We start from the raw sequence: 57671 nt of genomic DNA on the forward strand, positions 1-57671 counted from the left end.
CCGGATGTGGAAGCGAGGACTAACGACTCGTGAAGCTGACCGGTACTAATAGGCCGATAACTTACACCACACACCACCCCGCGAACCCGTTTCAAAAGGGGTTCGCACCCAGGGGTGGTACAAAGAAACAAGACTGCTTGCGTCCACTATGTGGTTCCCAACCAACAAACCCGCACCCGCGGCACGTTGCAACAGGAACAAACCACAACAACATAAACAACACCACAACTGCACCAGCACCACCGGTGCAGCAGGTTGTAACCACAGATTTCCCCGCCACACCCCCAGGGTGCAAGGCGGTGGAGCAAGGGTTACGGCGGTCATAGCGTGGGGGAAACGCCCGGTCCCATTCCGAACCCGGAAGCTAAGACCCACAGCGCCGATGGTACTGCACCCGGGAGGGTGTGGGAGAGTAGGTCACCGCCGGAACACTATTACAGGTCGAGGACCCCCAACACACGTTGGGGGTCCTCCCGCATTTAACACCCCTAACGGGCCACGAACCCATCCGCAGCACCGGCACACCCCCGGCGGATCTCCCCGCACCACCGGCCCACCCCGGGACGTGCGTGAGCGTCGCGCGGGTAGAGTGGTTGCCCATGGATAACCTCTTCAGCCATGCTCCGTCGAGCGCGCCGGAACCTGAGCCGGCCGACGAACTTGATCCCGTCGTCGTCAGTGTTGTGGTCCCTGGCGCTGTCGCCCGGGCGTTCATGGGCTTCACCGAACACACGCACCTCTGGTGGCCGATGGAGGACCACAGCGTCTATGGCCTCGGCTCCTACGTGGAGTTCGAGGAGAGCCTGATCCTGGAGACCTCGGATGATGGCAGGACAGCCGTCTGGGGATCGATAGATGACTGGCAGCCTCCGCTGTCCTTCCATGCCAGCTGGCACCCTGGAACCACGGCCATGTGGTCCACCGAGCTCCGGGTGGCGTTCAAGGCGGTCGGTGACGGGACGGAGCTGCGCCTGGTGCACAGCGGCTGGGAAGGCGCCGAAGATCCCGCGGCAACCCGGGCCGACTATGCGGCCGGCTGGCCCGGTGTCCTGGACCGCTTCGTCCGGTTCATGGGCGGCGCCGGCACCGGCAGCCCGGACGCCTGAGCGAGCCCTAGACGCACTCCTGGACGACGGCAGCCTCTGACGGGGCCGCGCAGCCCGATGCCTAGTTGCGCAGGGGCCCCTGGTCGATGGGCGGAACGGCAGTGCTGGACCGGATTACAAAGCGGGTGGGGTATTCGGTGTCTGCGGCGTCCGCGTCCGCGCCGCCGTCGAGCCCTGCCAGCAGGCGCCGCACGGCCAGCGCGCCCTGGCCCCGCGCGTCCTGATCGATCGTGGTCAGCCCGAAGACTTCGCCCAGCTCATGGCCGTCGATGCCGATGACCGAGAGGTCATCCGGCACGCGCAGGCCGAAATCCCGGGCCGCGAGAATGGTGCCGATCGCCATCTCATCGGAGGCGGCAAAGACAGCCGTGGGACGCTCCGCCGAACTGCCTAGCAACTGCCGCGCGCTGGCGTAGGCTCCCTGGATCGTGAAATCCGCAGAGACCTGCCACTCCGGCCGGACGGCCAGTCCCGCGTCCCGCATGGCTTTCTTGAACCCCGCCTGGCGGGTCCCCGGCAGGCGGAAGTCCTGCTCATAGGCGGCGTCGCCGGTCATGTGGGCGATCCTGCTGTGGCCGAGCTGGATCAGGTGCCGCGCCGCGGCCTCCGCGATGCCGGAGTCATTGATGCGGATCGTCGAGGCTCCGGGAAGGGGTCCGCCGATCCCCACGATCGGGCGGTGGATGGCCAGCAGCTGGTCAATCTCCGCCTCGGAGAGCTCCAGGGATACCGCGATCACGGCGTCCACGCGTTTGCGCAGCAGGAAGTCGTTCAGCACGCTGTGCCGGCGCTCCTGCCCCTCGCTCACGTTGTACAGCGTGAGGTCGTAGCCGGCGTCCAGGAGGGTCGCCGAGACGCCTTCGACCACCGAGGAAAAGAACCACCGGTGGACCGAAGGCACCACGACGCCGACATTGTGGTTACGCCCGGAGGCCAGGCTGGAAGCGTGGTAGGACAGGACGAAGCCGAGCTCGGCGGCGGCGGCCCGGGCACGTTCCCGGCTGCGGGCGGAGACGTTGCCCTTGCCGCTCAAGGCGCGCGAAACGGTGGCGATGGAGAGGCCGGACCGTTCCGCAACGTCCTTGATGCCGGGCATTCCTACCCCTCCGTGTCCTCGATGTAGATTTCCAGCCAAACAGTTTCACCTGAGCTTAACTGATCCCCGGCACTGGACATGTCCCCGGCTGCGTAACCTGCGCCCGGGGGCGTTGAACTGCGCAGCAGAACCCGTCCGGCAGGCATCTCCAGCGGTTCATAGCCCGTGTTCAGGAGCACCAGCGTGGTCCCGTTGAGGAAGGCCAGGCTCGTGTCCGTGCACAGGTCCTCATACCAGGACAGGGAGCCGCGGCCCAGGTCCAACCCGCGGCGCAAATCCAGCATGCGCTTGTACAAGTTCAAGTGCGACGACGGCGACGCGGCCTGCACATCCCGCGCCAGGCCCGCGAAGTTCTCCGGCTGCGGCAGCCAGGGATCCTGCCCGTCGCCGAATCCTGCGTGCAGTTCCCCGCCCCGCCAGGGCAGCGGGACACGGCAACCGTCGCGGCCCAGCCGCGCGCCGCCGGTGCGGGCGAAGGTGGGGTCCTGGCGCCGGGCGTCCGGGATGTCGGTTCCGTCCGGGAGGCCCAGCTCCTCACCCTGGTACAGGTAGGCCCCGCCGGGCAGCCCCAGCATGAACATGGACGCGGCGGCTGCTCGGGACCGGCCCAGATCCTCGTCGGGCTGCGGGTCCGAGGCGCCGATTCCGTCACCGTCGCGCGGCGCCTGGCCGCTGTACCCGAAGCGGGTGGCGTGGCGGACGACGTCGTGGTTGGAGAGCACCCAGGTGCTGGGAGCCGCGACGGCGTCCAGCGCCGTCAGGGACTCGGTGATGACGTGGCGCATGCGGTGCACGTCGAGGCCCGCGTGAAGGTACGGGAAGTTGAAGGCCTGGTGCATTTCGTCCGGGCGGACCCAGTCGGCCAGGCGGGGGAGCGGGTCCACATTGGCCTCGGCGCAGAGGATCCGGTCCGGGCCGTACTCTGCCAGAATCCGCCGCCACTGGCGGTAGATGTCATGCAGGGCGGGCTGGCCGAACATCGGAGCGTCGTGGCCGGGAAAGCCGTCGCAGCTGTTCCCGTCGGCGCGGCCGCCCCACTCGGGCAGTCCGGGGGCCTTGACCAGGGCGTGCGCCACGTCCACCCGGAACCCGGAAACCCCGCGGTCCAGCCAGAAGCGCAGGACTCGCTCGAATTCCTCGTGGACCGCGCGGTTGTCCCAGTTGAAGTCCGGCTGGGAGGAATCGAAGAGGTGCAGGTACCACTGGCCCGGGGCGCCGTCCGGCTCGGTAATCCGGGTCCAGGCCGGTCCGCCAAAGTGGGACTGCCAGTTGTTCGGCGGCTCTTGGCCAAACGTCCCGCGGCCGTCGCGGAAAATGAACATGTCCCGTTCCGGACTGCCGACGGGAGCGGCCAGAGCTGCCTGGAAGTCCGGGTGCTGGTCCGAACAATGGTTGGGCACGAGGTCCACGATCATCCGCAGCCCCAGCCGGGTGGCCTCGGCCATCATGGCGTCGAAATCATCCAGGGTGCCGAACAACGGGTCGACGTCGCAGTAGTCGCTGACGTCGTAACCGGCATCACGCTGCGGAGACCGGTAGAACGGCGAAAGCCAGACGGCGTCGATATCCAGTTCGGCGAGACGGGGCAGCTCGGCGGTGATGCCGGCGAGGTCACCGATCCCGTCGCCGTCCAGGTCCCGGAACGAGCGCGGATAGACCTGGTAGATGACAGCGGACCGCCACCACCCGGGGAGCTGGTCTGCGGCATGCACCCGGGTCAACGGACCCGTCAGGGGGCCGGCAGAGATGCCGGCCAGCGCGGCGGGGGAGAAGAGAACTGAATCAACGGACATGGCGGTAATCGTAAGCCCCGGCCGCCGAAATTGAAAACGCTTCCAGCCAAATTCGGCCGGGTATTTTCGGCAAGCGATTGGACCATCCGCAGCTGCATGACCGGCGTCCAGGCAGGGAGGGGCGGCAAACCGCAAACCCCATAGCGCTGACGCGTCGTGACGCGGCGGGACCGGGCGGCCCCGCTACTGCTCGGTAGACTGACTTTTCAAAGCCGGACTTAGCGTGTACTTTGGAAGCGCTTGCAGATGTGAGCCACATCACCGACGATGCCACGGGGCTCTGGAATGGACTTCCAGAGCCTTATGCGTGGATGCAGGATTTTATGAAAGGGACACCAATGAAGGTGCAGAACACCCTCACAAACGGGACGACCCGCCGCGTCTTCACCGCGGGCGCGATCTCCGCAGTGGCCGCGCTGGCCCTCAGCGCCTGCGGCGGCGCCGCAGCCACCGCGCCCGCCACCGCGATGGCCAAGCCTGACCTGAAGGCCTCCGGCGCCAGCACGATCACCATGTGGGTCGACGCCGAGCGCTCACCCGCGCTGAAGGACATCACGGCCAAGTTCCAGGCCGACACCGGCATCGAGGTCAAGCTCGTCGTCAAGGACTTCGCCGCAGTGCGCGACGACTTCATCACCCAGGTTCCCACCGGCAAGGGCCCGGACCTGATCGTCGGCCCGCACGACTGGGTAGGAAAGTTCGTCCAGAACGGCGTGATCGCCCCGGTGGAACTGGGCGACAAGAAGTCCGCGTTCCAGGACTCCTCCATCAAGGCCATGACCTACAACGGTTCCGTCTACGGTGTCCCGTACGCGATCGAGAACATCGCACTGCTGCGCAACACGGACCTCGTGCCCCAGAGCGCCAAGACCCTGGATGAAGTCATCGCCAACGGCAAGAAGGCCGTGGCCGACGGCAAGGCGAAGTTCCCGTTCCTTGTCGGCATGGACCCGAAGCAGGGCGACCCGTACCACCTTTACCCGCTGCAGTCCTCGATGGGCTCTGAGGTCTTCGGCAAGTCGGCCGACGACGGCTACGATCCCAAGCAGCTCCTGATCGGCGACACTGCCGGCGTCGAGTTCGCCAAGAAGCTGGCCGCCTGGGGCGACGCCGGTGAGAAGATCATCAACTCCAACATCACCGGTGACATCGCCAAGGAGAAGTTCCTGGCCGGCGAATCCCCGTACTACCTGACCGGTCCGTGGAACGTGCCGGACGTGCAGAAGAAGGGCATCAAGTTCGCTGTCGACGAACTGCCCACCACCGGTGACAAGCCCGCCCAGCCGTTCATCGGCGTCAACGGCTTCTTCATCAGCTCCAAGAGCGCCAACGCCCTCGCCACCAACGAGTTCGTCACCAACTACCTCACCACCGAGGCAGCACAGGACTCGATGTACAAGGCCGGAGGCCGTCCGCCGGCCCTGAAGGCCTCCTTCGAGAAGGCCGCCAGCGACCCCGTCGTGGCAGCCTTCGGCAAGATCGGCGCCGCCGGCGTCCCGATGCCGGCCATCCCGGAAATGAGTGCCGTCTGGGCGGACTGGGGAGCCACCGAGCTCGCCCTCATCAAGGGCCAGGGCGATCCCGCCGCTGACTGGGCCAAGATGGCTGCCAGCATCAAGGCCAAGATCGCGGGCTAACACAGTCAGCCCCCGCGCGGTTCCCCGGCTCCCCAAGGATCCGGGACACCGCACAGCACCGGGCCGGGCGGCACACCATGCCGCCCGGCCCGTTCCTGCACCACCCCCAGCTTTCTCCCGAGGACCGTAGACAGCCATGACAGACACCGAACTCCGCCCGGCCGACGATTCCGCCCCCGCAGCGCCCGGCCGCCCCGCCGGGAAACCCGCGGGGAAACAAGCAGTGCCCCGCCGCCGAACCTTCGGCCCCGACACCACCAAAGGAACGCTCGCCAAGATCGTGCTGCTGGGCCTCGTGGACGCCGTCGCCGTCTACGTGCTTATGATGCTGTTCCTCAGCCAGTCCTGGGGCGTGCTGGCCGTCGCCGCCGCCGTCGTGCTGGTGATCAACTGGATCTACCTGCGCAAGGGCGGACTGCCCGCGAAGTATCTTGCCCCCGGCGTGCTGTTCCTGCTCGTGTTCCAGGTCTTCGTGGTGTTCTTCAGCGGCTATATCGCCTTCACCAACTACGGCGACGGGCACAACAGCACCAAGGACGACGCGATCGCGGCCATCCAGCTCACGGCGCAGAAGCGCGTCCCCGACTCCCCGGCGTACAAGGCGGCCGTGCTGTCGAAGGACGACTCCTTCTACCTGCTGTTCACGGACCCGGACGGCAAGATCTCCCTGGGCAGCACCGGCAAACCGCTGGAAGCGGTCTCCGGCGCCGGCACGGACTCCACCGGGAAAGCCAACGCCCTGGACGGGTACCGGACCCTGAACTTCCAGGAGATCGTCGCCAACCAGCAGCGGATCCTGGACATCACCGTTCCGGTCTCCGCGAACCCCGCCGACGGCACCCTGCGCACCGCCGACGGCAGCTCCGCCTACCAGTTCAAACCGGCTTTGAAGTACGACGCCGGTGCCGGCACCTTCACGGACACGGACACCGGCGCCGTCTACCGGGACAACGGCAAGGGCGCGTTCGCCACGGACAGCGGCGAGACCCTGAGCACCGGCTGGAAGATTGACGTCGGCATGGAGAACTTCGCGCGGGCCTTCACCGATCCGAGCCTCCGCGGTCCGCTGCTCGGCGTCATCCTCTGGACCTTCACCTTCGCCGTCGCGTCCGTAGCCCTGACCTTCGCCTTGGGACTGTTTCTGGCGATCACCTTCAACCGCGAGGACCTGCGCGGCAAGAAGATCTACCGGATCCTCATGATCCTGCCCTACGCGTTTCCGGCGTTCCTCTCCGGTCTGGTCTGGTCCGGCATCCTGAACCCGCAGTTCGGCTGGCTCAACCAGACCCTGCTGGGCGGGGCCACGATCGGCTGGCTGACGGACCCGGTCCTGGCCAAGATCAGCGTGCTGGTGGTCAACCTCTGGCTCGGCTTCCCGTACATGTTCCTCGTCTGCACCGGGGCGCTGCAGTCCCTGCCCACCGAACTGGACGAGGCGGCCCGGATGGACGGCGCCAGCCCGTGGCGGGTTTTCCGCTCTATCAAGCTGCCGCTCCTGCTGGTCTCGATCGCACCGCTGCTGATCTCCTCCTTCGCCTTCAACTTCAACAACTTCAACGTGATCTTCATGCTCACCGGCGGCGGCCCGCGGTTCGCGGACACGGACCGGGACATCGGGGCCACGGACATCCTGATCACGCTCGTCTACAAGGTGGCCTTCGGGCAGGGCACCGGGCGCGACTACGGCCTCGCCAGCGCCCTGGCGATCATCATCTTCATCATCGTGGCCACTGTCTCGGCCATCAGCTTCAAGCAGACCAAGGCACTTGAGGAAGTGAACTCATGAACGGGCCCGCACAACGCGTCGTCTCCATCTCGGACCAGCCGCAGGCCTCCGCCGCAGGCGACAACACACGCGAGAAAATCGGCGCTGAACCCGCGCCCGCCGGCGAGCTCGCAGCCCTCCGGCGCCGCAAGGCCTTCGGCGCCTGGTTCAAGGACAAGGGCTGGCGGCACGTTGTGGGGATCGTGGTCACCATCTTTGCTGTCTTCCCGCTGCTGTATGTGCTTTCCGCGGCCTTCAACTCCACCGGCACCCTGGTGGGATCCAACGCGCTCTTCAGCCGGATCGATCTCGGCAACTTCACCGAGCTCATGAACAATCCCTCGCGGCCCTTCGCCCATTGGTTCGTCAACACCATGGTGGTGGGCGGCGTGACGTCGGCAGCCACCGTGTTCCTGGGCGCCATGGCCGCCTACGCATTCTCCCGCATGCGCTTCACCGGCCGCCGGATCGGCCTGCTGAGCCTGCTGCTGCTGCAGATGTTCCCGCAGCTGCTCGCCGTCGTCGCCATCTTCCTGCTCCTGAGTGGGATCTCCGAGGTCATCCCCGCCCTCGGCCTGGGCAGCCAGCTGGGCCTGATCATGGTGTACCTCGGCGGCGCCCTGGGCGTGAACACCTACCTCATGTACGGCTTCTTCAACACCGTGCCGCAGTCCCTCGACGAGGCGGCGAAGATCGACGGCGCCAGCCACGCGCAGATCTTCTTCGGCATCATCCTGCGGCTCGTCACCCCCATCCTGGCCGTGGTGGGCCTGCTGAGCTTCATCGCCATCTCCGGCGAGTTCGTGATCGCCAGCGTGGTGCTCACGGACCCGGACAGCCAGACGCTCGCCGTCGGGCTCTACTCCTTCGTGGCCCAGCAGCGCTCCGAGAACTGGGGAGTCTTTGCCGCCGGAGCCGTGCTGTCCGCCGTCCCCGTGATGGCCCTGTTCCTTTACCTGCAGCGCTACATCGTCAGCGGCCTCACCCAGGGCTCGGTGAAGGGCTAGGCATGCACGGGACGGGCATGACACCGCCGTGCGGCACGGGCCCCCTGCCGCACCACGACGGCTCGGCTCTCCACGCGCCCGGGCGCGCGGACCTGGGGGCGGACATCCGCCTGCGGCTCCGCGTGCCCGCCGGCTGGGGGCGGGCCTCCAAGGTGTGGCTCCGGTCAATCCACGACGGCGAGCCCCGCTACGATCCCGCCCGCGCCCTCGGTGAGGCCGACGGCTGGGTCTGGTGGGAGGCCGCCACGGTGGTGACCAACCCGGTGGCCCGCTACCGCTTCCTCCTGGAAGTCCCCGCGGGTGCCGCCGGCGACGGAGGCGCGGACGGCGCCGGAGCCGGCGGAGAAGCCGGCGGCAGCCTGCGGTACTGGAGCCTGAACGCGCAGGGACTGTTCAGCCGCGACGTCTCCGACTACGCCGACTTCCGCCTCACGACGTTCCGGCCCGCGCCCGAATGGCTGCGCCGGGGCACGATGTACCAGATCTTCCCGGACCGCTTTGCCCGATCCGCGCCCGCGCACGGCCCGGCGCGCCAGGTCCCCGACTGGGCCGTGCCGTGCAGCTGGGACGGCACCCCTGTGGAGGGCGCAGGCCCGCAGACCCCCTACCAGTACTACGGCGGCGACCTCCGAGGCATCACCGAACGGCTGGACCACATCCAGGCCCTCGGGGCCGACGTCATCTACCTGACGCCGTTCTTCCCGGCCCGCTCCAACCACCGCTACGACGCCGCCACCTTCAGCTTCGTGGATCCGCTGCTGGGCGGGGACCAAGCCCTCGTGGAACTGGTCGAGGCCGCGCATGCCCGCGGCCTGCGGGTCATGGGCGACCTCACGGCCAATCACTCCGGCGCCGCCCACGAATGGTTCCGGCGAGCCCTGGCGGACCCTGCCTCGGAGGAGGCCGGGTATTACTATTTCAACGCCGAGCACACGGAGTACGAGGCCTGGTACGGCGTCCCTTCGCTGCCCAAACTCAACTGGGCCTCCCGGGCCCTGCGCGAGAAATTCGTCCTGGACGACGATTCCCCGGTGGCTCGCTGGCTGCGGCCGCCGTTCAATCTGGACGGATGGCGGATCGACGTCGGCAACATGACCGGGAGGCTCGGCGGCACAGACCTCAACCAGGAGGTCGCCCGGCTGATCGCGGACCGGGTCCGCTCGATCAACCCGGATGCCGCGCTGCTCGCCGAGGCTACCAACGACGCCGCCCCGGATTTCAGCGGCGAGCACTGGCACGGCGCCATGACCTACTCCAACTTCACCCGTCCGCTGTGGTCCTGGCTGGCCGGGGACGCCGAGCACGTGAACTTCTTCGGAACCCCGCTGCCCGGGCCCAACAGGACCGACGCCGCGGACTTCCTGGCCACACACCTGGACCTCGCCTCCGCGTTCAGCTGGAACGTGCGGCAGCAGAACATGAACGCCCTGAACAGCCATGACACTGCGCGGGCGGCCACCGTGATGATCGACGGCGGCCAACGGCTTGGCGCGCTGCTGATGTTCACCCTGCCGGGGGTTCCCGTGCTGTTCGCCGGGGATGAATTCGGGCTCACAGGCGGCAACGGGGAGTTCTCCCGGACGCCCATGCCGTGGAACGACCCCGGCCGCATCCCCGCCGACCTCCGGGCGGACTACGCGGCCCTCACCGCGCTGCGCCGGGAACAGCCCGCGCTCACCGGCGGCGGCGTGCGCTGGCTGTACGCCCACGGGGACGTCCTGGCGTTTGTGCGCGAAACCGCGCAGAGCGCCGTGCTGGTGGTGGTGGCCCGGGCCGGCGCCGAGGTTCGGCTGGCGCCCGGTGCGCTCGCTGACACCCAGCTCGCGGCCCTGGCCCGGCCCCCTGCATACGCGACGGCCCAGGTCAGCGTGGCGCTGAGCCCGGACACGGCGACGGAGGTGGACACGGAGGCGGACATGGCGACCGGCACGGGGCAGGCGCCGGAACTGGAAGCGTCTACCGCAAAGATCGGGGCGGACGGGGCTGCCGCAAGTGCCGTGATCTGCACCCTGGGCCCGGCGGCCTCGGCGTGGGTGCTGCCGGGGACCCGGGTGCCGGCCCAGCAGTCTTAGACTGGGAGCCGGATTCGACCGAACTGGAGACCGCATGCGCAGCATCATTGACGAGCTGACCTCTGCCCTGGGCCCGGCGAAAATTGCCGTGGATCCCGCCACCCTGGCCGCCTACGCCGTGGACCAGGCGCCCGTCCTGGACTACCAGCTCCCGCAGGCCGTGGTCCGCGCCGAATCGGTGGCCGACGTTCAGGCCACCGTGCGTGCCTGCGCCGCCCGCGGTGTCGCACTCGTGGCCCGCGGGGCCGGTACCGGCGTCTCCGGGGGCGCCCACGCGAGCGAGGGCTGCGTGGTGCTCAGCCTTGAGCGGATGAACCGCATCCTGGACCTCAACCCGGATGACGAGACCGCCGTCGTCGAACCTGGCGTCATCAACGCGGACCTCAACGCCGCCGCCGCCGACCACGGACTCATGTACGCCCCGGATCCGGCGAGCTTCAAGATGTCCACCATCGGCGGCAACGTGGCCACCAACGCGGGCGGGCTGCGGTGCGCGAAGTACGGGGTGACGCGGGACTCGGTCCTGGCCCTCGACGTCGTGCTCGCGGACGGCACCCTGATCCACACCGGCCACCAGACGTTCAAGGGCGTCGCCGGCTACGACCTCACGGGGTTGTTCGTCGGCTCGGAGGGGACACTGGGGATCGTGGTCGGGGTGACCGTGCGGCTGAAGTACCTGCCGCGCGAGGTCCATACGATCGCCGCCTTCTACCCGGACTTCCGCAGCGCCGCGGCCGGCGTCCTGGCGGTCGGCAAGGCCCGAGTGCAGCCTGCCATCATGGAACTGCTCGACGGCGGCTCGCTCGCCCAGCTCGACGACATCCACGGCTCGGACCTGACGGCGCGCGGGGCGTCCCTGCTGCTGATCCAGACCGACGGCTTCGGCGCGGCGGCCGAAGCCGCGGCCATCCGTCCGGTCCTCGCCGCCGGGGGAGCGGTGGTGACCATGGAAGCCAACGACGAGGCAGAGCAGCTTGTCGAACTGCGCCGCAACAGCCGCGGAACCGAGGTGGACGACGAATACCGGGTGGGCGAGGACGTGGCTGTGCCGCGCTCGCGGCTGGTGGATTATGTTGCAGAGCTCGAGGCCATCGCGGCCGAGTACCGGGTCCAGCTCAAGGTCGTGGCACACGCCGGCGACGGGAACCTGCATCCCACCTTCTGGATCGACCGCGTGGACAACGCCGTGGACGCCGATGCCATGGCCCGGCTCGGCGCCGCCTTGGACAAGTCCATTGCTGTGGCCCTGGCCATGGGCGGCACCATCACGGGCGAACACGGGATAGGACAGTACAAGCTGCGCTGGCTTGGCCTGGAGCAGAAGGAACCGGTGCGTGAGCTGCAGCGCCGGATCAAGGAGCTGTTCGACCCGGCGGGGATCCTGAACCCAGGGAAGGCGATTTAGCCCGCCCGTGCCACAACGTGCCGGGACGTAGCCTAGTCGTCGGAGTCCGGGTATTCGGCGATGGATTCGTCGGCGCCGTAGCGTGATTCCTCGGTTTCCACCTCGAGGATCTTGAGCAGCTCGGTGTCCGGGTTGAGCATGATCGCGGCCTCGTCCCGGCGGTGGCGGAGCTCGTTGTCGATATAGGACTGCACGGCCTCGGCCAGGGGGATGTGCCGGTTCTCCGCCTCGGACATGTACCAGCGGTGCTCCAGGACCTCGTGCACGGCCTCGGCCGGCTCGAGCTTGCCGGAGAGGTCGCGCGGGATGGCCCGCACGATCGGCTCGAAGATCTGGCTGACCCACAGGTGCGCGCTGTATTCCTCGTCCATGCCCGGGTTGTTGTCGGCCCGGAACGAGTCCATGTCGTTCAGGAGCCGGCGGGCCTGGTTCTCCTGGGCGTCCAGGCCGGTGAGGCGAAGCAGCCGGCGCTGGTGGTGCCCCGCGTCGACAACTTTCGGCTGGAGCTGGATGGTGGAGCCGTTCTGCGTGGTCTTGATGGCGTATTCCTCGACATCGAAGCCGAGCTCGTTGAGCCGCCGGATGCGGGCGGCCACACGCCAGCGTTCGCCGATCTCAAACGACTCCTTGGCCGTCAGCTCGGTCCACAGCCGCCGGTAGCTGTCCATGATGAGCTCGCTGGTGGCCACAGGATCGACCTTTTCCTCGATCAGGCCGCCGTCCAGGAGGTCCATGAGCTCCCCGGCGATGTTGACCCGGGCGATTTCGAGGTCGTACTCGCGCTGGCCGGTGGAGAGGTCCGGGTACAGCTCGCCGGTCTCGGCATCCACGAGGTAGGCGGCGAAGGCGCCGGCGTCGCGGCGGAACAAGGTGTTGGAGAGCGAGACGTCGCCCCAGTAGAAGCCGATCAGGTGCAGCCGGACCAGCAGCAGCGCCTGGGCGTCGATGAGCCGGGTCAGGGTGTCCTTGCGCAGCATCTGGGAGAAGAGCGCGCGGTAGGGCATCGAGAACTTCAGGTGCCGGGTGACCAGCACGGGGTTCAGCGGCCGGCCCTCGGGGGTGGTGCGTCCGGTGATGACGGCCACCGGTTCCACGCAGGGCACGTCCAGCCGGGCGAGCTTGCGGAGCATGTGGTACTCGTGGCGGGCGACGTGCTCCGAGGTCTCCTTGATGGCGATGACCGACCCGCCAAGATGGGCGAAGCGCACGATGTGCCGGGAGATACCGCGGGGGAGTGCCGCCAGGTGCTCTGCCGGCCAGTCCTCGAGGGCGATGTGCCAGGGCAGGTCCAGGAGTTCGGGCTCGGTGGCGGCGGCCGTGATGCTCAGCGAACTGGATGCCATGGAGGCCTTGTCATCATTGGCGCTGGCGGCCTCGAACCGGGGCAGCTTCCCGATCTGACCGTAGTCGGTGGGCTCGTCGTGCCACTGGGCACTGTTTTCCTCGGTCATGTGGGGTTTTCCTCGGTCATGGGTCAATTCTTCCGTGTTTGTGGTGCCGCGCCTAACGCGGAGCAGTTAAAGCCCGACAGCGGCCCTCCACTGGGGAGGACCGCCGTCGGGTGCAAGCTAGGGTGCCCGTGGGTGGGTGGGCCCACGCCGGCAGGGTTCCCTTGCCGACGCGGAGCGAGGCTAGGGAGCCGGTGGGGACTAGTCGCCGAGGCGCAGACCGGTCTTGGTGTCGAACAGGTGCACGTGGCCTGACTGCGGGCGGACCCAGATGGACTCACCCTTCATCGGGGGGCGGCGACCATCGACGCGGGCCACGATGTCGTAGCTCTTGCCGTCCAGGGTGGTGTGGCCGTAGACGTAGGCGTCGGCGCCGAGTTCTTCGACGACGTCGACCTCGACCTGGAGGCCTTCGCCCTGGCCGACCGTCTCAAGGTCTTCCGGGCGGGAGCCGAGGGTCACGGTCTGGCCGTGGGCCTCTTCGAGGACGTCGCGCGGGACGGGGTAGACCGTCCCGCCGAACTGCACGCCGCCGTCGACGACCGGCAGTTCGAGGAGGTTCATGGCGGGGGAGCCGATGAAGCCAGCCACGAAGACGTTCTTCGGCTTGTCGTAGAGGTTGCGCGGGGTGTCGACCTGCATCAGCAGGCCGTCCTTCAGCACGGCGACGCGGTCGCCCATGGTCATGGCCTCGACCTGGTCGTGGGTCACGTAGACCGTGGTGACGCCCAGGCGGCGGGTCAGGGATGCGATCTGGGTGCGGGTCTGCACGCGCAGCTTGGCATCAAGGTTGGACAGCGGCTCGTCCATGAGGAAGACCTGCGGGTTACGCACGATTGCGCGGCCCATGGCAACACGCTGGCGCTGGCCGCCGGAGAGTGCCTTCGGCTTGCGGTCCAGGTACGGCTCGAGGTCCAGGAGCTTGGCGGCTTCACGGACGCGTTCGGCGCGCTCTTCCTTGCTGACGCCGGCGATCTTCAGCGCGAAGCCCATGTTGTCCGCGACAGTCATGTGCGGGTACAGGGCGTAGTTCTGGAACACCATGGCGATGTCGCGGTCCTTCGGCGGAACGTCCGTGACGTCACGATCGCCAATCAGGATGCGGCCGGAGTTGACGTCCTCAAGACCTGCGAGCATGCGCAGGGAGGTCGACTTTCCGCAGCCGGAGGGTCCAACGAGGACCAGGAATTCGCCATCGGCGATGTCAATGTTGAGCTTGTCAACAGCGGGCTTATCGGTGCCCGGGTACAGACGTGTTGCGTTATCAAAAGTAACTGTAGCCACAGTTATCAATCCCTTCACCGGCAGGTACGTGCCGGACGATCCGTAGTGAATGGTCTTTTTATGCAGTTGTTAATTTAATTGTGGGTTTTCATGCGCATACTCCTCGGCCGAAGCCGAGGAGTATCCAGTGACGCCGCACGGTAGCTGTGCGCCACATCACAAACAGAGTATGTCAGATTTGTGCCAATTGGGCCACAAAGTTACGGATGTCACATGTGATGCTGCCCACCCGGGCCTGCTTGGCGGCCGTTTTTCGTGGCCCCCCGCGGTTTGAGGTTCAGACCCCGACGGCGCGTTTGCGCTCCCGGAGGAGGGCTTCGAGCAGTTCGCAGACGTGCACCGGCGACTCGATCCGGAACTCGGCCTGGGTGAAATCAAGCCCGACTTTCACGCCGAGATCGCCCGGGATGAGGCTGGCCAGGGCGTCCTCATCAGTGGTGTCGTCCCCGGCGAAGGCCACCGCCGTGGCTCCGGTGGCCTGCCGCAGGAAGGCGATGCCTTCTCCCTTGGAGGCGTGCACCACAGAGGTCTCCAAGACACGGTTGCCGGTCTTGAGGAAGACGCCGCTGCGGTCCTGCAGGACGGCCCGCGCCGCGGCGACGGCGTCCGCGGCGACATCGTCAGCGGCCAGCCGTGTGTGGAGGACGACGCCGGCCGGCTTGTCTTCCAGCAGGGTCCCGGGGGCCTGTTCGACGATTCCCTCTAGCTCCTTCCGGACTTCGGCCAGGAGTTTCCGTTGGGCGTCGTCGAGCATCAGTTCCGAAGAACCGGGGCCCATCCAGACCTCGGCGCCGTGGCTGCCAATCAGCAGAGTGTGTTCCGGCGGGGATGCGACGGCCCGCAGGCTGTCCAGGGCCCGCCCGGAGATGAGCGCCGTCGTCGTGCGCGGAAGTCCGGTGAGCGCGGCGAAGGCCGCGGCCGAACGCGGGAGGGCGCGGGCGTCGGCCGCATGGTCCACGAGGGGGGCCATGGTGCCGTCGAAGTCCATCGCCACGAGCAGATGCTCGGTCCCGGCGATACGGCGCACCGCCTCGAGCAGTTCGGGAGAGAGGGAGAGCCGGGCAGTGTCTGAATCATACGTGTCTGGCTTGTTGGTGCCCGAATTGTTGGTTCCCGAATTGTGGGTGCCGGTGGCATCAGGAGTCATCGCGCACCACCTTTTCGGCCAGGGCGGCCAGGAAGTCCGAGGACCAGAGGTCGACGTCGTGATCCAGGATCTGCTTGCGCATGGCCCGCATGCGCCGGGAGGCCTCGGCCGGCTGCATGTTGACGGCCCTCATGATGGTGTCCTTGAGGCCGTCGATGTCGTGCGGGTTCATCAGCAGGGCCTGTTTGAGCTGGTCGGCGGCGCCGGCAAATTCACTGAGCACCAGCGCGCCGTCGTTGTTTGTCCGGGCGGTGACGTATTCCTTGGCCACGAGGTTCATGCCGTCACGCAGCGCGGTGACCAGCATGACGTCCGCGGCGAGGTACAGCGCCACCATCTCCTCGATGGGGTAGCTGTGGTGGAGGTAGCGGACGGCCGTGCTCTCCATGGTGTCGTAAGTGCCGTTGATGTGGCCGACGGTGCCCTCGACCTCTTCGCGGAGCAGGCGGTACTGCTCCACGCGTTCCCGGCTGGGACTGGCCACCTGGATCAGGGTTGCGTCCTGCACGGTGACCTTGCCGTCGGCGAGCAACTCCTCGTATGCCTTGAGTCGGTGGCGGATGCCCTTGGTGTAGTCGAGACGGTCGACACCGAGCAGGATGGTTTTCGGGTTCCCGAGGTCCCGGCGGATCTGGCGGGCGCGCTCAATGACCTCCGGCTTCCGCGCCAGTTCGCTGATCTGCTTGACGTCGATGGAAATCGGGAAGGCCTGGGCGCGGGCGATGTGGGTGGTGACGCCATCGTTCCCCTTGACGTGGACCTGCTGCCGCTTGACGCTGGCGCCCAGGAAGCGGCGGGCGGAGCGCATGAAGTTCCCGGCGTCGCTGCTGCGCTGGAAGCCCACGAGGTCCGCGCCCAGCAGGCCGTCGATGATTGCACGGCGCCACGGGAGCTGCGCGAAAATCTCCGGCGGCGGGAACGGGATGTGGTTGAAGAACCCGATCTTCAGGTCCGGCCGGGCCTCCCGCAGCATCTTCGGGACCAGTTGCAGCTGGTAGTCCTGCACCCACACGGTGGCCCCCTCGGCCGCGTGGTGAACGACGGCGTCGGCGAACCTCCGGTTGACCTTGCGGTAGGAGTCCCACCAGGTGCGGTGGAACTCCGGCGGGGCGATCACGTCGTGGTACAGCGGCCACAAGGTGGCGTTGGAGAAGCCCTCGTAGAAAAGTTCGATGTCGGCCGTGCTGAGATGGACCGGGACCAGGTCGATGCCGCCGTGGCTGAAGGGCTTGACCGTCTCATCGGGCGCCCCGTGCCAGCCCACCCAGGCGCCGTCCGTCTTGGTCATCATGGGAGCCAGCGCCGTAACGAGTCCGCCGGGGGAGCGGCGCCAGCCGTCCTCGCAGCCCGTGTCCTCGGGAGAGCAGCGGTCAACGGGCAGCCGGTTGGACACTACGATGAAGTCGAACTGGCCCCCCGCCCCGGCAGCGGTCGCTGCACCGTCGGTGGCGTTCTTCGCCGCTTCAGTGGTGTCTCGTGCGCCGTGATCGGCGCTGTCCGTTGCTTCCATTGGTGCCCCCTGGGGTCGCTCGTGGCTGTCTATCAACCCTAGCTCTACGGAATCTTCCGGGCTATTCGTCCGTTGGGCAGGCGGAAGGGAAACTTGAAAGCGCAAGTTCTCGGGTTTCTCCCCTAAAATGATGAAGTTGCCACTGAGTGGACCGCCCCTGGCCGAACGACCCGAGGAACCAATGAGCCCCGCAAACGAACCCCGACAGTCTAAGGCAGAGCGCACTGCCGCGGCGCGCGAGAAAGCCCGCGAGATCCGCGAGGCGCAGCTGAAAAAGGACAAGCGCAACAAGCTGCTTATCGGCTGGGGCATTGTTGCCGCCGTCGTCGCCATCATCGTGATTGTGGCGTTGGTTGTCACGTCCAACATCAAAAACAACGCCCCGGTGGCCGACGAGGGGCCCACCCCGGCCAACGGCAACATCCACGGCGGCGTCACCCTGCTGGCGAACAACCAGGTTGCCAAGACCGATCCCGCCACGGTGAAGCTGTCCGACCTCCCCGCCGCGCCGGCCACGCCGTCGTCGCCGGTTACGGCCCCCGGCGCCGAGGCTGAGGCCGGCAAGCCGGTCAAGGTGGTCCTCTATGTCGACTTCATCTGCCCCGTCTGCAAGAACTTCGAGACGCAGTACAACGAGACACTCACCAAGCTGCGCAATGACGGCAAGATCACGGTGGAATACCGCCCGCTCGGCTTCCTCGACAGCAGGTCCACCACCAACTACTCCTCCCGCGCGGCCGCCGCTGCAGCCTGCGTGGTGAACGAGTCCCCGGAGAAGTACTCTGACTTCTTCGACCAGCTGTACGCCAAGCAGCCGGCCGAAGGCAGCGCCGGGCTCTCCGATGCCGAGCTGAAGAAGATGGCCACCGACGTTGGAGCCAAGAGCATCGACCAGTGCGTGGATGACAAGACGTTCCGTCCGTGGGTTAAGCACACCACCCAGGAGGCCGCGGTGATCGGAGTGACCGGCACCCCGACCGTCTTCGTCGAAGGCAAGCAGTGGGGCGTCGGCGACAGCGCCCAGACCCCGTTCGACCAGTACCTCCAGGCCGCGGTCGACGCCAAGAAGTAACCGGACATCACGCGGCCGCAGTCGAAGGCCCGGCCCCGGATTTTCTCCGGGGCCGGGCCTTCCTGTTGGCCGTCGTGTTGGCCGTCGCTTCGCGGCGGGGGCGTTCCGCGTTTTTCTCACCGGGCGTCGGTGGGCTACCCTTGTCTAGCGTCCTGATATCTGCCCCATTTTGCATCTGACGTGTGGGTAGGCCAGGCCGCAGGAATGCCTCCTTAGCTCAGTTGGCCAGAGCACCGCTCTTGTAAAGCGGGGGTCGTCGGTTCGAATCCGACAGGGGGCCCCACGAACCCCTCCGTTCCGGCGGTTTTTCCCGGGATAGAGGGGTTTTTCATGTCTGAAAACAGGGCACGACAGGGAATGCCGAGAGCGCCCTCCTGGCTTCCGTGAAGGAACGCCAGCATTGTTTCCCGGGACTGAATGCAAACCCATCGTTCAAGGATGCAGCGGTCAGGTGGCTCTCGAGCATCGACGTCCCGCCAGTAGTCGGCGACGCCAACGGGAACATGGTCGCAGGTGCTGTCAGCGGCGGAATCCTCCGGCAGACGTGGGACCAGTAGGAAAGGGTCGTCCAACGCCTCATTCAACCGCTCCCCGGCGCGCTGAAGGTCAATGAAATCAGGGGCCCCTACATGTGACCACTTTCTTCGCTCGCTCGTCGTGGATGGGAAGGGTTACACGAACGCGTCGGCGAGGGTGGCGGTCCTGCCCCTGATCTCGGCCACGCCGACGATTACGGGCACCGTCAAGGCCGGGAACGTCCTAACCGTGAAGCGGGGCACCTGGACTTGGGGCGCGGCGTTCAAGTACCGCTGGCTGCGCAACGGTGTCCCGATCTCTGGAGCCCGGTAGTCGACCTACAAGGTCCGGTCGGCCGACAAGGGCACCAAGCTCACCGTCCGTGTCACGGGCTCCCGGTTCGGTTATACGACCGTCTCCCGGACCAGCGGGGCGCGCATCGTCCCCCTGCGCCCACGTACTGGTGAGGCCTTAGCGCCCTAGCGTTCTAGGACTATTTGGCACCATTCAAGGATTTGAATTGGCCGCCGAGCTCTTGCGCCAAGCCCTTCAGGTCCTTACCGCTCGGAGACTCCTGAAGTGCCTCGGACATGTCCACGACCATCCAGTTCTTACCCTCCACGACGGCTAAAGGCTGGGTACTGTCCGCATACAGCTGCTGCTCGGCATTTCGGGCCTCTTCGGTCTTGAACCACTCGACCTGGACACGCTTTGAACAGACGACGTATTCGGCTGTGTAACCGGCCAGCTCCGGATTGATGATTGGGTCCGTCTTGGGCGCTGCCTCGCAGCCAATGACATCGGCAACGGCTCGGCGCGCTTCCTCGACAGAGCCGAATTCCGTATGCTGCGGGGACGGCGAAGACTGGGTATTGGAGGACTGCTGCGCCTCGATGCCACAGGCTGTTAGAACGCAGATCAGCCCCAGCATTGTGGTAGTCGCGGCGTACTTGAACGTGCCTGTGATCATGACCTGACACCCCCCAAGGCCAGTGGACTCATCCTTGCACAACGCCAGGAAATTAATAAGTAGCGGGGCCAGTTCCAAGGAGCTGGTATCAGAACCCGGCTTGACGAATATAGAAGCATCCTGGCAATGCGGCTTGCGTTGTCCTTACTGAACGTCTTCAACGTCACCCAGCAGTAGCGGATGTCATCCGCGGCCCTGCGCCAGGTCCTGCCGACATTGTTCGAATCGCAAACCGTTGGATGGTGACGCTACCTGATCGGCGTGTAGGCATGGGCTATGGCCGGGAAATCCCGTGGACCAAGGTCAGCGTGGAAAGGCAAATTCCACCAACACGGGCCGCGCGATCGAGTGAGCACTGGTACTGGCAGCGGGTGCGGCGGCCCGGGACACCGCCGCCGAGCTGGGATCGGGCATCCACGACAAACCCGGCCATGCGGATCACATCCCAAGCAGCGATTGACAAGCGCTAATCGGCGCGTCAACTTGCAGAACATACCGCTCCCGATGAGTCGGAGTGCACGACCGTTGTCCTCCGCCCTCGTGCGCCGACGACCGGCGGGCGGGCAAGGTTAAGCCTTGTTAATTCCGCTATATGGAAATGCACTTTCCCCTTGTGGAATAAATCACGTTGGATCTATAGTGATTAGACAGCCAACGAGGCGTAAATCACATCACCAATTGCTATCCGCAGAATGGTCCATTCCCATGAAAATCACTGAGCACGTTGCGTTGAAGGCGAGTTCGACGCACGCGGCACGGGACCGGCGCTACAGCCGTTCCGTATGTCAGCTCCTGTTCGCCCCAGTGGCGGCGGTACCGATCGGCCACTGGCGGCAGATTTTCGGTATCACTGCTCCTGCGTGGACGGGCATTCCCCGCACGGCCCACCCCTAATCGGAGAATTCCACCCGCCATCCGCACAAGCATTAGATGTTGCCGGGTGGGTGGAAATCTATCCAGATTCCCGCGCCGCAACGTGCCCGGCAATGACGCCCGAGCTACGGACCGGCCTCTAATTCCATCCGGGAGCATTTCCATGTCCAAACAATCACTACATACCCCCATCACAGCGGCAGCTACCGCTACCGTAGTGTCCAAGCCGCGCGGCAAGGCCCGCTGGAGCATAGCCCTGCTGATGGGCTTCGGCATTCTCATCAACTACATAGACCGGCTGTCCATATCGGTCACCCAGACTCCGCTTTCCCATGAATTCGGCCTGACTTCCACCGAATTTGGCGTGCTGTCATCCGCCTTCCTGTGGTCATATGCGCTCATGCAGATTCCCTCCGGCATGCTTTTGGACCGCTTCGGCGTCAAGAAGATCTGGGGGGCCAGCGCAGTACTGTGGTTCATCGCATCGGTCCTGACTGCAATTGCCTCAGGCGCATGGATCATCATCTTGGCCCGTGTGCTGCTCGGTGTCGCCGAGGCTCCGGCCTTTCCCGGCGCCATGAAGGCCACCGGACTGTGGTTTCCTCGAACCGAGCGCGGACTGTGTACCGCCATCTTCGACAGCGGCACCCGCTTGGCAAACGTCCTGGGCTTGCCCTTGATCGCCTTCACAGTGGCGACGTGGGGCTGGCGCGAAGCCTTCTGGGTACAAGCCGTGTTGTCGCTGGTCTTCCTGGCCGTCTTTGTGTGGAAATACAGCGGACCGCAGGCGCGGCTGCGCAAAGGACGCATGACCCAGGAAGAATACAACTACATCGTCGACGGCGGTGCATCATCCGAGTCCGTCCGTCCCAAGAGTGACCTGGCCACGGTCGGCTACCTGCTGCGCCAACGTAAGGTCTGGGGTCTCTCGCTGGGCCTGGCCGGTGCCGGATATGTACTCTGGATGCTGCTGACCTGGCTGCCCGGCTACATGCAAACCAGCATGAACCAAAGCATCCTGCAAAGCGGAATCTACGCGGCCGTACCCGCCTTGGCCATGTTCGTCTCGGAGTTGGCCATCGGCGGCTGGTGGGTCGACCGCGTGATCGGCCGCGGCGCCAACCCCGACAAGGTCCGCAAGGGAGTCATCGTCGTCGGCATGCTCGTCGCATTGCTGACGGTGGGCGCCGCGTTCAGTGACACCCCGACATCAGCCATCATCTGGATTGCTGCCGGCAGTGCGGGCATTGCCCTGGTCTATGTCACGAGCAACTCGCTCCCGGCCCTGATCGCACCGGAGGGCAGCGCCGGGTCGCTGGCCGCGATCGTCAACTGCGTGAATCTGCTCGCCGGCGTGGCAGCACCGATCGTGACCGGGCTGGTCGTCGACCTCACCGGCAGTTTCACCTTCGCCTTCATCATCGGCGGCGTTGCCCTGATCGGCGGGCTGGCCTCCTATGTCTTGCTCATGGGCAAGCTCGAGCCAATCCCGGCGAGGGGTATCGTGCAGGACTCCGCTGTCTGATCCGCATCGCGGCAGACTGCCCGTCGCCGATCAGGATCACTCTGGTCGGCGGCGGGCACTCTGCGTGGCGAGGCGCAGAATGCCCCGGCTCGAGGAGGCGTATGCCGCGATGTGTGCCCTGGCCCGGCGGGTGCGCGGGCTGACCGTGGAGGAGGAGCCCGAGCCGCAGATCAGCACCATGACCCAATAGCCTCAACATGCTGCCTGTGCTCGCGGTCGAGCCCGCCTGAGGCCTGCTCGCGAGACACCGCGCAGTTCCGAGCACAAAAACGTACGGCCCTGCTCCCGGAGTCCGGGGAGCAGGGCCGTACGGGTTTGGAAATCGTGCGGTTACTCCGGAACCACCAGGGCGGGGGTGTCCTTCCGGATGGTTTCGCCGCGGAAGAAGCCCGGATGCTTTTTCGAGGCGAGGAGCATGACCACGACGCCGAGGGCGAGGATGCCGATCCCCAGGATGAACACCAAGCCCACGCCGAAGACCTCCGAGCCGCTACCGAATTCCGGCGACCAGCTGTCCACAGCGGTCTGGAAGAAGACCACGGTGAGGACCAGACCGCCCACCACCGGGAACAGGAGCCGCATGAAGAAGTTGCGGACGCTGGAGAACAGGCTGTGGCGGAAGTACCACGTGCAGGCGAATGCCGTGAGGCCGTAGTAGAAGCAGATCATCAGGCCCAGGGCCATGATGGTGTCGTTCAGGACGTTCTCGCTGACCACCTTCATGACGGCGTAGAAGCCGCCGGAGATCACGCCGGCCAGGATCGTGGCGTAGCCGGGGGATCCGAAGCGCTTGCTGACCGTCGCGAAGCGCGGCGGGAGGGCGCCGTAGTGGCCCATCGCGAGCAGGCTGCGGGCGGGCGAGGCCATGGTGGACTGCAGGGACGATGCGGTGCCGGAGAGTACGGCCAGGGACATCAGGATGGCCAGCGGGCCCATGACGGGGGAAGCCAGTGCTGCAAAGATGTTCGACTGGTTGTCCGGGTTGTTGAGGCCGATGCCGTCGGTTCCGGTGCCGGCCACCATCATGGTGGCCACGATCGCGACGAGGTAGAGGGCCAGGACGGCGACCGCCGTCGTGGTTCCTGCCCGGCCGGCGGTGCCTTTGCCGCCCTTGGTTTCCTCGTTCACGGTGAGGCAGACGTCCCAGCCCCAGTAGACGAAGACGGCCAGGGACATGCCGGCGGTGAACTGCTCGAAGCTGCCGATCTTCAGCGGATTGAACCAGTCCCAGCTGAAGGCGATGGAGGTGCCCGCGTCACCCGAGGCGGCGTGGGTGAGCGCCATGACGACGAAGATGCCCAGGACCAGCACCTGGAATCCGACCATGGTGTACTGCACAAGTTTGGTGGCGTGCAGGCCGCGGTAGCTGACCCAAACGGCGAGTGCGACGAACACGAGGCACGTAATGATGTTCACGGCCGTGTTGGAGGTCAGGTCGGCGAGGTCGGGGTTGTTGAACATCTGGGCCAGGAAGAGATAGAAGAAGTCCACGGCGACGCCGGCGAGGTTGGACAGGACGATGATGTTGGCGGCCAGCAGCCCCCAGCCTCCCATCCAGCCGACGAACGGGCCGAACGCCTTGGTGGCCCACGTGAAGGTGGTGCCGCTGTCCGGGGAATCGGCGTTGAGCTCGCGGTAGGCGAACGCCACCAGGATCATGGGGATGAACGCGACGATGAAGATCGCCGGCAGCTGCAGGCCGACGGCGCCGACGGCGGGGCCCAGCGAACTGGTGAGGCTGTAGGCGGGTGCCACGGAGGAAATGCCCAGGACGACGACGGCGAGCAGGCCCAGCTGGCCGCCCTTGAGTCCCTTGCCGGTGATGCCGTGCTTGGAACCGGCCGGATCGACGACGTCGTGCGCGGTGGTGATGCCGTCTTCGCGGCCGATAGTTTGACTCATTGGTGACCTTTTTTCTGGGAGGCGGATGGTTGCTGTTGGGTGAGGCCGTTGATGCCACCGCCGCGAGCGAAGAGATGGCCTGCGTCGAAGATGTCGATCAGGGCTACTCCAGTGAGACGGGCATCACATAAATGAACTGTGTTCATTTAGTATTGGGGCGATCCGTGCGCGGGGCAAGACCTAATATGAATAAAGTTCATTTATTTATTCGGCGCTGGCCTGCGGCAGGGCAGCGCCGGGACGTGTACCTGCGGCGGGGCCGAGACCGGCTCCTACGGCCGGCCCCCGGGCCGCGCCGCCACGGGGGAGCCCTCCCCGATGCGCGGGCCGTAAGGCCCTAGACCATGGAATGGACCCAGCAGACTCTGGGCGTATGACTGAAACGAACCCGGGGCCGGCTCCGGACATCAAGACCGCCCAACTCAAGGAGCAGCCGACGGCGGTGGTACGCGAGACCGTCCCGATGAATGCGCTCCGTGACTTTTTTGGCCGTGCCTTCGGCGCGGTCACGGGGGCGGTCCAGGCGCAGCATGTCCAGCTGGCCGGACCCCCGTTCGCGCTCTATCGGGGGATGCCGACCGACGTCGTCGACGTCGAGGCGGGGTTCCCGCTCGCCGCGCCCTTTACGAACGCCGGCGGCGAGGCCACGACGGTCATTGCCGGGACTCTCCCCGCGGGCCAGGCATACGAGGCACTGCACATGGGTTCCTATGAATCGCTGCAGCACACCTACGGGGCGATCATGGAGCGGATGCGGGAAGACGGAGTGAGTCCGGGGGAGGCAATGTGGGAGTACTACCTTAGCGATCCGGGCGCCGAACCGGACCCGTCAAAATGGCAGACCCTCGTGGTCTGGCCGGTCGCCTGAAATACCTGCCGGAACAACCCTCGGGAGGACATACGGAACGGCATCTGAAAAAGAGCGGCCGGCACTGTTGGCATCGTGTCGGGGGCACTGTTTACGGCGCCGTTAGGGCGCTGTTTAGGGGCCATGCCCCGTCGCTTCCGGTGCCGTGAATGACTCATAGTGTCTGATTGGCCACACTATTCTTCAACTCCATGCATAATGTCCTAAACTGCTTCACTGAGGTGCCTGAAATGGCGCTGCGCAGCAACGAAAGTGAACCCCGATATGGCTACCGATTACGACGCCCCACGCAAGACAGAAGAAGAGTCTCCCGCTGAGTCACTGGAGGCCCTCCAGGCGTCACGCGGTGGTGGCGCCCAGACCGCTGTGATCGACGTCGACGAGAACGACACCGCGGAAGGCATCGATCTTCCGGGTGCGGATCTGTCCGGCGAAGAGCTGACCGTCATTGTTGTTCCCGAGCAGTCCGATGAATTCACGTGCTCCTCCTGCTTCCTGGTCCGTCACCGGTCCCAGGTGGCCCGCGAAAAGAACGGCATGAAGTACTGCCGCGACTGCGAAGGCTAAGAAACCAGCTGGCAGCCTGGCTGCTCCCCGCAGCGGCTGACACAACACTGATGGCCCAAGCCTGATGGCCCAAGCCTGATGGCACAGTGGAGCCACTTGAGGCGCCGGACCCGCAAGGGTGCCGGCGCTTCGCCGTTCCCGGCATGGACCGCCGCTCGACCTGCGATGAGGCCATGGGCTTCGGTGGTGACATCAGTCCGTGACCAGCGACGCGTCACCCTAACGGTTGGGCGCCGAAACTGTCGAGGGCCTCGCCCGCCGGTTCGGGCCCGCCTAGGCTGAGTAGGTCTGATCGTGCTGGCTGTTCAGCCAGCTTCAGGGGGTGGCGGCTTTGAAGAAGACCCAGTTGCAGAAGATCCAGTTGCAGAAGATCCAGGCACTGCTTGGGGCAGTGCTGATGGCTGTGGGGCTCGGGGTGTTGGCACCGTCCCCGGCCGTCGCGGACCCCTACTGCGGCCTGGTCTGGGGTTCACTGCTCAAGACGGATCCGGCCATGAGTCAGCCCAAAGTGGTCAACGTCCGGACCGGACAGCATTACTGTTTTGACCGGCTGGTCATTGACCTCAACGGCCCTGTGGCTGGCTACACCGTGCGCTACGTTCCCCAGGTGGTGCAGGACGGGTCCGGGCTGCCCGTTCCGCTGCGGGGTCAGGCTTTCATTCAGCTCACGGTCAACGCGCCGGCCTATGACGACGCCGGCAACCCCACCTACAACCCGGCGAACAAGAATGAACTCTCCAACGTGGCCGGGTACCAGACGTTCCGGCAGGTGGCGTGGGCGGGCAGCTTCGAGGGCTACAGCAGCCTCGGGCTCGGGGTCCGAGCGCGGCTGCCGTTCCGGGTCCTTACCCTGCCCGGTCCGGGCTCCGGCTCACGGCTCGTGGTGGACGTCGCGCACTTCTGGTAAGTCCGACGGCGGCGGGCCGCCTTGAGTGGCCGGCCCGCCAGCGGCTGAGGTTGATCTGGAGGACGGCCGCGGCGCTCGCGGTCAGCCAGCCTGCCAGGACACGGGAAGATGCTTTACCCCATAGACGATCGTGCTTTCCATCCGCTCCAACTGTGCCTCGGGGTCCACTGCCAGGCCGGGCAACCGGGAGAGCACGGCCTGCAGCGCGATCTTGGCCTCGAGCCGGGCCAGGGGAGCCCCGAGGCAGAAGTGGATGCCCTGCCCGAAGGCGAGGTGACGGTTGGGGGAGCGGCCGACGTCGAACACTTCGGGATCCGGGAACTGCTCCCCGTCGCGGTTCGCCGAGCCGATCCAAGCCACTAGGGGCGATCCCGCAGGAATCGACCGGTCGTGCAGCGTGGTGTCCACGGCCGAGATCCGGTACATGGACTGCACGGGGGAGCGGTAGCGCAGCACCTCTTCGATCGCCTGCGGGAGCAGGGCCGGGTCGGCGACAAGGCGCTCCGCCGTGCCCAGCGATTCGGTGAAGCACAGTACGGCATTGCCGATCAGGTTGGTGGTGGTCTCGTTGCCCGCGACGAGCAACAGGGCGCAGAATCCGAGCAGCTCGATGACGCTGAGTTTCTGCCCGTCGATCTCAGCCGCGAGGAGCGCGCTGATCAAATCACTGCCCGGCTGGTGGCGCCGCTCCTCGATCATGCCCATGAAGTACTCCGCCATTTCCCGGTGGGTATCGGGGTGGCCGGACTCGTCGGCGCCCGGGGCTTGGCTCACGATCATGTCAGACCACTGCTTGAACCGGTCCCGGTCCGCGGCCGGGATGCCCATGAGCTCCGCGATCACGATCACCGGGAGTGGATAGGCCAACTGATCGATCAGGTCCGTGCTGCCCGTGGCAACGACCGGATCCAGTAACTCGTGTGTGAGTGCCAATATGCGCGGGGCGAGTGCTTCCACCGACCGTGGCGTGAACGCCTGCGTCACGAGGGAACGCAGCTGGCGGTGCCTGGGCGGATCCGTGTTGATCAGGCTGGCAGCGAACAGTTGCCCTGTTTCGGTCGGATTGTCCCCGCCCATCCGGGAAGAGAACGTGGCGTGCTCGGACAGGACGCGCTGCACGTCGTCATAGCCGAAGACGTGCCAGACGCCGGTCTCCTCATCCTGGAAGACAGGGTCGCTGCGCCGCAAGGCTTCGTACTGGGGAAACGGGTTCAACGGCTCCAGAGCCGGAAAATGCACCATGGCTGGCCTTCCTGATGAGGCGGGCGGCCGATGCGTCGTGGGTCAGGGGCTATGAGCAGTGGACCAAGCGCGACGGATCAACCGCGCCGGACCAAGGCTCCAACGGGGCGGGCCGCATGGCCCCGTCAGGACCCACCCTAGTACCGTCCAGCGGGCTGCGCACGGGTTAAGTCGGAAACTTGTCGACTACGCCGACGACCCCGAGCAGGCCTTCGAACCCCAGTCAAGGATTACCCCCCGACGACGCAACGACTACCTCAGCCAGCTCTCCGAGGCCACCTCCGGCGGCATCACGCGAGCCATTTTTCCGCAGGGCCCGGTCCTCAACGAGGCCGTCTAAGCAGCCCTGCCACGGTTGGTCAGCTTACTTAGTAAGCTGACCGAGAAATTCCTCCCGGAGCCGTCGCGGCCCGGCGTTGCCCTGCGGTAGCGTCGGAGATACCGGCCGGAGCGCCGCCAGATGGCGCACGAGGCCTTCACTGCACCGGTTCTATCGAGGAGGACGCATGAAAGCATCACCCACACTGACGAACAACCTGCAGGCGGTTCTGGTGGACCTGATTGAACTGCATGTCCAGGGCAAGCAGGCGCACTGGAACATCGTGGGAACCAACTTCCGGGACCTCCACCTTCAGCTTGATGAGATCATCGACGCCGCCCGGGGATTCGCCGACGACCTCGCCGAGCGCATGCGCGCCCTCCACGCCCTGCCGGACGGCCGCAGCTCCACGGTTTCCAAGTCCACCGCACTCGCGGAGTTCCCCGCGGGCCTGATCAACACCAAGGATGCCATCGAGCGGATTGTCGCGGCCCTGGAAGCGGCCGTCGGCACAATGCGCAAGGTGCACGATGAAGTGGACGAGGAAGATCCCACCACCGCAGACCTCCTGCATGAGTTCATTGCGAAGTTTGAACAGTATGCGTGGATGGTCAACGCGGAAACCATGAAGGCCACCGCCAGCGTGACCACACCGGAAAGCAAATAGAGGCCGGCTCCCACCGCACAGCCGTGACGTCCGGCGCCGGGTTCTCCCGGCGCCGGACGTCGTGTTTTAAGCGCCCCCTTGACTTCCCTCCGGGGCCGAGAATACTTAAGGATGTGCTTAACAATTCAGCGGAGCACCGGCTCAGTGAGCGGGAGCTCGACGGCGTCTTTCACGCACTCGCCGACTCCACCCGCCGCGCGATCGTGGTCCGGCTCTGCGACGGGCCGGCTTCGGTCTCGCAGCTGGCCGCGCCGTTCGGGATGAGCCTGCCCGCCGTTGTGCAGCACCTGCAGGTCCTGCAAGCCAGCGGCCTGATCCGCAGCGAAAAAATCGGCAGGGTCCGCAGTTGCAGCATCGACCCTGTCACAGTCCGGCGTGCAGAGGACTGGCTGGGCCAGCGCCGGACGCCGGGGGAGCACCGCCTCGACCGGCTCGAGGACTTCCTGGCCTCCGGTCCGCCCGCCAGGGAAGACGAATCCAGCGAAGAACAATTGCCCTCGAAGAGGAGCGCGCCATGAACATCCCCGTCACCCATGCCAGCTTCAGCCTGGAACGCCGGCTGAACGCCCCGCCGTCGCGCGTATTTCACGCCTTCGCCGACTACGAAAGCAAGAAGAAATGGTTCGGCGGGCCGCCGGAATGGGAGCAGGGCGAATCCAGCCTGGACTTCCGGGTGGGCGGCCGCGAAACCGACGTCGGCGGACCCGTCGGAGGCTTCGTCTCCACCATGCACGCGGTCTACCACGACATCGTCGAGAACGAGCGCATCATCTACAGCTACGAGATGCTGCTGAACGGGGAACGCATGTCGGTCTCGCTCACTACGGTCGAACTTGAGCCCGATGGCGACGGCACCCTGCTGACCTTGACCGAGCAGGGCGCTTTCTTCACTGGGTCCCCGGAAAGTGACGGGACTCAGGTCGCCGGGCGCAAGGAAGGCACGGGCGAGCTCCTTGACGCCCTGCAGAAGTACGTCGACGGCAACTGAGCCGGCTACTTGGCCTTCGGCACAGTCCGGAGCACGATCGCGGCCAGGATGCAGGCCCCGGACATCAGGACCAGCGCGATGGCGGCCGTGATGTGGACGCCGGAGTCGAAGGCAGTACGCGCGGCCGCCGTGACGGATTCCGCCAGGGGAGCGGGGAGCATCCCGGCGAGCTCCACCGCGCCGGCGAGGGTTTCGCCGGCCTGGCTCGTCGCTCCGGCCGGCGCGAGCTCGGACACGCCCGCGGGGAGCCGGAGGTTGCCCTGGTACGAGGCTGTGAGGATGGAACCGAGGATCGCGGTGCCCAGCAGGGACCCCACCTCGTAGCCGGTTTCGGAGATCGCGGCGGCGGCCCCCGACTTGTCGGCCGGTGCGGCGCCCAGGATCAGGTCGTTGGAGATTGTCTCCGCGGCGCCCACTCCCAGGCAGAGGACCATCAGGGCGGCCAGGAGCAGTGACGGCCCGTGGCTGTGGTCGCCGAACGCCACCATGAAATAGCCCGCCGCGCTCAGCAGCAGACCGCCGGCCACGACGAAACCGGGCCGGACCTTCCGCACCAGCGGGACCACCAGCAGGCCGGCAACGACAGTGGCGATGAGGGCTGGGACCATGGCGACGCCGGAGGCCGAGGGGGACTGGCCCTCCAGCAGTTGCAGGTGCTGGGCCAGGAAGAGAATGAATCCGTTGAAGGAGAACAGGGCCAGGACGTTGGCGATGATGGCCGTGCTGAAGATCCGGTTGCCAAAGAGGCTGACATCGAGCATCGGCGCGGTACTGTCGCCGGTCCTGCGGGCTGTGCTGTGGCCTCCGGCCAGGTTGCGCTGGCGCCGGATAAAGACATAGCCCATCAACAGGCCGACGCCGATGCTCGCGAAGGCCTCCGGTGCCGGCCCGTGCGTGGCGAGCGCCTTGATCCCATAGACCACGGGCACCATGACCAGCAGGGACAAGATGATGCTGGGCACGTCGACGCGGCCGGGCTTCGGATCGCGGGATTCCGGGATCAGTGCCGGCCCGAGCACCAGCAGCGGCAGGATGATCGGCACCGCGACCAGCAGGACGGCACCCCACCAGAAGTGTTCCACGAGCCAGCCGCCGGCAATCGGGCCGAGGGCGGCGCCGCCGGAGAAGCCCGCGGCCCAAATCGCCACCGCCAGGCGGCGCCGGTTGGGCTGGGGAAAGATATTGCGGATCAGGGAGAGCGTGGAAGGCATGAGCATGGCGCCGAAGAGGCCTAGCCCGGCGCGGCCCGCGATCAGCCATTCGGCGCTCGGGGCGAACGCTGTCGCGGCCGAAACCGCGGCGAAACCCGCGCTGCCCACGAACAGCAGCCTGCGGCGGCCGATCCTGTCGCCCAGGCTGCCCATCGCGACGAGCAGCCCGGCCAGGACCAGGGGGTAGGCGTCGATGATCCAGAGCAGCTGGACGCCGGAGGCGGACAGGCTGCGGGCGATGGCCGGCAGGGCGAAGGTCAGGGCGGTGTTGTCCACGGCCACGAGCAGGACGGGGAACATCAGCAGGGCCAACGCCACCCAGTCACGCCAGGGTGCCTGGGGCCGGGTGGCCGCCGGGATGCTGGTGGCTGCGGTAATCGATGTGGTGCTCATAGAGCATAACTATACCGTCTGGACGGTACAGTTAAGAAATGCGGGGCCGGGCAGGCATGATGGGAAGCATGCCCAGGAAACCCGTGGCCCGCGAGGCCGTCCTCGATGCCTTCGAATCCCTGCTCATCGAAGTGGGCGAACGCGCCGCGACGCTGGACGCCGTCGCGCGGCGCGCCGGTGTCTCCAAGGGCGGCCTGCTCTACCACTTCCCGACCAAGGAGGCGATGATCTCGGTCCTGCTCGAACGGCTGGACCGGCATCTGGCCGCGGATGTCGCCGCCATGGCCGCGGCTCCGGAAGGCGCGGCGGCGTACTTCATCAAGTCCTCCGTGTGGGCGGACACGCCCATGGACCGCGTCTTCGTGGCGGCCACCCGGCTCGCCGAGGTGGCGCACGAGGAAACCCTGCGCCGCTTCGCCGCCGGCCAGGCGAGCTGGCTGGAACTGCTGGCGGCCGACGTCGGGCCGGCCATGGCGAAGGCTGTCCTGTATATGGGGGACGGTCTCTACTTCAACGCCATGCTCGGCCGGGGGCCCGCCGGTCCGCCTGCCGAAATCGAGGCAGACATCGAGGGTCTCCTGGCCGCCGTCGAGAAGCTGCGCCGCTGAGGCCGTGCTCGCGCTGAGACCTCCGAGGCCGCCGAAGTCGCCGGACGTGTGCGGGTTCGCTCGAACGTTACGGCGACCCGGCACGTTTCCGGCGAATTCGCGGTGCCGGACGCCCCTGGCCGGACGCCCCCTGGCCGGCCGCTCCTCGTAACGTGGGGCCGGCGGCGGGCAGGAGTTTGCGGACGCGCGCCCGGCATAGGACAATGATTCCTGTGACTGTTGTCACCCCCAATTGAATACGCCTTTGATCTGCGGCGGGAGAGTCCTGCAAGTAGGTACAAGCAGGCGCCGTAGGAGCAAATCCTCCCCAGGAATCTCTCAGGCCCACGTACCGCCGCGGCAAGGCACCTCTGGAAAGTGGCAGGCTGTCCTCGACACGCTGTGCTCACCGACGGTGCAAGCGAAGCCCTCTTAAATGCACGGCTGCGCGGAAACTCTCAGGTCCAATACAGAGCGGGGAGGAACCCGAATCAATGTGGCGTACCCAGCGCCGCCTGAGTTATGGAGTTCCTTGTGACTGTTACCCCAGCCTCCACGTCCTTCGTCGACCGGCACATCGGTGCCCGTCGCCAGTCCGACGTCGACGCCATGCTGAAGGCTGTCGGCTACGACACCGTCGACGCCCTGGTGGACACCGCCGTTCCGAAAGACATCCGCCAGGACTCCGACCTCGCTCTCGGCGCGGCCCTGAGCGAAGTGGAAGTCCTCGCCGAGCTGCGCAAGCTGGCCGGCAAGAACAAGACGGCCGTGCAGATGATCGGGCAGGGCTATTACGACACCGTGACCCCGGCCGTGATCCGCCGCAACATCCTCGAGGCCCCGGCCTGGTACACCGCGTACACGCCCTACCAGCCGGAAATCTCCCAGGGCCGGCTCGAGGCGCTGCTGAACTTCCAGACCATGGTCCAGGACCTCGTCGGCCTGCCGATCGCCAACGCCTCGCTGCTGGACGAAGCCACCGCCGTCGCGGAAGCCGTGCTGATGATGCGCCGCGCCAACAAGAACAAGGAAGCGCACGACGGCAAGACCGTCCTCGACGCCGACTGCCTCCCGCAGACCATCGCGATCGTCAAGGGCCGCGCCGAGGCCCTCGGCTTCGAGGTCGAAGTCGCCGATCTGTCCAAGGGCCTGCCCGAAGGCGTCATCAACGGCGTCGTCCTGCAGCAGCCGGGCGTCTCCGGCCGGGTGTTGGACCACAGCGCCGTGATCGCCGAGGCCAAGGAGCGCGGCGCGCTCGTCACGGTCGCCGCCGACCTGCTGTCCCTGACCCTGATCACGTCCCCGGGCGAGCAGGGCGCGGACATCGCCGTCGGCTCCGCCCAGCGCTTCGGCGTGCCGCTGTTCTTCGGCGGCCCGCACGCTGCCTACATGGCCGTCCAGAAGGGTCTCGAGCGCTCCATGCCCGGCCGCCTCGTGGGTGTCTCCAAGGACAACGCCGGCGTTCCGGCCTACCGTCTGGCCCTGCAGACCCGAGAGCAGCACATCCGCCGCGAGAAGGCCACCTCCAACATCTGCACCGCTCAGGCGCTGCTGGCGATCGTGTCATCCTTCTACGCCGTCTACCACGGCCCCGACGGGCTGAAGGCCATCGCCCAGACCGTCCACGGCCACGCCAAGACCATCGCCGCTTCCCTGAAGGCCGCAGGCCTGGACGTGCTGCACACCTCCTTCTTCGACACCGTCACCGTCTCCGTGCCCGGCAAAGCCGCGGAAATCATCGCGGCTGCCGACGCCAGGGGCATCAACCTGCGCGCCATCGACGCCGACACGGTCGGCATCTCCGCCGATGAAGCCACGACGGCGGGCGTCGTCGCCGACGTCGTCGCCGCCTTCGGGGCTACCGTGGTGGATTCCGTAGATGGCTTCGTCCTGGACGCCGCCGTCGAGCGGACCTCCGACTACCTCCAGCACCCGGTGTTCAACACCCACCGCTCCGAAACCCAGCTGCTGCGTTACATCCGCCGCCTCTCAGACCGCGACCTCGCGCTGGACCGCACGATGATCCCGCTGGGTTCCTGCACCATGAAGCTGAACGCAACGGCCGAGATGGAAGCGATTTCCTGGCCGGAGTTCGCCTCCATCCACCCCTTCGCCCCGGAATCCCAGACCGCCGGCTGGCGCGAACTGATCGAGGACCTCGAAGCCCAGCTGACCGAGATCACCGGCTACGACCAGGTCTCCATCCAGCCCAACGCCGGATCCCAGGGTGAGCTCGCCGGCCTGCTGGCCATCCGGGGCTACCACCTCTCCCGCGGCGACGCCCAGCGCAACATCTGCCTCATCCCGGCCTCCGCGCACGGCACCAACGCAGCCTCGGCCGTGCTGGCCGGCATGAAGGTTGTCGTCGTGGCCACCGCCTCCGACGGCACGATCGACCACGCCGACCTGCAGGCCAAGATTGAGCTGCACAAGGACGCGCTCTCCGCGATCATGATCACCTACCCCTCCACCCACGGGGTGTACGACGCCGACGTCCGCGAGGTCTGCGACGCCATCCACGCCGCCGGCGGCCAGGTCTACATCGACGGTGCCAACCTCAACGCCCTCGTCGGGCTGGCCCAGCCGGGCATGTTCGGCGGCGACGTCTCGCACCTGAACCTGCACAAGACCTTCTGCATCCCGCACGGCGGCGGCGGCCCCGGCGTCGGCCCGGTCGCGGCCAAGGCACACTTGGCACCCTTCATGCCGGGCAACGCTGCGGACCCGGCTAACGGCGCCGACGGCACCCCGATCTCCGCCTCCCGCTATGGCTCGGCCGGCGTGCTGCCGATCTCCTGGGCCTATGTGAAGCTCATGGGCGGCCAGGGCCTCACCGAAGCCACCAAGTCGGCCCTGCTCGCGGCGAACTACATCGCGGCCCGCCTCAACGACTCCTTCCCGGTGCTCTACACCGGCGAAGGCGGCCTGGTTGCCCACGAGTGCATCCTGGACCTGCGCGAACTCACGGCCAAGACCGGCGTGACCGCCGAGGACGTCGCCAAGCGCCTGATCGACTACGGCTTCCACGCCCCCACCCTGGCGTTCCCGGTGGCCGGCACCCTGATGGTGGAGCCCACCGAATCCGAGGACCTGGGCGAGATCGACCGGTTCATCACGGCCATGGTCGCCATCCGCGCCGAGATCGACCAGGTGGCCCACGGTGACTTCACCGTTGAGCACAGCCCGCTGCGCAACGCGCCGCACACCGCTGCCGCCGTGATCAGCACCGACTGGACCCGCGAGTACCCGCGCGAGCAGGCCGTCTTCCCGGTCCACACGCTCAAGCAGGACAAGTACTTCCCGCCGGTCGGCCGGATCGACGGCGCCGCGGGCGACCGCCACCTGATCTGCTCCTGCCCTCCCCTCGAAGCCTTCGAGGACCACTCCGACGACTCCGCCAACTCCGCCTCTGAGAACTAGGGACAGCCAACGATGACTGAGAATTACACGGCACTTTACGAAGAGCACAAGAAGCTCGGCGCGTCCTTCACGGACTTCGGCGGCTGGCAGATGCCGCTCAAGTACAGCTCCGAACTCGCCGAGCACCACGCCGTCCGCAACTCCGCGGGCCTGTTCGACCTCTCCCACATGGGCGAAGTCTGGGTCACCGGCCCGGACGCCGCAGCCTTCCTCGACTACGCCCTGGTCGGCAAGATCTCCGTCATGGCGATCGGCAAGGCCAAGTACTCGCTGATCTGCAACGAGGACGGCGGCATCATCGACGACCTCATCACCTACCGCCGTGGCGAGCAGAAGTTCCTCGTCGTGCCCAACGCGGGCAACGCCAAGGTCGTGGCTGCGGCCATGGCCGAGCGGGCAGGTTCTGCCCAAGAAGGCGGATTCGACGTCACCGTCCAGGACGCCTCCGCCGAAACCTCGCTGATCGCCGTGCAGGGTCCCAAAGCGGAGGCCATCCTGCTCCGCCTGGTCCCGGCCGCGCAGCACGAGCTCGTCACCGGCCTGAAGTACTACGCCGCCGTGGACGTCCCCTTCATGGTCGGCGGCGCCAGCCAGGACCTCCTGCTGGCCCGCACCGGCTACACCGGCGAAGACGGCTTCGAGATCTTCGTGGACAACCACGACGCCGCCGCCCTCTGGCAGGCGCTGATCGCCATCGCCGAGGCCGGCGAGCTGACCCCCGCCGGCCTCGCCTCCCGCGACTCCCTGCGGCTCGAGGCCGGCATGCCGCTCTACGGCAACGAACTCTCGCTCGAAGGCGACCCCTTCGCCGCGGGACTGGGCCCCGTCGTCGCGCTGTCCAAGGAAGGCGACTTTATCGGCAAGGCGGCCCTGGCGGCCAAGAAGGAAGCCGGCGCCGGCTCCACCACGGGCCGCAAGCTCGTCGGGCTCAAGGGCCTCGGACGCCGGGCAGGCCGCGGCCACTACCCGGTCCTCAAGGACGGCAACGTGGTCGGCGAGGTCACCTCCGGCCAGCCCTCACCCACTCTGGGCTACCCGGTTGCCATGGCCTACGTCGATGTCGAGTTCACTGAACCCGGCACGGCCCTGGACATCGATCTTCGCGGCAAGACGGAGCCCTTCGAAGTTGTCGCACTGCCGTTCTACAAGCGCGTCAAGTAGTCCAGCTCGTACCGCATCGGGTCCGGGTGCCTCAGCGGTACCCGGCTCCGGGGCCGGCTGGCCTCAGTTTTCACGCGTGCTGCTCCTTCGTCGCTTTGACGCACGCTTTCGAAAACCGCGGCCAGCCAGCCCCTCGAGGGCACGCGGAGGATGGCGAGTCCCGCAGCGTAACCAGGGCACAGCGGCCGCGTAACCCAACCACAATTGATTTAGCACCAACGACCACTCCAAGACTTAGGAAAAACACATGGCAAAAGTTGCCCCTGAACTGCAGTACTCCGACGAGCACGAGTGGGTTGCGCGGGAGGCCGGGAACGTTGTGTCCATCGGCATCTCCGCGGTCGCCACGGACGCCCTCGGCGACATCGTCTATGTTGACCTGCCCGAGGTCGGCTCCGCGGTGACCGCGGGCGAGACCTGCGGCGAGGTCGAATCGACCAAGTCCGTCTCGGACCTGTACGCCCCCGTCACGGGCGAGGTCACCGAAATCAACGCCGCCGTCGTCGAGGACCCCGCGCTGATCAACAGCGATCCGTACGGTGCCGGCTGGCTCTTCAAGGTGGCCGCTGACTCGGACGGTCCGCTGCTCTCGGCGCAGGAATACGCCTCCAAGAACGGGGGCGAACTGTGAGCCCGGCCGCAGGCACGGCAACAGCCGCAGGCACACAGACGCTGGCGTTTGAGCAGGTCGTCTCGCCGAGCCTGGACGCGGACCTGTCCGCCCTGGACCCGGAGATCGCCGCGAAGATCGACGACGAGCTCACCCGCCAGCGCGAGGGCCTGGAGATGATTGCCTCGGAGAACCACACCGCCAGGGCCGTCATGCAGGCACAGGGCTCGGTGTTGACCAACAAGTACGCCGAGGGCTACCCGGGCAAGCGCTACTACGGCGGCTGCGAGCACGTTGACGTGATCGAGCAGCTCGCGATCGACCGGGTCAAGGCCCTGTTCGGCGCGGAGTACGCCAACGTCCAGCCGCACTCCGGCGCCCAGGCCAACGCCTCTGTGATGCACGCCCTGATCCGTCCGGGCGACACCATCATGGGCCTGAACCTGGCGCACGGCGGGCACCTGACCCACGGCATGAAGATCAACTTCTCCGGCCGGCTCTACAACGTCATCCCGTACCAGGTCCGCGAGGATGACCACCGGATCGACATGGCCGAGGTCGAACGCCTGGCCCGGGAGCACAAGCCGCAGCTGATCGTTGCCGGCTGGTCCGCGTACGCCCGCCAGCTCGACTTCGCCGAGTTCCGCCGGATTGCCGACTCCGTGGGCGCCTACCTCATGGTGGACATGGCCCACTTCGCCGGCCTCGTTGCGGCTGGGCTGCACCCGAGCCCGGTACCGCACGCCCACGTCACGACGTCCACCACGCACAAGACCCTCGCCGGTCCGCGCGGCGGCATCATCCTCACCAACGACGCCGACATCGCGAAGAAGATCAACTCCGCGGTGTTCCCCGGCCAGCAGGGCGGCCCGTTGGAGCACGTGATCGCCGGCAAGGCCGTGGCCTTCAAGATTGCTGCGTCCGAAGAGTTCAAGGAACGCCAGGAACGTGTCCTGGCCGGTGCGCGGATCCTCGCCGACCGCCTGGTCCAGCCGGACGTCACCGCCAAGGGGATCAACGTGATCTCCGGCGGCACCGACGTGCACCTGGTCCTCGTGGACCTGCGCAACTGCGAGCTCAACGGGCAGGAAGCCGAGGACCGCCTCGCGGCCATCGACATCACCGTCAACCGCAACGCCGTCCCGTTCGACCCGCGCCCGCCGATGGTCACCTCCGGCCTGCGGATCGGCACCCCGGCGCTGGCCACCCGCGGCTTCGGCGAAGCGGCCTTCACTGAGGTCGCCGACATCATCGCCGAGGCCCTGACCGCCGACGCCGGCGCGGACCTGTCCGGTCTGCGCACCCGGGTGGAGGCCCTCGCCGCCGCCCACCCGTTGTACCCCTCGGTTGATAACCTCGTCTAGGCGACGTATCACTGAAGTAGACACGACGCCGGGCGGGCCGCGGCCACAAGCCGCCGCCCGGCGTCGTGCATCCGGCGGTACTGCCGCCCACCGGCGGCCGCGCCGCCTTCCGGCAAGACCCTCTGCCGGGCCACAGCAAGACCTAGTTAGGAACCGACAATGGCTGTTGGAGTCTTTGACCTCTTTTCCATCGGAATAGGGCCATCCAGCTCGCACACCGTGGGCCCCATGCGGGCCGCCGCCGTCTTCGCCGAAGAACTCAAGGCTTCCGGCGACCTGGACAAGGTGGCGTCGCTGCGCGTTGACCTCTATGGCTCGCTTGCCGCCACGGGCCACGGCCACGGCACGATGACCGCCATCCTGCTCGGGCTCGAGGGCTTCCACCCCGAGCTGATCCTTCCCGAGGAAGTGGAGGGCCGGCTCGCCACGATCGAGGAGACCGGCATCCTGCAACTGGCCGGAGCTGTTCCCCTGCCGTACGGCGTGAAGGACATGGTCCTGCGGCCGCTCACCATCCTGCCCCGGCACACCAACGGGATGACGTTCACCGTCTCGGACGCCGACGGCGAGGTCCTGCACAGCGCCACGTTCTTCTCCGTGGGCGGCGGCTTCATCGTCCGCGAGGGCGAGGAAGAGGCGGCCCTGAAGGAACTCGACGAATCGAAGAAGGAACTTCCCCTGCCGTTCCGCACGGCCGCGGAACTGCTGGGCCGCTGTCAGTCCAAGGGTCTCTCGATCGGTGAGATCATGTTCGTCAACGAGCGCGCCTCGCGTACCGAGGAGGAGATCCGCGAGGGGCTCCTGCACATCTACTCGGTGATGGAGGGCTGCGTCGAGGTCAGCCTCAAGCGCGTCGGGCTGCTGCCCGGCGGCCTCAAGGTCCGGCGTCGGGCCCCCGACTGGCACGAGCGCCTCATGAAGGAGGACAAGGACCGGGACCCGAAGTACTGGCAGGAATGGGTCAACCTGATCGCGCTGGCCGTAAACGAGGAAAACGCCTCGGGCGGCCGTGTGGTCACTGCCCCCACCAACGGCGCCGCGGGCATCATCCCGGCCGTGCTTTACTACGCGCTGCACTTCGCCCCCGGCATGGACAAGGCAACCCAGGCCGACCGCGACGACGTCGTGGTCAAGTTCCTGCTGACCGCGGCCGCCGTCGGGGTGCTGTACAAGGAACAGGCCTCGATCTCCGGCGCTGAGGTCGGCTGTCAGGGCGAGGTGGGCTCGGCGTCGTCGATGGCCGCCGCCGGCCTGGCCGAAGTCATGGGCGGCACGCCCCAGCAGGTGGAAAACGCCGCGGAAATCGCGATGGAGCACAACCTTGGTCTGACCTGCGATCCGATCGGAGGCCTCGTCCAGATCCCCTGCATCGAACGCAACGCGATCGCCGCGGCGAAGGCCATCAACGCCGCCAAGATGGCCCTGTGGGGCGACGGCTCGCACCGGGTTTCCCTCGATGAGGTCATCGTGACCATGCGCGAGACCGGCAAGGACATGAGCTCCAAGTACAAGGAAACCGCGATGGGCGGCCTCGCCGTGAACGTCGTGGAGTGCTAGCGGGCTAGCCGGCGCCCGCCGGGGCCCATTGCGGCGGGCGCTAGTTGTGCAGGGCCGCCCACAGATTCAGCGAGGACGCGAACACGATCCAGGACAGGTAGGGCAGCATCAGCAGCCCTGCCGTCCGGCTGATGGGCCCGAAGAGCAGCACGGTCACGGCCACCGCGACGGCGAGTGCCACGATGATCCCGAACGCGATCCACAGCGCCGGCGTCCCGAGGACCGGGTACAGGGCAAAGAAGGCCGGGGTCCACAGCAGGTTCAGCACCAACTGGACCCCGTAGGCAGTGAGCGCCGTCCTGGACCCTTCGGCGTGTTTGCGCCAGACCAGCCAGCCCGCGACGGCCATGGCGGTGTACAGGAGCGTCCAGACCGGGCCGAAAACCCAGTTGGGCGGGGACCATGGCGCCTTGTCCGCCGTGGCGTACCAGCCGTTGACGTGGTTGGCCGTGGCCAGGCCGCCCAGGGCCGCAACGAGCGCCGACGCGCCGAGGAACACGAACAGTGCGATCACCTGGGAGCCGCTTCCGGCGCCTCGTGAGCGTCCGCCGGGCGCCCCAGGACGGCCTTCCAGCGGTTGTTGCTGAGCCTGCATGAGACCAGCGTAACCGTCTTGTCCGGCCCGGCGGCAGGGTCCGGACCGATAGACTTGGGGCTGCATGTCCGCATGCCGCCGACGCTCGTACCGCAATGATTGGATGCCGCACCCTTGCGTGAATTCACCGCCCGCTTTGCCTCCGCCGAAGAGATTGCCAACTGGGATGCCCACGTCACCGCGAACCCCAACGGCGGCAATCTCCTGCAATCCGAAGCCTTCGCCGAGGTCAAGCAGCACTTTGGCTGGAAACCCCTGCACCTGGTGTACGAGACGGCCGACTACACGAGCTACAACCTGGTCTTGGAGAAGTCCTTCCCGCTGCTCGGAAAGCTGTGGTATCTGATCAAGGGCCCGGACGTGGCGTCTGTCGACGACATCCCCGGGATCACCGCCGCGAACGCGGACTTCGTGAAGCGGGCCAGGCTGGGCGTCTTCGCGATCAAAATCGAGCCGGACATCATCCTCTCCGACGACGCCGTCCGGGTCCTTGAAGGCGCCGGACTCGTCAAGACCCACAACCTGCAGCCGAACGACTCCACGGCGCTCCTTGACATTGAGCCGGAGGAAAACCAGCTGCTGCGCAACCTGCACTCCCGCGGCCGCAATGCCGTGCGCCGGGCCATCCGCGAGGGCGTGGAGGTCCACAACGTCGAGCCCACGGATGAGAACTTCCGGGCCATGTATGCCCTGATGACCACCACGGTGGAGGCCAAATCCCAGGTCCGGGTCCGCGAGTATGAGTACTACCGCCAGTTCTGGACCAACTTCCTGAAGCGGGACCAGGGCAGGCTGCTCTTCGTGTACGAGAACGGCGTGCCCTCGGTGGGCGCGTTCGTGATCAACTACGGCCGCAAGGGCACGTACAAGGACGGCGGTTCGCTGCAGAAGCGGGGCCAGTACGGCGACTCGCACCTTGTGCAGTGGACGGCCATCAACCAGCTCAAGGACCTTGGCTGCACCGAGTACGACTTCTGCGGCACGCCGCCGAGCGACAAGCTCAAGGACACGTCGAACCCGTTCCACGGGCTGGGCCTCTTCAAGACGAGCTTCAGCAAGACCGTGACCGACTTCGTCGGCTGCTACGACCAGGTGCTGAGCCCCTTGAAGTACAAGGCCTGGATGACGGCGGGGGAGCGCGTGGCACGCCAGCTCTACACCCGGCGCACGGGCCAGCAGTTCTACTAGGCCATCGGCAAAAACCGTCAAGGACAGTGAGGAGGCCGGAATGAACAAAGAACCCGACGGCCGCCGCAGGCCGCCCACGGACGGCCTGCCCCGGACCGAACCGATGTCGCCCTTGCAGGTGCGCCAGAACGTCGCCGCCAAGCGGATGCTGCGCCGGCTGGTCCAAGGTGAAAACCCGCCGACGGCGCCGCTGAGCATCGTGGACCGGCTCGCCGGCAGCCCCTATGCCAACCCCATGATCCAGGTCGGCGGTGTGGACGCCTCGGCCCGCAAGACCATCGACTTCGCCCTCAAACTGGCGGAATCCATGTTCCGGTACGGAGCCGGCGCCCTCGAGGTCGAGACCAGCATCATTGCCATCACCGCCGCGCTCGGGTTGAAGAACATCGAGGTGGACATCACCAACCAGTCGGTGGCCATCAACTATGCCCCGAAGGACCAGACCCCCATCTCCTTGCTGCGCGTCGTGCGGTCCTGGACCAACAACTACGCGGGCCTCTCCCAGGTGCACCAGCTCGTGACGGACATCGTGGCCGGCGGCGTCGGCCGCGAGGAAGCCGTGCGCCGGCTCGAGGACATCACCCGCAGCGCCAAGCCGTTCCCGCGGTGGATGGTCACGGTGGCTTTCGGCGTGTTCTCCGCCGTCTTCGTCGGCGTCCTGGGCGGCGGGCTGGGCGCGTCCATGGTCGCGTTCATCTCCAACATGCTCGTGAGCCTGCTGGCCCGCCAGCTGGGCCGCTGGCGTACCCCCGACTTCTTCATCACGGCCTCGTGTTCGTTCCTCGTGACTATCATCGCCCTGCTGTTGTGGCGTTTCGGCAGCCCGGTGGGGGTACAGATTGCCCCGGCGATCGTGGTGGTCGGCGGCATCCTGCTGCTCCTGCCCACGGGACGGCTCGTATCCTCGGTCCAGGATGCGATCAACGGCTTCCCGGTCACGGCGGCGGGCCGGTTCCTGTCCACGATGCTGACCTTCGGGGCCCTGGTCGCCGGCATAGCCGTCGGCTTCGTCGTGGGCGATATGACCGGCATGGAACCGATCGACGTCACGGAAACATTCCCGCCGAGGTATGACTTGTGGGTCGTCGTCGTCCTGATCGCCATTGCGGTGCTGATGATCGGCATTACGGAACAGACCAGCGTGAAGCTGCTGCTGCCGACGGCGGCCGTGGGGGTGGTGGGCTATCTGGTCCTGATCGGGGGCGACGCCGTGGGCATCGGGTCCCGGTTCGCGCCGGCCCTCGCGGCCGTGGCGATCGGGTTGCTGGCCCGGGTGGTGGCCCTCCGGATGGGTGCTCCCCAGCTGGTCGTGGCCGTCCCCGCGGCCCTGATCCTGCTCCCCGGACTCACCATATTCCGGTCCATGTATGTATTGACCATCGAGGAATCCGAGATTCTCATCGGCGCCGGGGGGATGCTGAACGCCGGGGCGATCGTGCTCGGCGTCGCTGCGGGGATTGTGCTCGGTGACACCCTGGCACGGCCCCTGACGCGGAGCCTCGCCAGCAACGAGCGGCGCCGGGCCCGCCGCCGCTAGGCCGTCCGGCCAGCGGCGCCTTTAGACCTTGTGCTAGGTCTTGCGCCGTTAGATCCTGGGCCTCAGATCTTGCCTATCGGCAGCTTCTTCTCCGCCTGGAAGTCGTCCTCCACGCGGCCCTTCGCCCAGTAGCCGGAGAGGGAAACCTGGGTCCGCTCCAGCCCGCGCTGCACGTAGAAGACGTTGCGCAGGCCCTTCATGTAGCCCCGCTCGCCGTGGGCAAAGACCTGGACGCGGCCCTCGGGCCACTCGGCGTCGCGCACGGCCGTGACCAGCAGTTCGCTCTCGCCGGCGGGGATGCCACGGCGCAGCAGCCAGCGCAGTTCGACGCCGGCAGGCGCCGCGATCGCCTGGATGTCGGCGTCGCTGTCCACCTCGAGGATGGCGAGGCCGCGGGCGTCCTGGGGCAGGGACTCAATGGCGGCGCCGATGGCCGGGAGCGCCGATTCATCGCCGGCAAAGAGGTGCCAGTCCGCCGTCGGGTCCGGGTTGTAGCCGCCGCCCGGGCCCGTGAAAGTCAGGCGGTCGCCGGGCTTGGCCGATGCCGCCCAGGGGCCGGCGAGGCCCTCGTCGCCGTGGATGACAAAATCGATGGCGAGTTCCTGGGCCGCCGCGTCCACCCAACGGACCGTGTAGGTCCGGGTGAACGGCCACTGGCTGCGCGGCATGGATTCCCGGATGGCCCACAGGTCCAGGGGGTCCGGGTAATCGATGCCCGGCTGCGGAAACACGATCTTGACGTACCGGTCGACATATTCGTTGTTGGCATACCCGGCGAAGCCCGGGCCGCCGGCGATGATCCGGACCATGTGCGGGGAGAGCTGTTCCCGGCGCAGGACTGTCAGGTCAGTCTGGGGGCGCGAGTTCTTGTTGGCGGTGGTGGCGGCGGGGACGGAGGTCATGCAGCTAAGCCTAACCAAGAACCCCGGCCGGGAACCCCGGCAGGGAGGCCTGTTACGGCAACGGCGGCAGTTCCCAGTCGACCGTCCCGTTGCCCTGTTCCTGCAGCAGCGTGTTGGTCCGGCTGAACGGCTTGGAACCGAAGAAGCCCCGGGATGCCGAGAGCGGGCTGGGGTGGGCGCTGGCGACCACGGCGGCGGACCCCAGCAGCGGTCTGACGGACTCGGCATCCTTCCCCCACAGGATCACGACGAGGGGAGCCGTGCCCGTGCCGTCCGCGGACACGCGATGCGCGACAGCCCGGATGGCCGCCGCCGTGACGGCTTCCCAGCCCTTGTTCCGGTGCGAACCGGCTGCTCCGGCGCGGACGCTGAGGACCCGGTTGAGCAGCAGCACGCCCTGCTCCGCCCAGCGGCTAAGGTCCCCGTGGACGCGGGGCGGGAAGCCGAGATCGGCCTCCAGTTCCTTGTAGATGTTCGCGAGGCTGCGGGGGATCGGCCGGGTGCCACCATCGACGGCGAAGGACAGCCCGACGGCGTGCCCCGGCGTCGGATAGGGGTCCTGTCCCACGATCAGGACCCGCACGCCGGACAGCGGCTGCCGGAAAGCGCGCAGGAGGTTGGACGGCGACGGGAGGACCTCATGCCCCGCGGCCGCGTCGCTGGCGAGGTAGTCCAGGACGTCCCGCAGCTGTGCCTCCACCGGCGCCAGCGCCTCCGCCCAGTCCGGGGCGACCAGCTCGCCCAGCGGCTGGCGTGCCAGCTCCGCAAAGCTGAGATTGTCGGCGGCCGCGGGCTCCAGCTCGAACAGGGCATCGGAATCAAACACAGGTCCCATTCTCCCGCACGTCCGCCCGCGCCGCCCGTTCCTGGACCGCGCCCAAATGACAACCCTGTCGTTCGGCCGTAGCATGGGACTGACTTTTCACCGGATCCAGCCAAGGGAGTGTGTCGTGGCCGAAACAGCGCAAGAGCACGTGCTCGCGGGGGATTTTGACGGAATTTCCGACGCCGGGGACAGCCTGAGCGCGGCGGCGGACGAATCGCCGCTGAGTGCCCGTGACCAGCAGATGCTTGCCTTGGAGCGGCAATGGTGGAAGTACGCCGGCGCCAAGGAACAGGCCATCCGCGAGCTGTTCGACCTTTCCGCCACGCACTACTACCAGATCCTCAACGCCCTCATCGATACCGAGGAGGCGCTGGCCCACGATCCCATGCTGGTCAAGAGATTGCGTAGACTACGTACATCACGCCAACGTGCCCGCACTGCCCGTCGTCTGGGAACAGATTCGTAAAGTAGCGCCACGCGCAGCCGGATTCGCAGGTCCTGTTGCGCCCGCTTCCGGCCTCGGGCACCCCGTATGAAATCAGCAAGGACGTCGTTTAACCATGACCAAATACGCTCGGGATGAATTTGATCGAGTCCCGGAGACCTCTACCCGGCAGGGTGTCCACCGGACCGTCGCCGAATCGCGCCGCCGGAGCCTGGTGCCCATCCTGGCGGCGGGCTGCGTAGCACTGGCCATCGGTCTGGTGGCCTTCCTGATCCTGCCCAAGCTCGGCTTTTCTGCGGGTCAGGCATCGGCCGTCTCCGCCGGCAGCAGCCCGTCCGCCAGCAGCAGCCCGTCTGCCACGAGCCCGGCGAGCCCCAGCCCCGAGGCGACCAGCACGGCCCCGGCCAGCCCCGAAGCTGCCCCGACGGCGCCGGTAGCATCGCCCTCCGCAACACCGGGGGACACCGCCGCCGGCGTGGACAAGACGCAGCCGGTGACGATCTACAACGGGACCACCACCGCCGGCCTCGCCAGCAGGGTCGGCGGCACCGTCAGTTCCGCCGGCTGGGTTCTGGGCCAGACGGGCAACTGGCCCGGCGTTCCCCAACAGGCATCGGTCATTTTCTACAGCAGCGTGGACCAGAAGGGCAACGCCGAGGCTCTGGGAACGCTTCTGGGCATCGACACCCTGGTGGAGTCCGCCGAGTTCAACAGGCCCCTCGTCGTGGTGATCGGCCCCGGCTTCCAGTAACCCATTCCGGTTACGCCTCAATAACTATTCACCGGCGGGTCTGCCCGTCACCGGCAATACTGCGGGACGCTGTGGATACAGTGGCTGCGGATTTCTCTCCGCAGTCCGCGGCGCACATCGACGTGGGCCGCACGCAAGCTAGCTGAAAGTGTGGACACCATGGCACTGGGAACCGTCAAATGGTTCAACGCCGAAAAGGGCTACGGCTTTATCACTGTCGACGGGTCCGAGAACGACGTCTTCGTGCACTGGTCCGCGATCATCGGGGAAGGCTACCGCGCCCTGGATGAGGGCCAGCGGGTGGAGCTGGAAATCGGCGAGGGCGAAAAGGGCCCGCAGGCTGAAAGCGTTCGGCCCGCCTAGTGGCACTTCCGGCCCTCACGGATACCCCGCGGAACACCGCCCGGCGCCGCACAGGAACTTTCCCGTTGGGCCGCGCCCTGGCAGCGGCAACGGTAACGGCCTTGGCACTGACAGGCTGCCTGGGGCCGGCGGGCAGCGCCCGCGTGGCCAGCGCCGATGCCAGCGGCGACGGTACCCTGCGCATCGGCCTGATCCTGGACAACACCGGGCGGCAGAACTTCCTCAACGCCCCCCAGCTTGCGGCCGCGCAGCTTGCCGTCAGGGACATCAACGCCGCCGGCGGCCACAAAGGCAAACCCGTGGAGCTGCTGCCGGAAACCATCAGTACGGACACCGCCGCCCAGGCCAAAGCGCTCGTGGCCGCCAAGGCCGACGTCGTGATCGGTCCCACCGATTCCAGCCGTGCCCCCGCCGCCATTGACGTGCTGTCCAACGCCAAGGTAGCGCTCATTTCGCCGGCCAACTCTGCCAGCGGGCTCAGCAACTACAAGAGCGGCGGCTACTACTTCCGCACCGCGGCGGCAGACGTCGCCCAGGCGTCCGTCCTGGCCAAGCTGGCCAAAGACGGCGGCGCCAAGACCCTGGCGGTCCTGCACGAGGCAGGTGACTACGGCAAGGACGTCGCTGCCGCCGTCGACAGTGCGGCCAAGCAGTCCGGCATGGACACCGTGGCGGACGCGGAGTTCAAACCGGGCCAGGCGCAACAAGCTGCTGCCGCCGCGAAAGCCGCGAATCCCGACGCCGTGGTCCTGGTCGCGCGCGATGGCGCCCAGGGTGCCATCGCCGAACTGAACAACGCCGGCCTTGCAGGGAAGAAACTCGTCCTCAGCGACGGAGCAGTCAACCAGTACGGCTCCGGGCTGGGCGCTCGCGCCCTTGACGGCGCGCGCGGGATCCTGCCCGGTGTCTTCCCCTCTGCCGCATTCCAGGCGGACCTCGTGGCGGTAGATCCCGGTCTGAAGGACATGACGTTCGCCGCCGAGACGTACGACGCCGTCATCCTGGCCGCCGTCGCTGCCGCCGCGGCAGAGGACGACGCCGGAACCTCCATCGCGGCGTCCCTCGTCCCCGTCTCCGGCGGCGCCGCGGCAGCAGACGGCCAGGCCGCCAGCCCGGCCGCCAGCAAGGTGTGCACGAGCTACAGGGACTGTGAAGACGCGCTGCGGGCAGGGCAGCGTCCGGACTACGACGGCCAGTCTGGACGGATCAGCTTCGACTCCCATGGGGACATCACCCAGGCGAACTACGTGGTCTACACCTACGGCGAGGACAACATGGCCAAGATGAGCGGCACGGAGACCGCCAGCAGCAACGGCGGCTGATCGCTCGTAGCGTATTGGGCCCGCGTGGCGGGCGGTTCGGGCCGGCCACTGCTTGCACTCTCCCCGGGGGAGTGCTAATTATTGAGTTAGCACTCCAGCGCACTGACTGCTAACACGACGCCCGGTCCGCCCGGCCGCGAAGTGAGGCGGCCGGTCCAGGAGCTAAAGAAACACCTTGCTGGGGTGAGATCCCGGACCCAGCGGCATACAGAGGCCGCCGGGTTGGGATTGTCCGTCGCGGGCACCGCAGCGAAGGTTCATTCTTAACGACTGTCCCGAAAGGACTACTGCCGTTATGGCCAAGATCATTGCATTTGATGAAGAGGCACGCCGCGGTCTTGAGCGGGGCCTGAATATCCTCGCCGACGCCGTCAAGGTCACCCTCGGCCCGCGGGGACGCAACGTCGTCCTCGAAAAGAAGTGGGGCGCCCCCACGATCACCAACGATGGTGTTTCCATCGCCAAGGAGATCGAGCTGGACGATCCTTACGAGAAGATCGGCGCCGAGCTGGTCAAGGAAGTTGCCAAGAAGACGGATGACGTCGCTGGCGACGGCACCACCACGGCCACCGTGCTGGCTCAGGCCCTGGTCAAGGAAGGCCTGCGCAACGTCGCGGCCGGCGCTGACCCGCTGTCCCTCAAGCGCGGCATCGAGAAAGCCGTCGAAGCCGTCACCCGCGAGCTCCTGGCCTCCGCCAAGGAAATCGAGACCAAGGAAGAGATCGCCGCCACCGCGTCCATCTCTGCTGGCGACAACGAGATCGGCGCCCTGATCGCCGAAGCCCTCGACAAGGTCGGCAAGGAAGGCGTCATCACGGTCGAGGAGTCGAACACGTTCGGCCTCGAGCTGGAGCTCACCGAAGGCATGCGCTTCGACAAGGGCTACATCTCCGCTTACTTCGTTACCGACGCCGAGCGCCAGGAAACGGTCCTTGAGGATCCCTACATCCTGATCGTCAACTCCAAGATCTCCAACGTCAAGGAACTGGTTGCTGTCCTCGAAAAGGTCATGCAGTCCAACAAGCCGCTGCTGATCATTGCCGAAGACATCGAGGGCGAGGCCCTGGCCACCCTGATCGTCAACAAGATCCGCGGCACCTTCAAGTCCGTTGCCGTCAAGGCTCCGGGCTTCGGCGACCGCCGCAAGGCGCAGCTGGCTGACATCGCCATCCTCACCGGTGGCCAGGTCATCTCCGAGGAAGTCGGCCTCAAGCTTGAGACCGCCGGACTCGAACTCCTCGGCAAGGCCCGCAAGGTTGTTGTCACCAAGGACGAGACCACCATTGTTGAGGGTGCTGGCGACGCCGACCAGATCGCCGGCCGCGTGTCCCAGATCCGCGCCGAGATCGAGAACTCGGATTCCGACTACGACCGCGAGAAGCTGCAGGAGCGTCTGGCCAAGCTGGCCGGTGGCGTTGCAGTCATCAAGGCCGGTGCCGCAACCGAGGTCGAGCTCAAGGAACGCAAGCACCGCATTGAGGACGCTGTCCGCAACGCCAAGGCCGCTGTTGAAGAGGGCATCGTCGCCGGCGGTGGCGTTGCCCTGATCCAGGCCGGTGCCAAGGCATTCGCGAACCTGCAGCTCTCCGGTGACGAAGCAACCGGTGCGAACATCGTCCGCGTTGCCATCGACGCCCCGTTGAAGCAGATCGCCTTCAACGCCGGCCTCGAGCCCGGCGTCGTGGTGGACAAGGTCCGCGGCCTGCCCGCAGGCCACGGCCTCAACGCAGCCACCGGCGAGTACGTCGACCTGCTGGCCGCTGGCATCAACGACCCGGTCAAGGTAACCCGCTCTGCCCTGCAGAACGCGGCTTCCATCGCCGGTCTGTTCCTGACCACCGAGGCCGTTGTGGCCGACAAGCCGGAGAAGAACTCCCCGGCTATGGGCGGCGGCGACGACATGGGCGGCATGGGCGGCATGGGCGGTTTCTAACCACCCGGCTTCCAGCCACCTGAACTAATCGTTCAACGACGGCGGTCCCACCTTCGGGTGGGGCCGCCGTCGTCGGTTAAGCACATCCCCGCCCAGGCACCCTCCCTCACTTAAGGCTCTGATCCAGCCGACGCTGCCTCAGATATCACGGTGATCACGCGACTGCTCTGCTGAGGACGGGCGGTAAGGGAGCGTTGCGTGGTGGAGGAAGGATGTGAGGGGGCATCGGGTGGTTTGGTGCCGAGGTGAGGGGCGTCGGTGGACGTCGGCGGGGTCTGGCAGGATAGATCAGTGACGATTACAGCAGCGGCCGACGGTTCGGCCTTAGGAAATCCCGGCCCGGCCGGCTGGGCCTGGTACGTGAATGACGACTGCTGGCGCGCCGGCGGATGGCCCCACGGCACCAACAACCAGGGCGAGTTGATGGCGGTGCTGGACCTGTTCCGGGCCACGGCTCATGTGCCCGCCGAAGACCTCCTCATCCTCTGCGACAGCCAGTACGTCATCAACGCCGTGACCAAGTGGATGCCCGGCTGGAAGCGCAAAGGCTGGCGCAAGGCGGACGGCAAGCCGGTGCTGAACGTCGACCTCCTCAAAGACATCGACCAGGCCCTCGTAGGCCGTAGGTACACCTTCGAATGGGTGCGGGGCCATGCAGGCCACGAGCTCAACGAAGCGGCAGACGACCGCGCCCGGGCAGCTGCCACGGCGTACCAGCAAGGCGTGGCCGTCCGGCAGGGTCCCGGATTCGGGACAGCGGCAGTCGGGGCGCCGCCGGCGGCCCCCGCGGGCTCTGCGACGCCGCAGGCAGCCCCGCAGGCAGCGCGGGCAGCCGCGGCCCCGGTGTCCCGGGCGGCGGCCCCGCAGCAGGGCATGCGGCCGAGCCAGTCCGCGGCTCCCTCCGGCCAACAGGAACTCTTCGGCGCACCAGGCGTCTTCGAAGAGCCGGACCTCTTCAGCGAACTCGAGGAAGAATCGGCCGCAGGCTTGGCGGAGACCAGCCCCGAAGCAGTGGTCGAGTCGCTCGAGCGGGAACTGCTCCAACCGGAAACCCGGGCGGACTTGGGCCGCACAGCAGTCCTGCTCCACCCCGACTTCACCGAAATCGGCAGCTCCGGACGCATCTGGACCCGCGACGCCATGATGATGGCCCTGGAGGACAACCCGGGCGGCCCCGCCGAGCTGGAGCTGCTGGGCGCGGACCGGCTGGGAGAGAAGACAGTGCTCCTGACGTACCGCAGCCACACGCGCGACGGATCAGCCTTGCGCAGCTCCCTGTGGGTCCTTGACGGCGCACAGTGGCGGTTGCGCTTCCACCAGGGCACCCCCGAGGCCTGACCCGGCCCCGGGAAGGCCTGACCCGGCCCCGGGAGGATCAGGTGAAGCGCTGCACGTTCCCAAGCTCTGCCTGGTCATAGGTGGCGGCTGCCGAATTCAGTGCCAGGTTGATGGACGCCAGGGAGGCTTCGACCCTGCCTTGGGTCAGCGCCCACTCGGCGACCAGGTTCTGGAAGTTCGTCGCCGCGGAGCCGCGCCAGCTGCCCTGGAGTTCGTCCAGCCCGTGTTTCATGGCGTGGACGTCCGCGCTGATCCGCTCCACCGTGGCCTTCACGTTGGCGGATTTCAGCTGGAGGAGTTCCGTATCGACGGAGATGATGCTCATGGCCATGCCCTCTCGAATGTTCGAAGGAGGCAGCAGGGACCCGGCAACCTGCGGACCAGCGCCAAGAGCCAGCCGTAATCTACTGACGTGACTTCTTTCTGGACAGCGTTGCCGGACAGTCTTGCTGGACAAGCTTGCAGGGACTGTCTGCCTCATCCGGATCTTCCGGACACCTTGAGCGTAGGCAGGCAGCGCACCGGGCGGACACCGCCGTCGGCTCCTATGTGGACAACTCCGGCGCAGACAATGCCGTGGCGTCTTCGTCCAGGAACGGGATGCTGGCCACCAGCGTGGCGCCGCCGCCGTCGGTCTTTTCGACCCGCACGGACCCGGCATGCGCGCCGATGATGGCGGCCACGATGGCCAGGCCGAGTCCGCTGCCGCCGGTTTCCCGGGTCCGCGACGTATCCGCCCGGTAGAAGCGCTCGAAGATCCGGGCCGCCTCCTCATCCGGGACGCCGGGTCCGTGGTCTCGGACCTCGATTACGGAGTGCCGTGCGCCGTCCGGCGCGGTCCGGACCCCGACGCCAATCTCGATGGGGCTGCCCTCCGGCGTATACCGCAGGGCATTGCCGACCAGGTTGCTCACCACCTGCCGCAGCTTGGCTTCATCGCCCAGGACCGGGGCAGCAGCCGGAGCAGCTCCGTCGAGTCCGGTGAGGGTGATGGTGCGGCTGCGGTCGCTGGCCTGGGTGTCCACCACGGCATCGTTGGCCAGGAGCAGCAGATCCGCCGGTTTCTGCTGCAGCGGGCGCTGTTCGTCGATTCTCGCGAGCAGCAGAAGGTCCTCGACCATGGCCCCCATGCGCTTGGCTTCGCTCTCGATCCGTCCCATCGCAGTGGCCACGTCTTCCGGCGTGGACAGCGCGCCGTGCCGGTAGAGCTCGGAGAATCCCCGGATGGTCACCAGCGGGGTGCGCAGTTCGTGCGAGGCGTCGGCCGCGAAGCGCCGCATCTTGGCCTCGGAAGCCATCCGGGCGGCGAACGCTGTTTCGATGTGCGCGAGCATGGCATTGAGCGAACTCCCAAGCCGGCCCACCTCAGTGCCCGGGTTTTCAACCTCCACACGCCGGGACAAGTCTCCGGCGGCGATGGCGGCGGCCGTCTTCTCCACCCGAGCCAGCGGGCGGAACGACCGCGAGACGGTCCATGTGGCGATGAAGAATGCCAGGACAAGCGTCAGCAGGCCCACCCCCACGACCACCAGGGCGGCGTGTTCCATCACGGAATCGACGGGGTCCAGGGGCAGGCCGATGACGACGACGGCGCTGCGCTGGTTGTTGTCCACCACGTTGACCGCCACGACCCTCCAGTTGCCGCCTTCGGTGCCGCGCACCTGGAAGGGCGCCTGCTGGCGTTCCCGGGCCTCGACCGTGGAGAAAGTCTTGATGGCGGGGTGGGAGTCCTTGTCGCCGCCAAACGTGTAAGGCGGGGCGCCCGGGCTGAAAAGCATCAGCGAATAGTCGGTGGGAACGGTGGAGGTGGTTTCCTGCAGCTGGCTGAAGGACTGCTGCTGGCGCGCGGAATCGACGGCGGCCCGGAGCTTGTCATCCACCTGGCCCTGCAGGAAGCTGTGCAGCAGGGTCAGCGTGCCCGCACCCGTGGCCGTAAGGGCCACGAGCATGAGGGCCATCATGATGGCCACGAGCTGCGACCGCAGCGACGCCGACTTCCAGCGGTACAGCAAGGTCAGCGCTTCTCCGCTGTCCGCAGGACGTAGCCGACGCCGCGCTTGGTCTGGATCAGTGCCGGGGCGTCGGGATCGATGTCCACCTTGCGGCGGAGGTAGGAGATGTAGGACTCCACGATGGAGGCATCGCCGTTGAAGTCGTACTCCCAGACGTGGTCCAGGATCTGGGCCTTGGACAGGACTCGGTTCGGGTTGAGCATGAGGTAGCGCAGGAGCTTGAACTCGGTGGGGGACAGCTCGATCACGGTCCCGCCGCGGCGGACCTCGTGGGCGTCGTCGTCGAGCTGGAGGTCATCGACCCGGATCACGGCGTCGTCGTCGACCTGGGGCTGCGTGCGCCGGAGCACGGCGCGGATGCGGGCCACCACCTCGTCGAGGCTGAAGGGCTTGGTGACGTAGTCGTCGCCGCCCACGGTCAGGCCGGTGACTTTGTCTTCAGTGTCGTCCTTGGCCGTGAGGAACAGGACGGGGAAGTGCTTGCCGGCGGCGCGCAGGCGCCGGGTGACGGTGAAGCCGTCCATGTCCGGCAGCATGACGTCGAGGACTGCCAGATCGGGGGCGTGCTCCTCCGCGGCGGCCAGTGCCTCGCGCCCGCTGCCGGCTGAGACAACTTCAAAACCTGCAAAACGCAGGGACGTTGACAGCAGCTCACGGATGTTGGGTTCATCATCGACGACGAGCAGCTTGGCTTCGGGACCGTTCTTCTTCATGTTCCCATGATGCTCCCAGACTCTGGGAGTTTTCTGAATGAAAGATGGGTGTTGCATGGGCCGTCAACCGGCGGTGCCGACGTCGTTGGCGTCCATGATCCGGTAGGCGTAACCCTGTTCGGCCAGGAAGCGCTGCCGTTTCGCGGCGAAGTCCTGATCCAGGGTGTCCCGGGCCACGAGCGAGTAGAACCGGGCGGCGCGGCCGTCCTTCTTGGGCCGCAGCAGCCGGCCCAGGCGCTGGGCCTCTTCCTGGCGGGAGCCGAAGGAGCCCGAGACCTGAATCGCCACGGATGCCTCGGGCAGATCGATGGAGAAGTTGGCCACCTTGGACACCACCAGGGTCTGCACCTCGCCCGAACGGAACGCGTCAAAGAGGCGCTGGCGCTCCTTGACCGTGGTGTCGCCCTTGATCACGGGCGCGTTGAGGCGCTCGCCGATCTCGTCGAGCTGATCGATGTACTGCCCGATCACCAGCAGCTGTTCGCCGGCGTGTTCGGCGACGAGTTCTTCCACCACGCGGGTCTTCGTCTCCGAGGTCGCGCACAGGCGGTACTTGTCGGCGTCCTCGGCCATGGCGTAGGCCACGCGTTCGTCGCGGGGCAGGTCGATCCGGACCTCGACGCAGTCCGCGGGCGCGATGTAGCCCTGCGCCTCGATGTCCTTCCACGGCGCGTCGTAACGTTTCGGGCCGATGAGGCTGAAGACCTCGCCCTCCCGGCCGTCCTCCCGCACCAAGGTGGCGGTGAGTCCCAGCCGGCGCCGGGCCTGCAGGTCCGCCGTCATGCGAAAGATGGGCGCGGGCAGCAGGTGGACCTCGTCGTAGATGATCAGGCCCCAGTCGTTGCCGTCCACGAGCTCCAGATGCGGGTACAGCCCGCCGCGCTTCGTGGTCAGGACCTGGTAGGTGGCGATCGTGACCGGCCGGACTTCCTTGACGGAGCCGGAGTACTCGCCGATCTCCTCCTCGGTCAGGGACGTGCGCTTGAGGAGCTCGTCCTTCCACTGCCGGGCCGAGACGGTGTTGGTCACCAGGATCAGGGTGGTGGTGGAGCTGGTGGCCATGGCGGCCGCACCCACCAGCGTTTTGCCGGCGCCGCAGGGGAGCACGACGACGCCGCTGCCGCCGGCCCAGAAGTTCTCCGTTGCCAGCCTCTGGTAGGGGCGGAGCTTCCAGCCGGATTCGTTGAGCATGATCGGGTGCGGCGTGCCGTCGACGTAGCCGGCCAGGTCCTCGGCCGGCCAACCGATCTTGAGCAGCAGTTGCTTGAGCTGCCCGCGCTGGGAGGAATGCACCACCACCGTCTCGCCGTCGATCCGCGGCCCGAGCAGCGGGGCGATCTTCTTAGCCCGGCTGACCTCTTCGAGCACCGGATAGTCGGACGTGCGCATCACCAGGCCGTGCTGCGGGTCCTTTTCCAGCCGGAGCCGGCCGTACCGGGACATGGTCTCTTCGACGTCGATCAGCAGGGAGTGCGGCACCGGGAACCGGGAGTACTTGAGCAGCGTGTCCAGCACCTTTTCGGCGTCCAGCCCTGCTGCCCGGGCATTCCACAGCCCCAGCGGCGTCAACCGGTAGCTGTGCACATGCTCCGGGGCCCGTTCCAGCTCGGCGAACGCCGCGATGGCGTGCCGGGCCTCTGTTGCGAGTTCATGGTCGACCTCCAGCAGGATGGTCTTGTCACTCTGGACGATCAGGGGCCCGTCATTCACTGGAGCAATTCCTCTGTGGCTTCTACGTCGATAATCCGGTGGATGGACAAGACCCGCTCGGTCTCCTTGTCAGGATCGAACACCCGGACACGCCCACCATTCACTGCTACCGGAACAACGCACTCGCGGCTGGCATTCCCCATGCCGTCCACAACGTTCATGACCACCCGCTGCTTGAGGCGGATCGCCTTCAGCAGGGTTTCCAGCCCCAGCTGGGTCGCCTCCTCGCTGCCCGGGGCAGCCGCCGGCGGGTGAGCTCCGGCAGCGCCCGGGGCGCGGGTCCCGTCGCTGCGCAGCACGGCCAGCTGGGCGTCGATGTCCGCCTCCGGCGGAGCCGTGCGCGGGGCCGTATAGACCGGCCGGCCGCCGCCGGAAACCGGGGTGCTGCGGCGCAGCCGGACGACGGCGGACGATGCGTCCTCCAGCACGGGGGACAGGCCCAGGCCCTTGAGCACCTGGGCGGTATCCCGCGGTGCGGCGTGCGAGATGACGACCGTGGGCGCGATCCGCACCAGCCCGAGGCCGGCGGCGGCCGGGGCATTGAGCAGATCCAGCAGGGCCGTCTCGTCCTCGCTCTGGATGAAGCTCGCCGCAGCCCCGACCCGGAGCCGGGAGTGGCGGGCGGCGGTGTCCTCGATGAGGTACTGCAGTGGCTGGGGGATGGCCGTGGCTGAATGCCGGTGCAGGAACTCCAGGATCGCCGCTGCGTCCTGACCGGCGTCAAGGGCCCGGCGGACCGAAGCAACGGAGAACCGGTAGATGGTTGCCGGTCCCTGCCCCTCGGCCACTGCCATGGTGAGGAGCCGGTCACTCAGTTCGGGGTCGAGATAGCCGGGGGCCACCGCGGTCAGGTCCGCCTGCAGCAGTATGTGCTGCAGGGCTGCCGGCAGGTGTTCGCCCAGGATTCCGAGGGCATCATCCGGCCGCTCGGCGGCGATGGCGGCGCCAAGCTGGCTGAGCGCGCCGGAACCGATGAGGCCCAGCATCTCTGCCTCCATGAGGATGCCGCGGATCAGCGAGCTGAACCGGCGGGCCATCCGGGGCTGGGTCCATTCGGCCCGCGCCAGCACGGCGCTGGCATCCAGGACGGGCGCCTGCCCGTCGGGGGCCGCGGCCTCCAGGGTGAGTTCGTTTAGGATTTCCAGGACCCGTTTGCGGACCACCGGAGCGTCGGGCCGCTGTGCCTCGGCCGAGAGCGCGTTGATGGTGGTCCCGGCCATGCCCCGGTGGCCGGCCGGGCCCGGAGCTGCAGCATTCACGGGCTGTCCCACGAGCGAGGGGGCGCGCTCGCTGGCCAGCCAGGCGTTGACTAGCCACAGCCATTGTTCCTGCCGGGGAAGCGCCAGCCACTCCAGCTGCGGCGGCTGCACCCACGCGGAGCTGTCGACATCCAGCCGGAGCAGGCCTGCCATGCCGCAGAGTTCCGCGAGCACCCCGGCCTCCTGCACGCCGATCCGCAGCGAATCGGCCAGCCGCTTCATCTCCCGTACCCCGACGCCCCCGCTGCGCAGCGTCGCCAGGGGCTGCTCACGCACGGTGTACAGCACTTCGCCCACGAGCCGCAGCGTCTCCGCGATCGCGCCCAGCGCGGCGTTGCGGCGCAGCCCGGCGCTTGTAAGGCCCAGCCGGGGTACGGGCGGCACGAGGGAGAAGTCCTCAATGACAAACCCGCCACGCAGCGACACGCCCACGCTGTGCGGCAGCTCGACGTGCGCGGCGTCCAGCGGCACCAGCAGGCCCCGCGCCAGCAGCCAGTCCACAGGGCCGACGTCGGAGCTTTCGTGGAGCACTGTGGCGCGGCGTTGCGCCTGCGGAACGGCGCCCATGGCCCAGTTGCCGAACCGGGCCAGCAGCGCGGACGTGCGTTCCGGCGCGCTGGCCAGGATGTCCTGGACTGACTCCGGTGTTGCCGTCCAGTGCTGCAGCGCCAGGGCCGCTTCCATCGGCGTCGTGGCGGGCGCGATGGATGCCCCGCTACGGTGCAGTTCCCCCACCAGCTGCACCACGCGCTGCGCAAAAGCCGGCTGGAGCCGCACGAGCTCGGTGT

General features: G+C 67.0%; 50 protein-coding genes, 1 tRNA gene, 1 rRNA gene and 1 riboswitch (1 of these 53 running past the window's edge). Of the genes, 34 read left to right on the plus strand and 18 right to left on the minus strand.

All coding sequences use genetic code 11. From position 1 onward, the window contains the following. Positions 1–312 precede the first annotated feature (312 nt). Both rrf and BLR03_RS07490 read left to right on the plus strand, forming a co-directional pair. A 5S ribosomal RNA gene (gene rrf / locus BLR03_RS07485) occupies positions 313–429 on the plus strand. 170 nt (positions 430–599) lie between these two features. Then, positions 600–1106: an SRPBCC domain-containing protein gene (locus BLR03_RS07490; protein ID WP_091251339.1), complete on the plus strand. Its 507-nt coding sequence runs from the start codon at positions 600–602 to the stop codon at positions 1104–1106. Positions 1107–1167: 61 nt separating this feature from the next. Here BLR03_RS07490 and BLR03_RS07495 read toward each other — a convergent pair whose 3' ends face one another. Both BLR03_RS07495 and BLR03_RS07500 read right to left on the minus strand, forming a co-directional pair. After that, positions 1168–2202, minus strand: a complete 1035-nt coding sequence (locus BLR03_RS07495) for a LacI family DNA-binding transcriptional regulator (RefSeq protein ID WP_091251341.1) — start codon at positions 2200–2202, stop codon at positions 1168–1170. Positions 2203–2204: 2 nt separating this feature from the next. Then, complete coding sequence (locus tag BLR03_RS07500) at positions 2205–3995, minus strand: glycoside hydrolase family 13 protein (RefSeq protein WP_254788258.1); 1791 nt, start codon at positions 3993–3995, stop codon at positions 2205–2207. 338 nt (positions 3996–4333) lie between these two features. Between BLR03_RS07500 and BLR03_RS07505 the strand changes: the two genes are divergently transcribed. The 5 genes from BLR03_RS07505 to BLR03_RS07525 all read left to right on the plus strand — a co-directional run bounded on the left by BLR03_RS07505 (position 4334) and on the right by BLR03_RS07525 (position 11881). After that, positions 4334–5632, plus strand: coding sequence for a sugar ABC transporter substrate-binding protein (locus BLR03_RS07505; protein ID WP_091251342.1), 1299 nt, complete (start codon positions 4334–4336; stop codon positions 5630–5632). 136 nt (positions 5633–5768) lie between these two features. Continuing rightward, on the plus strand, positions 5769–7418 hold the full coding sequence (locus tag BLR03_RS07510) for an ABC transporter permease subunit (RefSeq protein ID WP_091251344.1): 1650 nt from the start codon (positions 5769–5771) through the stop codon (positions 7416–7418). Next, positions 7415–8404: a sugar ABC transporter permease gene (locus BLR03_RS07515; RefSeq protein WP_091251345.1), complete on the plus strand. Its 990-nt coding sequence runs from the start codon at positions 7415–7417 to the stop codon at positions 8402–8404. Before BLR03_RS07510 ends, BLR03_RS07515 begins: the two co-directional genes overlap by 4 nt. A gap of 17 nt (positions 8405–8421) precedes the next feature. Then, complete coding sequence (locus tag BLR03_RS07520) at positions 8422–10476, plus strand: glycoside hydrolase family 13 protein (RefSeq protein WP_091251565.1); 2055 nt, start codon at positions 8422–8424, stop codon at positions 10474–10476. A 34-nt stretch (positions 10477–10510) separates the two neighbouring features. Next, the gene (locus BLR03_RS07525) at positions 10511–11881 is read left to right on the plus strand and encodes an FAD-binding oxidoreductase (protein WP_091251347.1); all 1371 of its coding nucleotides are present in this window, start codon (positions 10511–10513) and stop codon (positions 11879–11881) included. Positions 11882–11913: 32 nt separating this feature from the next. Here the strand turns inward: BLR03_RS07525 and BLR03_RS07530 are convergent, their stop codons facing one another. From BLR03_RS07530 to BLR03_RS07545, 4 genes are all read right to left on the minus strand, one after another. Next, positions 11914–13332: a DUF4032 domain-containing protein gene (locus tag BLR03_RS07530; protein WP_091251349.1), complete on the minus strand. Its 1419-nt coding sequence runs from the start codon at positions 13330–13332 to the stop codon at positions 11914–11916. 198 nt (positions 13333–13530) lie between these two features. Further along, positions 13531–14613, minus strand: coding sequence for an ABC transporter ATP-binding protein (locus BLR03_RS07535; protein WP_091251351.1), 1083 nt, complete (start codon positions 14611–14613; stop codon positions 13531–13533). A gap of 277 nt (positions 14614–14890) precedes the next feature. Next, the gene (gene otsB / locus BLR03_RS07540; RefSeq protein ID WP_254788260.1) at positions 14891–15760 is read right to left on the minus strand and encodes a trehalose-phosphatase; all 870 of its coding nucleotides are present in this window, start codon (positions 15758–15760) and stop codon (positions 14891–14893) included. After that, positions 15750–17270 (minus strand): alpha,alpha-trehalose-phosphate synthase (UDP-forming), encoded by a 1521-nt coding sequence (locus BLR03_RS07545; RefSeq protein ID WP_091251353.1) that lies wholly within the window; start codon positions 17268–17270, stop codon positions 15750–15752. The genes otsB and BLR03_RS07545 overlap by 11 nt, the downstream gene beginning before the upstream one ends. A gap of 181 nt (positions 17271–17451) precedes the next feature. On the opposite strand from BLR03_RS07545, the gene BLR03_RS07550 reads away from it, so the two are divergent. The 3 genes from BLR03_RS07550 to BLR03_RS24865 all read left to right on the plus strand — a co-directional run bounded on the left by BLR03_RS07550 (position 17452) and on the right by BLR03_RS24865 (position 19191). Beyond that, on the plus strand, positions 17452–18342 hold the full coding sequence (locus tag BLR03_RS07550; protein ID WP_091251355.1) for a DsbA family protein: 891 nt from the start codon (positions 17452–17454) through the stop codon (positions 18340–18342). Between the two features lie 206 nt (positions 18343–18548). After that, positions 18549–18625: transfer RNA gene (locus tag BLR03_RS07555), tRNA-Thr, on the plus strand. A 374-nt stretch (positions 18626–18999) separates the two neighbouring features. Further along, positions 19000–19191 carry a hypothetical protein gene (locus tag BLR03_RS24865; protein ID WP_254788263.1) on the plus strand — a complete coding sequence of 64 codons (192 nt, stop codon included), beginning with the start codon at positions 19000–19002 and terminating at the stop codon, positions 19189–19191. Between the two features lie 160 nt (positions 19192–19351). On the opposite strand, the gene BLR03_RS07565 is transcribed toward BLR03_RS24865, so the two are convergent. Continuing rightward, positions 19352–19828, minus strand: coding sequence for a hypothetical protein (locus tag BLR03_RS07565; RefSeq protein WP_091251357.1), 477 nt, complete (start codon positions 19826–19828; stop codon positions 19352–19354). Positions 19829–20864: 1036 nt separating this feature from the next. Here BLR03_RS07565 and BLR03_RS07570 point away from each other — a divergent pair. Together BLR03_RS07570 and BLR03_RS25165 are read left to right on the plus strand one after the other, a co-directional pair. Continuing rightward, on the plus strand, positions 20865–22226 hold the full coding sequence (locus BLR03_RS07570) for an MFS transporter (protein WP_091251359.1): 1362 nt from the start codon (positions 20865–20867) through the stop codon (positions 22224–22226). 64 nt (positions 22227–22290) lie between these two features. Continuing rightward, entirely contained in the window at positions 22291–22416 is a 126-nt protein-coding gene (locus tag BLR03_RS25165) for a hypothetical protein (RefSeq protein WP_302846574.1), read from the plus strand. Between the two features lie 140 nt (positions 22417–22556). Here BLR03_RS25165 and BLR03_RS07575 read toward each other — a convergent pair whose 3' ends face one another. Then, positions 22557–24128, minus strand: coding sequence for an APC family permease (locus BLR03_RS07575; RefSeq protein WP_254788267.1), 1572 nt, complete (start codon positions 24126–24128; stop codon positions 22557–22559). Between BLR03_RS07575 and BLR03_RS25170 the strand changes: the two genes are divergently transcribed. The 4 genes from BLR03_RS25170 to BLR03_RS07590 all read left to right on the plus strand — a co-directional run bounded on the left by BLR03_RS25170 (position 24128) and on the right by BLR03_RS07590 (position 26470). Next, on the plus strand, positions 24128–24259 hold the full coding sequence (locus tag BLR03_RS25170; protein WP_302846575.1) for a hypothetical protein: 132 nt from the start codon (positions 24128–24130) through the stop codon (positions 24257–24259). The genes BLR03_RS07575 and BLR03_RS25170 overlap by 1 nt on opposite strands. A gap of 242 nt (positions 24260–24501) precedes the next feature. Beyond that, positions 24502–24996, plus strand: coding sequence for a GyrI-like domain-containing protein (locus BLR03_RS07580; RefSeq protein ID WP_139184481.1), 495 nt, complete (start codon positions 24502–24504; stop codon positions 24994–24996). A gap of 264 nt (positions 24997–25260) precedes the next feature. Next, entirely contained in the window at positions 25261–25563 is a 303-nt protein-coding gene (locus BLR03_RS07585) for a DUF4193 domain-containing protein (protein ID WP_090956868.1), read from the plus strand. A 397-nt stretch (positions 25564–25960) separates the two neighbouring features. After that, a complete protein-coding gene (locus BLR03_RS07590; protein ID WP_091251572.1) occupies positions 25961–26470 on the plus strand; it encodes an AMIN-like domain-containing (lipo)protein in 510 nt (169 codons plus the stop codon). 81 nt (positions 26471–26551) lie between these two features. On the opposite strand, the gene BLR03_RS07595 is transcribed toward BLR03_RS07590, so the two are convergent. Next, entirely contained in the window at positions 26552–27712 is a 1161-nt protein-coding gene (locus BLR03_RS07595; protein ID WP_091251362.1) for a cytochrome P450, read from the minus strand. A gap of 58 nt (positions 27713–27770) precedes the next feature. Between BLR03_RS07595 and BLR03_RS24345 the strand changes: the two genes are divergently transcribed. The 4 genes from BLR03_RS24345 (at position 27771) to BLR03_RS07615 (ending at position 29686) form a co-directional block, all read left to right on the plus strand. Further along, complete coding sequence (locus BLR03_RS24345; RefSeq protein WP_175460446.1) at positions 27771–28052, plus strand: hypothetical protein; 282 nt, start codon at positions 27771–27773, stop codon at positions 28050–28052. Positions 28053–28218: 166 nt separating this feature from the next. Next, positions 28219–28698, plus strand: a complete 480-nt coding sequence (locus tag BLR03_RS07605) for a Dps family protein (protein WP_091251364.1) — start codon at positions 28219–28221, stop codon at positions 28696–28698. A gap of 113 nt (positions 28699–28811) precedes the next feature. Then, on the plus strand, positions 28812–29216 hold the full coding sequence (locus BLR03_RS07610; RefSeq protein ID WP_217639751.1) for an ArsR/SmtB family transcription factor: 405 nt from the start codon (positions 28812–28814) through the stop codon (positions 29214–29216). Further along, positions 29213–29686: an SRPBCC family protein gene (locus tag BLR03_RS07615; RefSeq protein ID WP_091251366.1), complete on the plus strand. Its 474-nt coding sequence runs from the start codon at positions 29213–29215 to the stop codon at positions 29684–29686. Before BLR03_RS07610 ends, BLR03_RS07615 begins: the two co-directional genes overlap by 4 nt. 5 nt (positions 29687–29691) lie before the next feature. Here BLR03_RS07615 and BLR03_RS07620 read toward each other — a convergent pair whose 3' ends face one another. Further along, entirely contained in the window at positions 29692–31290 is a 1599-nt protein-coding gene (locus tag BLR03_RS07620; RefSeq protein ID WP_091251368.1) for an MFS transporter, read from the minus strand. A 68-nt stretch (positions 31291–31358) separates the two neighbouring features. Between BLR03_RS07620 and BLR03_RS07625 the strand changes: the two genes are divergently transcribed. The 6 genes from BLR03_RS07625 to BLR03_RS07650 all read left to right on the plus strand — a co-directional run bounded on the left by BLR03_RS07625 (position 31359) and on the right by BLR03_RS07650 (position 39989). Next, entirely contained in the window at positions 31359–31898 is a 540-nt protein-coding gene (locus tag BLR03_RS07625; RefSeq protein ID WP_091251575.1) for a TetR/AcrR family transcriptional regulator, read from the plus strand. A 245-nt stretch (positions 31899–32143) separates the two neighbouring features. Continuing rightward, positions 32144–32242: riboswitch (glycine riboswitch) on the plus strand. A gap of 157 nt (positions 32243–32399) precedes the next feature. Further along, entirely contained in the window at positions 32400–35297 is a 2898-nt protein-coding gene (gene gcvP, locus BLR03_RS07630; protein WP_175460447.1) for an aminomethyl-transferring glycine dehydrogenase, read from the plus strand. Positions 35298–35309: 12 nt separating this feature from the next. After that, the gene (gene gcvT / locus BLR03_RS07635) at positions 35310–36458 is read left to right on the plus strand and encodes a glycine cleavage system aminomethyltransferase GcvT (RefSeq protein ID WP_091251370.1); all 1149 of its coding nucleotides are present in this window, start codon (positions 35310–35312) and stop codon (positions 36456–36458) included. Between the two features lie 247 nt (positions 36459–36705). Next, on the plus strand, positions 36706–37089 hold the full coding sequence (gene gcvH / locus BLR03_RS07640) for a glycine cleavage system protein GcvH (RefSeq protein ID WP_091251371.1): 384 nt from the start codon (positions 36706–36708) through the stop codon (positions 37087–37089). Between the two features lie 41 nt (positions 37090–37130). Beyond that, entirely contained in the window at positions 37131–38432 is a 1302-nt protein-coding gene (gene glyA / locus BLR03_RS07645; RefSeq protein WP_091251579.1) for a serine hydroxymethyltransferase, read from the plus strand. Between the two features lie 159 nt (positions 38433–38591). Next, on the plus strand, positions 38592–39989 hold the full coding sequence (locus BLR03_RS07650) for an L-serine ammonia-lyase (RefSeq protein WP_091251373.1): 1398 nt from the start codon (positions 38592–38594) through the stop codon (positions 39987–39989). Positions 39990–40029: 40 nt separating this feature from the next. Here BLR03_RS07650 and BLR03_RS07655 read toward each other — a convergent pair whose 3' ends face one another. Beyond that, positions 40030–40584, minus strand: a complete 555-nt coding sequence (locus BLR03_RS07655; RefSeq protein WP_091251375.1) for a TspO/MBR family protein — start codon at positions 40582–40584, stop codon at positions 40030–40032. A gap of 114 nt (positions 40585–40698) precedes the next feature. On the opposite strand from BLR03_RS07655, the gene BLR03_RS07660 reads away from it, so the two are divergent. Next, on the plus strand, positions 40699–41772 hold the full coding sequence (locus BLR03_RS07660; protein WP_091251378.1) for a lipid II:glycine glycyltransferase FemX: 1074 nt from the start codon (positions 40699–40701) through the stop codon (positions 41770–41772). 40 nt (positions 41773–41812) lie between these two features. After that, positions 41813–43309, plus strand: a complete 1497-nt coding sequence (locus BLR03_RS07665; protein ID WP_091251380.1) for a threonine/serine exporter family protein — start codon at positions 41813–41815, stop codon at positions 43307–43309. A 62-nt stretch (positions 43310–43371) separates the two neighbouring features. Here the strand turns inward: BLR03_RS07665 and BLR03_RS07670 are convergent, their stop codons facing one another. Continuing rightward, positions 43372–44211 carry a siderophore-interacting protein gene (locus BLR03_RS07670; protein ID WP_091251382.1) on the minus strand — a complete coding sequence of 280 codons (840 nt, stop codon included), beginning with the start codon at positions 44209–44211 and terminating at the stop codon, positions 43372–43374. A gap of 52 nt (positions 44212–44263) precedes the next feature. Further along, entirely contained in the window at positions 44264–45046 is a 783-nt protein-coding gene (locus tag BLR03_RS07675; RefSeq protein ID WP_091251384.1) for a uracil-DNA glycosylase, read from the minus strand. Between the two features lie 115 nt (positions 45047–45161). Here BLR03_RS07675 and BLR03_RS07680 point away from each other — a divergent pair, with 115 nt between their 5' ends. From BLR03_RS07680 to BLR03_RS07705, 6 genes are all read left to right on the plus strand, one after another. Next, entirely contained in the window at positions 45162–45503 is a 342-nt protein-coding gene (locus BLR03_RS07680; protein WP_254788269.1) for a DUF3263 domain-containing protein, read from the plus strand. Between the two features lie 94 nt (positions 45504–45597). Further along, a complete protein-coding gene (locus BLR03_RS07685) occupies positions 45598–46233 on the plus strand; it encodes a LytR C-terminal domain-containing protein (RefSeq protein ID WP_091251386.1) in 636 nt (211 codons plus the stop codon). 159 nt (positions 46234–46392) lie between these two features. Further along, positions 46393–46596, plus strand: a complete 204-nt coding sequence (locus tag BLR03_RS07690) for a cold-shock protein (protein ID WP_139184482.1) — start codon at positions 46393–46395, stop codon at positions 46594–46596. Positions 46597–46697: 101 nt separating this feature from the next. Further along, positions 46698–47918 carry an ABC transporter substrate-binding protein gene (locus BLR03_RS07695; protein WP_368086953.1) on the plus strand — a complete coding sequence of 407 codons (1221 nt, stop codon included), beginning with the start codon at positions 46698–46700 and terminating at the stop codon, positions 47916–47918. A 295-nt stretch (positions 47919–48213) separates the two neighbouring features. Next, on the plus strand, positions 48214–49851 hold the full coding sequence (gene groL, locus BLR03_RS07700) for a chaperonin GroEL (protein WP_091251391.1): 1638 nt from the start codon (positions 48214–48216) through the stop codon (positions 49849–49851). A 291-nt stretch (positions 49852–50142) separates the two neighbouring features. Beyond that, on the plus strand, positions 50143–51189 hold the full coding sequence (locus tag BLR03_RS07705; RefSeq protein WP_091251393.1) for a ribonuclease HI family protein: 1047 nt from the start codon (positions 50143–50145) through the stop codon (positions 51187–51189). 37 nt (positions 51190–51226) lie between these two features. Here the strand turns inward: BLR03_RS07705 and BLR03_RS07710 are convergent, their stop codons facing one another. The 5 genes from BLR03_RS07710 to BLR03_RS07730 form a co-directional block, all read right to left on the minus strand. Continuing rightward, positions 51227–51514 (minus strand): WXG100 family type VII secretion target, encoded by a 288-nt coding sequence (locus tag BLR03_RS07710; RefSeq protein ID WP_091251583.1) that lies wholly within the window; start codon positions 51512–51514, stop codon positions 51227–51229. 220 nt (positions 51515–51734) lie between these two features. After that, positions 51735–53201 carry a sensor histidine kinase gene (locus tag BLR03_RS07715; protein WP_091251395.1) on the minus strand — a complete coding sequence of 489 codons (1467 nt, stop codon included), beginning with the start codon at positions 53199–53201 and terminating at the stop codon, positions 51735–51737. Between the two features lie 2 nt (positions 53202–53203). Then, positions 53204–53914 carry a response regulator transcription factor gene (locus BLR03_RS07720; RefSeq protein WP_091251396.1) on the minus strand — a complete coding sequence of 237 codons (711 nt, stop codon included), beginning with the start codon at positions 53912–53914 and terminating at the stop codon, positions 53204–53206. A 63-nt stretch (positions 53915–53977) separates the two neighbouring features. Beyond that, positions 53978–55624 (minus strand): DNA repair helicase XPB, encoded by a 1647-nt coding sequence (locus BLR03_RS07725; protein WP_091251398.1) that lies wholly within the window; start codon positions 55622–55624, stop codon positions 53978–53980. Next, positions 55621–57671: the 3' portion of a helicase-associated domain-containing protein gene (locus tag BLR03_RS07730; protein ID WP_091251401.1), read on the minus strand. The gene runs 448 nt beyond the window's last position; 2051 of the gene's 2499 nt are visible here — the last part of the coding sequence; the start codon falls outside the window, past its right edge — the gene reads right to left on this strand; its stop codon occupies positions 55621–55623. The genes BLR03_RS07725 and BLR03_RS07730 overlap by 4 nt, the downstream gene beginning before the upstream one ends.

The sequence above is a fragment of the Arthrobacter sp. ok909 genome (assembly GCF_900104405.1).
Lineage (GTDB): Bacteria > Actinomycetota > Actinomycetes > Actinomycetales > Micrococcaceae > Arthrobacter > Arthrobacter humicola.

Bases quoted from the DNA above. Each gene is read 5' to 3' on its own strand.
- BLR03_RS07490 (WP_091251339.1), top strand. From the start codon at position 600: ATGGATAACCTCTTCAGCCATGCTCCGTCGAGCGCGCCGGAACCTGAG.
- BLR03_RS07495 (WP_091251341.1), bottom strand. From the start codon at position 2,202: ATGCCCGGCATCAAGGACGTTGCGGAACGGTCCGGCCTCTCCATCGCC.
- BLR03_RS07500 (WP_254788258.1), bottom strand. From the start codon at position 3,995: ATGTCCGTTGATTCAGTTCTCTTCTCCCCCGCCGCGCTGGCCGGCATC.
- BLR03_RS07505 (WP_091251342.1), top strand. From the start codon at position 4,334: ATGAAGGTGCAGAACACCCTCACAAACGGGACGACCCGCCGCGTCTTC.
- BLR03_RS07510 (WP_091251344.1), top strand. From the start codon at position 5,769: ATGACAGACACCGAACTCCGCCCGGCCGACGATTCCGCCCCCGCAGCG.
- BLR03_RS07515 (WP_091251345.1), top strand. From the start codon at position 7,415: ATGAACGGGCCCGCACAACGCGTCGTCTCCATCTCGGACCAGCCGCAG.
- BLR03_RS07520 (WP_091251565.1), top strand. From the start codon at position 8,422: ATGACACCGCCGTGCGGCACGGGCCCCCTGCCGCACCACGACGGCTCG.
- BLR03_RS07525 (WP_091251347.1), top strand. From the start codon at position 10,511: ATGCGCAGCATCATTGACGAGCTGACCTCTGCCCTGGGCCCGGCGAAA.
- BLR03_RS07530 (WP_091251349.1), bottom strand. From the start codon at position 13,332: ATGACCGAGGAAAACAGTGCCCAGTGGCACGACGAGCCCACCGACTAC.
- otsB (WP_254788260.1), bottom strand. From the start codon at position 15,760: ATGACTCCTGATGCCACCGGCACCCACAATTCGGGAACCAACAATTCG.
- BLR03_RS07545 (WP_091251353.1), bottom strand. From the start codon at position 17,270: ATGGAAGCAACGGACAGCGCCGATCACGGCGCACGAGACACCACTGAA.
- BLR03_RS07550 (WP_091251355.1), top strand. From the start codon at position 17,452: ATGAGCCCCGCAAACGAACCCCGACAGTCTAAGGCAGAGCGCACTGCC.
- BLR03_RS07565 (WP_091251357.1), bottom strand. From the start codon at position 19,828: ATGATCACAGGCACGTTCAAGTACGCCGCGACTACCACAATGCTGGGG.
- BLR03_RS07570 (WP_091251359.1), top strand. From the start codon at position 20,865: ATGTCCAAACAATCACTACATACCCCCATCACAGCGGCAGCTACCGCT.
- BLR03_RS07575 (WP_254788267.1), bottom strand. From the start codon at position 24,128: ATGAGTCAAACTATCGGCCGCGAAGACGGCATCACCACCGCGCACGAC.
- BLR03_RS07580 (WP_139184481.1), top strand. From the start codon at position 24,502: ATGACTGAAACGAACCCGGGGCCGGCTCCGGACATCAAGACCGCCCAA.
- BLR03_RS07585 (WP_090956868.1), top strand. From the start codon at position 25,261: ATGGCTACCGATTACGACGCCCCACGCAAGACAGAAGAAGAGTCTCCC.
- BLR03_RS07590 (WP_091251572.1), top strand. From the start codon at position 25,961: ATGGCTGTGGGGCTCGGGGTGTTGGCACCGTCCCCGGCCGTCGCGGAC.
- BLR03_RS07595 (WP_091251362.1), bottom strand. From the start codon at position 27,712: ATGGTGCATTTTCCGGCTCTGGAGCCGTTGAACCCGTTTCCCCAGTAC.
- BLR03_RS07605 (WP_091251364.1), top strand. From the start codon at position 28,219: ATGAAAGCATCACCCACACTGACGAACAACCTGCAGGCGGTTCTGGTG.
- BLR03_RS07615 (WP_091251366.1), top strand. From the start codon at position 29,213: ATGAACATCCCCGTCACCCATGCCAGCTTCAGCCTGGAACGCCGGCTG.
- BLR03_RS07620 (WP_091251368.1), bottom strand. From the start codon at position 31,290: ATGAGCACCACATCGATTACCGCAGCCACCAGCATCCCGGCGGCCACC.
- BLR03_RS07625 (WP_091251575.1), top strand. From the start codon at position 31,359: ATGCCCAGGAAACCCGTGGCCCGCGAGGCCGTCCTCGATGCCTTCGAA.
- gcvP (WP_175460447.1), top strand. From the start codon at position 32,400: ATGGAGTTCCTTGTGACTGTTACCCCAGCCTCCACGTCCTTCGTCGAC.
- gcvT (WP_091251370.1), top strand. From the start codon at position 35,310: ATGACTGAGAATTACACGGCACTTTACGAAGAGCACAAGAAGCTCGGC.
- gcvH (WP_091251371.1), top strand. From the start codon at position 36,706: ATGGCAAAAGTTGCCCCTGAACTGCAGTACTCCGACGAGCACGAGTGG.
- BLR03_RS07650 (WP_091251373.1), top strand. From the start codon at position 38,592: ATGGCTGTTGGAGTCTTTGACCTCTTTTCCATCGGAATAGGGCCATCC.
- BLR03_RS07655 (WP_091251375.1), bottom strand. From the start codon at position 40,584: ATGCAGGCTCAGCAACAACCGCTGGAAGGCCGTCCTGGGGCGCCCGGC.
- BLR03_RS07665 (WP_091251380.1), top strand. From the start codon at position 41,813: ATGAACAAAGAACCCGACGGCCGCCGCAGGCCGCCCACGGACGGCCTG.
- BLR03_RS07670 (WP_091251382.1), bottom strand. From the start codon at position 44,211: ATGACCTCCGTCCCCGCCGCCACCACCGCCAACAAGAACTCGCGCCCC.
- BLR03_RS07675 (WP_091251384.1), bottom strand. From the start codon at position 45,046: ATGGGACCTGTGTTTGATTCCGATGCCCTGTTCGAGCTGGAGCCCGCG.
- BLR03_RS07685 (WP_091251386.1), top strand. From the start codon at position 45,598: ATGACCAAATACGCTCGGGATGAATTTGATCGAGTCCCGGAGACCTCT.
- BLR03_RS07690 (WP_139184482.1), top strand. From the start codon at position 46,393: ATGGCACTGGGAACCGTCAAATGGTTCAACGCCGAAAAGGGCTACGGC.
- groL (WP_091251391.1), top strand. From the start codon at position 48,214: ATGGCCAAGATCATTGCATTTGATGAAGAGGCACGCCGCGGTCTTGAG.
- BLR03_RS07710 (WP_091251583.1), bottom strand. From the start codon at position 51,514: ATGAGCATCATCTCCGTCGATACGGAACTCCTCCAGCTGAAATCCGCC.
- BLR03_RS07720 (WP_091251396.1), bottom strand. From the start codon at position 53,914: ATGAAGAAGAACGGTCCCGAAGCCAAGCTGCTCGTCGTCGATGATGAA.